The following is a 57,671-nucleotide window of genomic DNA, read 5'->3' as shown; positions in this document are numbered from 1 at the left end:
TGGTACGATGATTTCAGAACACCTTCCAATCACTTCTAGTCCCCCGTAGACAGCAAAAGCGGATACGGCCACCATAGATCCTAAAACCACCACCATTGGAGTGAGGTGAAGGAATGTACCTGAGACAAACTCGCCATACTCTCGGATAATAATGCCGGTTAGATGCAAATAATACAGTAAATAACAAGCAGCAATTATTTTTCCGATTATTTTTCCGAGTATTCGTTCGCTGAATTGTATTAATGTTTCTTTAGGATAGAGCTTATGAAGACGATAGGCGATATAGACAACGATAAACCCTGTAACAGAAGCCCAGATCGGAGACAGCCAAAGGTCCTGTTTTGCATGTTTCGCTGTTATGGCAGGAACTAACATGAGGACGGTTGCCAGAATAGCAGGATTCATCATGATGGCCATTTGAATAGAAGATATTTTCCCGCGTTCAATCATAGATACAATTCACCTCCCTAATCCTTTTCATTACCAGGCCCGGGTCTGAGTCCCCTTGACTGGCGATACTTATTATATTTTCCTGTCAGGTGTGGACGCTGTCTAAGAGACCACCAAGGAGCTCTCAGTAAAACATCTTTTGTTCCTGAACCCTTTAATGGGGCCATTGGAGCCAGATATGGAACCCCGAATGAACGTAATGTACATAAATGAACAATAATGAATAGAATACCGAGCATGATACCAAGCAGCCCAAGTGTCCCGGCGAAAAAAATCATCGGGAAACGAAGCACTCTGATGGCAATGGAGGCATTGTAGCGTGGGATGGCAAAGGAGGAAATCCCTGTAATCGCAACGACCATAACCATTGGTGCCGATACAAGACCGGCAGAGACCGCCGCATCCCCAATTACCAGTGCTCCGACAATACTAACGGCAGAGCCGACTTGTTTTGGCAATCGAAGCCCGGCTTCCCGCAGTGCCTCGAATGTAATCTCCATTATTAGGGCCTCAATTAGGGCAGGAAAAGGTACCTTTTCTCTGGACTCCGCAACGCTAAGCAAAAGAGTTGTTGGGATCATCTCTTGATGAAACGTCAGAATCGCCACATAAGAGGAAGGAAGAAGCAGTGCAATTAGTAAAAAGCAGTATCTCAGCCAACGAATTAATGTTCCAATCATAAACCGTTGATAATAGTCTTCAGGTGACTGAAGCAAGGAATAAAATGTAACAGGTGCAATAAGGGCAAAGGGTGTACCGTCTGTCAATATGACTACCCGGCCTTCAAGCAGTTGCGAGGCAGCTGAATCCGGGCGCTCGGTATTGATCATTTGCGGAAAAGGAGAAAAAGGGTCGTCCTCGATAAATTCCTCAATATAACCGCTTTCCAAAATACCGTCTATATCAATTCGGCTTAATCTGTTCTCGACCTCTTCTACCAACGTATCATCGACAATGTCTTTCATATACATATAGACCACCTGGGTTTGACTATACTTTCCCAGAGTGATGGATTTCATTTTTAAATCAGGACTTTTGATTTTGCGGCGCAAAAGTGAAATATTAACCCCGATGGTTTCGGTGAAACCATCCCTAGGTCCGCGAACAACAGATTCAGCGATTGGTTCCTCGACAGAGCGTTTCTCGCTTTTAGATAATCCAACTGAAATACCTTGTGAGTGTCCGTCAATAAGAATAGTCGGGTTTCCTTTAGATATTTGTTCAATGATGTCGGCAAAAGTAGTTAATTGGGTCACCTTTGAAACAGTTAATTTTTGTTTGATAATAACCTCTGTGCCTGCTGGAGTTAATTCATCTATTTCCATTAATGGTGTAAGCACGCTGCGGTCAATCTCTTCTATGTTCGCTAAACCTTCTAAATAAACAAGGATAGCGGAGGTATTTCCACCTAAAATAAAGTTTCGAAAGATCACATCAGGGCAATCCGTATAGATAGATTTTAGAACCCATTCATTATCGGACAAGTTTTTAGATAGCACTTTTTTTTTTAACTGGTTCTCTGCATCACCATTTTGTCGCTTTGACTCAACTGAATCTATTTTTTTGCGTAAAATGCTAAATAATTTCATCCCAACTTCCCCGCTATACTTTGATTGTGATTCAAAAAGAATGGCTATGGATGTAAATGAATAGTTTTTATGGATTTTACCTTCGTTTTATTTTGATACCTAAATGGTTTTTTTATCCAAAGAATTGTTTTTATTAGATATGTCTCTTTTTGTCGCTTTAATTCAGAGAACTGTTTTAAAGACTCCGTTTGTATGAAAGTATTAATGTAAAAAGAGGCAGGAAATCATTGATAATGATTTCCTGCCTCTTTTGTCTATAAAACAATTTCTGCTTGTTATTATTAATATACGACTACGGGTTCATTTTTACTGAGCGTATTATATACAGTTTTCATAGCACTTGACGGTGTATTGACACAGCCGCCTGACCCTGCGGTAAGGTAAGCATTACTTGCCCAGTTACTTCGCCAGCTCGCATCATGGAACCCGCAGCCGCTAAGTGTAAATGGTGCCCAATATTGAACTTTAACTGAATAATTCCCATGACCAACACTAGTTCCCTCAAGTACAGAAGGAGTTTCTTTATACATGACATACCACACTCCCGGTGGTGTATCTTCATTCGTGTTATGTCTGCCTGTAACTACATTGGTTGTAAAAGCTAATTTCCCATTTTTATAAATCCAAATACGCTGGTCCTTAATGGACACCTCAGCATAGGTGCCCCCAATCCCACCGTTGGTTGTGGCATTATAGCCGGTTCCGTAAGTACTCCAGCCAGATCCGTAAATAGACCCTGCCTCAAGTGATTTTTCGCCTTTTTCGAAGGCTTCCTGTACCCGCTTTGATTCTTTAGTAACATTAATAGCCCAGCCGTAGGATTCTCCTTTTACTGTTACGACTGATCCTGAGTGGGTTTTAAATTTGAAATCTTTATTTAATGTGGATTGAGCGTCATTAATATCATTAATCTTGTTTTTAATTTCTTCCGAGTTAATCGTAACCTTCAGATCTTTTGTCACAGTGGCATTTTGAATTAGATCACTGCCTTGTAAAGAATAAACCTTATTTTGAACTTTATAATCAACGGTACGTTGAACAAGTTCCTTCAGCTTATTCTCTTCTTTTTTTACAATTGGACTGTCTTCTTTGATCGGCTGTATGTATTCAGGTTTCAAAAAGATTTCACTGGTATATTCCTGTTTTTGATAATCCTTTAATAATTGAGTGACATCATATTGCTTTCCATCAACACTTTTAGAGACGACAATTTTGCCCTGTTCTAAACGGGCCTCCGCATCTTTAGGAGCTAATAAGCTTTTATTCATAGAAAGGAGCTTTTCCTCTACAAGTTTTTTCATCGTTTGGTTTCGATACAGATCCACCTTTCCTGGCTGTAGGGAAAAGTTTTTTTCTTTTGAAGAAGGCCAAAAAGTCTGCTGGCTTTTTAACAGTTTCTCCACACTAGCAAGATCATTACTCGTGAATTCCATCTTCGTATCTGTACCATCGAAAATACGATCTTTTCCGATATAGACATCGTTTTTTAATACTGTTGATTTAAGTTTTTTTAATGCTTGTTCAGCAGTCAGGCCGCCCGCTTTTGTGTTATTGATCGTGATATGTGCATTGAAATGGGTTGACTGGTAATAGTAGACACCCGCAAATATTATCGCAATGATAACAATGAAGCTGCTGCCAATGATGAGTTTATTTTTACGCAAGACCTTCACCTCTAAAGGAGTTTAAGTATTTCCAATATTGAAACTATTTAATTCGAAAATCTAGTAAGCTATTAGAGCATTTATGACTATTTCAATTATACCAAGATAATACCAAAATTTCACTCGGTTGTTACCTTTTATAGTTATAAAAGATAGATTAATAAAAGGAAAATGTATCGCAAATATGTATATCTGCTTGTTAAACTCATGATTTAGAGACCTCTGAACGGGTAAAAAAGACTCAGGAAAAATGTAGGTATTATTGAGTGAAAATGCTTAAAATGTAAAATTTACAATTTTTGTGGAATAAAGCAGCTGATCATTATGCTAATAAGGAGGAGCCAGTTTTCAACGGAAAAGGCAGAACCACCTGATTGCCTATAGCAAATTAAAGATGCCATGCATATTTTATTAAAGATCGTTACTATTGTACGATAGTAAATCAAATAATGATGAGCATGGTCTATTTTTGCCTAAAGGGGTGGTTTCTTGACACGAACACTATTGGCAAGTATCTTGCAAAAATGTTTTGCAATAGCAAGTAATGAGCTGATGAATCAAATAAGTTCTGGACAAGCTTTACTACAAGCGGTTAACCCTGAAAAAAATCATATTACTGCGGAAAAGGAAATCAATCAAATAATTAACATCAACAGGAATAAAGAAAATCCTCACAGAATTGTTATTGTGGGAGCAGGTTTGGCGGGGCTCACTTGTGCCTATCGTTTGAAGCAGGCTGGAATTTCATCTACAGTCTATGAAGCAACGGGGCGGGTTGGGGGACGTTGTTGGACAAGGAGGGGTTTCTTCAAGGAGGAACAAATTGTCGAACGTGGTGGTGAATTCATTGATACGAATCATAAGGAGATTCTCGAACTGGTAAAAGAACTAGGTTTAAAGCTTGATAATTTACCCATGGCAGAATCAGCAGGAACTGCACCAGTTTATTTTTTCAATGGAAGTCCTTATTCCTTAGAAGATGTAACAAATGATTTTATAAAGATTCTCCCTAAACTAAAAAGGGATTTAAAAGAAGCTGGTGAAATGACACTTTATAATAGCTACACAGAACGCGGATATGAATTGGATCATATGTCCGTTACTGATTATATCAATGAAATCGTTCCAGGAGGGATTGATTCTAAATTTGGCAAATTATTAGAAGTTGCCTATACGATTGAAAATGGAGCTGATGCCGATCAACAAAGTGCATTAAATCTACTTTATTTATTAGGATTTGTTCAATCTGACCGCTTTCAAATTTACGGAGATTCAGATGAATGCTTTCATATAAGGGGAGGCAATGATCAACTCCCCGAACTATTAGCCCAAAATCTTAATGGACAAATTAGATTTAATTCTCAATTAGTAAAGATTGAACAAAATGATCAAAATGAGATAAGACTCTATTTTCGAGAAGCTGATAAAGAATTTGAAGTTTTGGCAGATAAAGTAATTCTGACTGTACCCTTTAAAATTTTAAGGATGATAGATTATGAGAATGCAAGATTTTGTTCATTAAAAAAAACAGCGATTAAGGAGCTTGGAATGGGCGTTAATACGAAACTTCATGTCCAATTTACTAATCGATTCTGGAAGGGGCTTGGAAATAACGGAGAAACATTTGCCGATACAGGCTATCAGCAGACTTTTGAGTCCTCTCGTGCACAGCCTGGTAGATCAGGAATCCTTGTCAACTTTACAGGTGCTGATACAGCAGCAGGTCAGATGACCTCTACAGAGGAGGAGTTAAAGGAAAGGACTAGGGATTTTTTGGACAAGTTAAAGCATGTTTTGCCTGATGGCGAAATACACTGGAATGGCTTATCTACTGTTGATCACTGGTTAAGTAATCAATGGAGCAAAGGAGCGTATTCCTATTGGAAGGTTGGCCAATTTACGAAATTTGCTGGTATTCCGGGGGAACGGGAAGGCAATATCTTCTTTGCCGGTGAGCATACTTCGATTAAGTATCCAGGATATTTAAATGGAGCCGTTGAAACGGGAGAAAGGGCTGCAAATGAGGTAATTAGTGATTTGTTTCATTTAAAATAGTTAAGAAAAGGGACACTCCGTGGTGGAATGTCCCTTTTCATTTTAAGGTAAGTATAAAAGTTTTTACCTAGAGAATTGTCCAGCTCCAGCGCCTAACCCCTCGANNGGCGCTTGCGCTTTTCTTATAAGATTAGTTGTTTTGTAGAGAAAAGTTAAATTTGTCTAGAAGCTTCCTTAGATACCCAGCTTTTTCGCCAAGATAGCTTTGCAATAAGTACGACGATTAAACCAGCTAATCCAATTCCAGCATAAACCAAAAAGCCTGGTGTATAGGTTCCTGTCATTTGTTTGAGTGTTCCTAGGATATTTGGGACAAAGAACCCGCCGATGCCGCCTGCTGCTCCAACAATGCCGGTAATCCTCCCTATTTCATCTTTAAATCTATGCGGGATTAATTGAAAGACGGCTCCATTTCCCATTCCCAAGAATAACATCCCGAAGAACAATAAAGTTGTGACAAGCGCTAGAGGTGGAAGCTGGCTGACACCGAACATGCATAGGGCGATCGCTATAAATAAAAAGGTCAAAAGACGAGTGCCGCCAATTTTATCCGCAATGGCACCGCCAACAGGGCGGAAAAAGCTCCCAGCCGCCACACAAAGTGTTACAAAATCCCCCGCACTAACCTTCGATAATTGATATTGGTCTACAAAAAAGATACTTAAAAAGCTTGATAATCCAACAAATCCGCCAAAAGTAACACTGTAAAGCAGGCAGAAATACAAGGTATCCTTCTGTTTAAAAATAGTAAAATATTTCCCTGCCTTTTTGGCTGAAGGCTGTACTGGTGCATCTTTAGCCATTAGGATATAAAGAATAAATACAATTGAGAGAGGAATAATTGCTAACCCAATTACATTATGCCAGCCAATATTTTCTGCAAGACGCGGGCCGAAAAGCGTGGCAAACAGGGTTCCACTGTTCCCAGCACCTGCAATTCCCATCGCTAATCCTTGTAAATGAGGAGGATACCAGCGGCTTGCCATTGGAATAGCTGCTGCGAAGCTTGCCCCCGCTACCCCTAGAAGGATACCTATTAAATAAAGTTCTGTTAATGTCTTGCCAAATAACCATCCCCAAACAAGTGGAACCAACGTGACAAGCATTCCAATAATGGCTGTTTTGCGCGGTCCAATTCGGTCTGTTAAGACGCCAAGGATCAGCCGGAAAAATGAACCACTAAGAATAGGAACCCCTACAATGAGTCCTTTTTGTGCGGGAGATAGACCGAAGTCCTTTGTAATAAAAACCCCAAGCGCACCTAATATCACCCAAATCATAAAACTGACATCAAAGTATAAAAATGAGGCAACTAATGATGGTGCATGACCACTTTTTCTTAACTCTGCTAACTTCATACCAGTACTTTCACTCCTTTTGTGTACAGTAAATCGGTACCAACTGCTTTCGCTTTTAAATACGTATTACCAGCCGACATTTGGCTTTTTTGAAAAGATAACCTTCCCTAGTATCAGTAAGAATGAGAATAAATTCGCTTCATTTTTCATATTGGACCCTCCAGCTTTTTTTTATTTTTTTGCATGTTGTAAGAATAATCTGCCAACATTTTTTTGTCATGGATGCTGTAAGGTCTTCTAACATGGAAATTTTCGTGTTAGGAAATATAACATGATTGATTTCTATTGCGTTAACTTATGAAATAATAAACGTTATTCATGGCTGTAGGATGTACTCTTACAATACTGGAGGTTTGTTATGAGGAAGCAAAAGCTAGTATTAGTAGGCAACGGGATGGCAGGGGTACGTTGTATTGAGGAGATCGTAACTCTGAATCCTGAAGCTTTTGAAATTACGATTTTTGGCAGTGAGTCACATGTAAACTATAATCGGATTCTTTTGTCCACTGTGCTGCAAGGCGATACATCGCTTGAGGATATTACCATAAATGATCGTGATTGGTATGAAGGAAAACAAATTAAACTATTTACCGGGGAAACAGTTGTAAAGATTGATACCGTAAAACAGGTTGTCATTACAGATAAAAAGCAAGAGATTTCTTATGATCGACTCATTATAGCGACTGGCTCGGTTCCATTTCTTCTGCCGATACCTGGTTCGGATAAAAAGGGAGTTACGACTTTTCGAACAATTGAGGACTGTCAGTCGATCATGGAAACAGCGAAGCAGTATAAAAAAGCCGCTGTCATTGGCGGAGGGTTGTTAGGGCTCGAAGCGGCAAGGGGGCTCCTCAACCTTGGAATGGAAGTAAGTGTGGTCCACATTGGCCAATATTTATTAGATAGGCAACTAGATCAAACTGCAGCGAAAATGCTTCAAGCTGAGTTGGAAAACCAAGGAATGAAGTTTCTTTTTGAAAAACAAACACAAGAAGTTATCGGAAGCAGCCGGACAGAAGGGCTGATTTTTACAGACGGATCCAAGCTTGACGTAGATTTAGTTGTGATGGCAGCTGGGGTTAGGCCGAATGTTCAGTTAGCCAAGGAAAGTGGAATAGAAATAAATCGAGCCATCCTCGTGAATGACTTCTTACAAACGAGCATCGAGAATATCTATGCCGTCGGGGAATGTGTTGAACATCGCGGAAGTGTTTATGGATTAGTTAAGCCGCTGTATGAACAAGGAAAGGCGTTGGCTAAGCATATCTGCGGCATTGAGGACCAAGGCTATAGGGGTTCCGTTCTTTCGACACAATTAAAGATCTCAGGTATAGAGCTGTTTTCAGCCGGACAGGTACATGAGGACCCCTCGTCGAAGTCAATTAAACTATATGATGAGGTTAATCGGATCTATAAAAAGGTGGTCTTTAAAGATCATAAAATCATCGGGGTGGTCCTTTTTGGAAATACCAGTGACCGTACGAGATTGCTAGATATGATGATCAAACAACAGGATGTATCGGACCTTGAAAAAGCCGCTTTACTGCAATCTTCACCTGAGGCCGGCAGTTCAATGGCTTCAATGCCTCTTAGTGAAATAGTATGTAACTGTAATGGAGTATCAAAGGGTGCGATCTTGGAGGCCGTTCAAAAAGAAGGATTGACAACCGTTGACCAAGTGAAAAAATGCACGAAGGCATCAGGATCCTGCGGCGGCTGTAAGCCGTTAGTCACGGAGCTGCTAGCCTATATAAAGAGCGATGCTTGTAATGAAATTATTAAGAAGAAATCCATGTGCTCCTGTACCTCTCTGACAGAAGATGAAGTGGTACAAGAGATGCAGCTCCTCGGCTTAACTTCCCCACAAGAAGTAATAGAGCAGCTGAATTGGAATAGCAAGAATGGCTGCAGCACCTGTCGTCCGGCGCTTGAATATTATCTAGGAATGATTTATCCAGAATACGAAAGCGAACAAGAGCTTCAGTTTGAAGACGAACGGTTGAATGTAATCGTTCAAGAGAATGGTGCGTACACGTTGATTCCCCAAATGTATGGCGGTATAACTTCGGCAGAACAGTTACGTACCATTGCGAAGGTTGCTGAGAAGTATAGCGTAAAAAACATTGCTGTTACAAGTGAACAAAGAATTCATTTAATGGATGTAAAAAAGGATGTGCTAAGTGAGATATGTGCAGACTTAAACATGCCGTTAAGCAGCACATATGGAAATAGGGTACAAAATGTCAAGACTTGCATTGGCGAACATGTTTGTCAGTGTAATAAACAACCATCTTTAAAGCTGGCTGTTACTCTTGAAAGGAAATTGGCATCCTTAAAAACCCCATATCGTGTAAAAATTGGTGTCTCTGCCTGTATGCATAATGGTGCAGGCTCCACAACTAAAGATATTGGAATCATTGGAACCGGATTAGGCTGGGAAATTTATGTAGGAGGCAGCAGCGGGAGAATGGTGCGTTCAGGGCAATTATTGGCGGTTGTCCCCACGGAAGCTGAAGCTGCTGAAATCATTATGGGGCTGATTCAGTATTATCGTGAATCGGCAAATTACTTGGAACGAACTTGGCAATGGCTCGATCGATTAGGCTTAATCCATGTAAGAGAAGCATTGTTTGATCAAGAGCTTCGCCAGGAATTATTAGTGCGGTTGGACGAAGAACTGTCAGTAAGAAAAAGTATTTTAGTGAACAGCGACTATCAGTAAAAGTTAATGAATCATTTCGGTAAGAATGAAGGCGAATAATAAAAGTTACAGGACGAAAAGGTGAGGAATCTTGACGGAATTGATGTTAAAGTATTTCCGAAAAAAGCAAAAGGAAGTGCAAACGGAAAAGGTATATAATACCCAATGTCCTTATTGTAGTATGCAGTGTAAGATGCAATTAATCGAACAGTCTGTTGTTTCAAGAAAACAATATAAAACGGTCGGCAAGGATAATCCAACCACCCAGGGGCGTCTATGCGTCAAAGGAATGAATGCTTACCAGCATGCTTTTAACAAGGAACGATTAAAATATCCGATGTTAAAGGTAAATGGGGAATTTGTCCGGATCTCATGGGAACAGGCTTTAGAGCAGATAAAAGCTCAATTTACTAGAATACAAGAGGAAGACGGACTTAATGCCTTAGCAGTGTATGGGAGTGCATCGATTACGAACGAAGAAGCTTATTTACTTGGTAAATTTGCCCGAGTTGCTTTAAAGACAAAGTATATCGATTATAATGGCCGGTTATGTATGTCGGCAGCTGCTTCAGCTGCCAGTCAAACCTTTGGAATGGATAGAGGATTCACAAACAGCCTGGCAGAAATTCCATATACCCGGTGCATTATTTTGGCGGGAACGAATATCGCGGAGTGCCAGCCGACAATCATGCCTTATTTTGAAAAAGCAAAGGAAAATGGGGCATTTATTATCGCCATTGATCCACGTGAAACAGCTACTACGAAACTTGCAGACTTACATTTAAAGTTGAGGCCAGGGACAGATGCAGCATTAGCAAATGGGCTGTTAAAGGTCATTGTGGAAGAAAATTATAGTAATAAGGCATTTATACAGGAACGTTCCAATGGTTTTAATGAGGTTAAAGAATATTTAGCCACAGTAGAGTTAAGAGAAATAGAAGTCATCACTGGCGTTCCCATAAACGAGATTCAAAAAGCGGCAATCAAGTTTGGTAAAGAAGAAACAGGCATGATTTTTACTGCGAGAGGAGTCGAGCAGCAAACAGATGGTTCGGCCGCCGTCCGTAACCTTCTTAATCTCCTTGTTGTTACTGGCAAGCTAGGTAAGCCGAATTGTGGCTTTGGGGCCATTACCGGACAAGGAAACGGCCAAGGAGCAAGAGAGCATGGTCAAAAAGCTGACCAGCTCCCCGGGTATCGTTCGATTGAAAACAAAGAACATCGAAAGTTTGTGGCAGATGTTTGGGGAATCGACCCGGATGATTTGCCGGGGAAAGGCGTCTCTGCCTATGAAATAATGGAGAAGATTGATGAAGGAGAAATTACTGGACTGTTTTTAATGTGCTCCAATCCAGTTGTCTCCAATCCAAATGCACATTTTGTTAAGAATGCATTGAAAAAATTAAAATTCCTTGTTGCTGTGGATTTATTTGTTTCAGAGACAGCTAAACTCGCAGATTTAATTTTACCAACATCTTCTTATTTAGAGGATGAAGGAACCATGACGAATGTGGAGGGAAGGGTAACGTTACGAGAAGCGAGCTGCCAATGCCCGGGTGAGGTGAAGCATGATTGGCAAATCATAGTGGATATTGCTCGTACCCTCGGAAAGGAAAAGTACTTTTCTTTTTCATCTGCTGAAGAAATTTTCAATGAATTGCGATTGGCAAGCCGGGGTGGAATAGCCGATTATTATGGAATTACCTATGAAAGGCTGCGAAAGGAAGGCGGTATTCTATGGCCATGTCCTGACCTTGAGCATAGAGGGACTATAAGGCTGTTCGAAACCTCTTTTGCTCATCCTGATGGCAAGGCCAAGATGGTTGTCGTTCCCAATAAACCTGTGGTTCCAAAGGAAGAAGTAAACAGCGAGTTTCCCTTGTATCTGACGACTGGGAGGGTCATGTCTCATTACTTAACAGGAGTACAGACCAGGAGAAGTCCTGCGTTGGCAGCTAGAAATATTGAATCCTATATGGAAATTCACCCTGCAACAGCGATGGATTATCAAATTGCAGACCATACCTTAGTTAAAATTGAATCACGAAGAGGAAGCATCACTGTCAGAAGCAAATACTCCGAGACAATCCGTCCAGATACCGTTTTTGTTCCATTTCATTGGGCAGACTCACAGAATGTGAATGTTCTTATCGGTGGAGAACTAGACCCTGTCTGCCGGATGCCTGGATTCAAATTAAGTGCCGTGAATGTAAGTCCCTTAAGCTAAAACAAGTAAAACAAGGGGACGGTTCTCATGCTTCTTTCGAAGCATGAGAACCGTCCCTTTGCTTATTTTTGAACTTTTGTTAGCTCTTTGTTTAAGGTGTACATCATTTTATCGGTAAATTGTTCTGGTGCCATGGAGGCGATGAAGTCGATTTGCATTCCTGCTGCCATTCCGTACATTGGATGTTCAGTAAAGTTGCCTAAGTATTTTTCTAGGATTGCCTTTGTTTCTTCATTCTCCATTAAGGCCTTAAACGTATCACGTGTAGAATAGACGTCATCGGTGATTTCTATCTCCTCTACTTCGACATCTTCAATGTCTGGCATTTGGAACCAGTTTCCGACTACTCCGCCTTTATCCTCTTCCGGAGCTTCATAGCTTGGATTTGGCTCTGCTACTTTCATGAATCGAGCTGTATCCTCTAGAATGACGCCATCTTGGTTGGAAGTAACCTTGATTTCGGTAATTCCTTCTTCTAACTCCACATTTTCAAAAATAAACACGCGATTGTCACTTGTTTTCGTTCCAATCTCTTTGCCATTTGTATAAAGAGTCAGTTCTTCACAGTTTGAATAAACTTTGATGGTGATTCGCTTATCCGCCCGTTCAATGTAGCGTTTGCTCGTGATGTGAACAAATTTCTCATCAGACCAGTTTGCTTTATACATGTAGAAGGCGTCTTTTTTAATTCTGCGGTCGTATGTGATTAACCCTTTGTTGTTTCTGCCTTGTACGCCGCCTTCGTCGCGGATATTGGCCCCAAAATCAAACATATTCCAAACATACGTTGACCATAGGTATGGACGCTTTGAGAAAATTCCCCATACTTTTTCATGATAAAGAGCATGATATTCCTCTGAATAATCCTTTACCTGTGGATGATTGGTATGATATTGCAGGATTCCTTCTGCGCCATATTCGGAGATACCTAGAGAAACCCGTGGGTTGGTTTGATGGAAACCGTCTAGCCAATCAGCGAAGTCCTCAGCTTTTCCTTGGTACCAGCCGTAATATTTATTATAGCCGACCACGTCCGTCACATAATTGTATTCATCTTTATCAGGTACGAACATGACATTTGCCATAGTGGTTAACCGGGTTGGATCCTCTTTTTTCGTGAGCTCATTTAATTCATTTACAAGTCTTCTAAGCTCTGGGCGCTCACCGCTGATTTGAATTTCATTTTGGATACCCCAGAACATAATCGATGGATGATTGAAATTTTGACGAATTAATTCTGTCATTTGCTGCTTGGCATTGATTCCTCCTAACTCATGTTTCGACATAACGGAGATAAATGGAATCTCAGCCCAAATGACCATGCCCTCCTGATCGCAAAGTTCATAGAAAAACTGATCATGCTGATAGTGGGCCAAGCGGATCGATGTGGCGCCGACTTCTTTGATTAGTTCCATATCTTCTAGGTGTTCTTTTTTCGTAATCGCCCAGCCCATGTCTTTGCGGTCTTGGTGTCTAGATACGCCATTCAATCGAAGCGGTTCTCCATTTAAAAAGAAACCATTTTCCGGATCAACGTGGAAGTATCTCACTCCAAATGGGATGGTTATTTCATCAAGGATATCGTTAAAGCTGACCAGTGAGATCTTCGTTTCATAAAGGTATGGGTTCTTTTTTCCGTTCCATAGTGTAGGATTTTCAATCGTAACAGGGATCTCCACTTCTTTTGTCTCTCCTGCTGCTAGAAAAACATCCTTTGCCCCGTAGGCTACATTTTTACCATTAGCATCTAAGATATCTGCCCAAACTCGTACTTTCTTTTCTACATCTAGGTCATTTACTATCTTAGATTTGACTGTTAAGGCAGCACGCTCATTTGAAACATTTTCTTGAATAACATAGACACCTTTAGAACCATAATCGAGTAAATCAAAGTGAATCGAATTCGCAATAACCAGATTTACATCACGATAAATCCCGCCGTAGAAAGTGAAATCGGCCATCTGTGGATACACATCATCGACAACGGTATTATCAACTTTGACTGAGAGTATATTCTTTTTTCCAAAATCGACTACATTTGTAATGTCAAAACGGAAAATGGAGTAACCGCCGCGGTGCTGTCCAAGATGGTGGCCATTCACATATACATCCGTAATACTATTAGAGCCATTAAACTCAATATATACTCTATTTCCTTGTTCTAATGCATCTAATACAAATTCTTTTCGATACCAGCAGGCACCTTTATAATAATCAAAGCCATTGGCACCATCAATTGCATTCCAGGTGTGAGGAACTTGAACCTCCTGCCAATTTTCTGTATTAAAGTTTATTGCACTTGCATTCTCTTCATCTTGTCTAAGAAATTTCCAATCAGAATTAATATTTAAGACTTTTCTCATTTGGCTTCCTCCTAAATATCGTTTAAACCAAATTCATTATAGTATACGTTTTCAATAGATAATCATACAAATTTGACCTTATTAGCATAAATATTGCATATTTTCTTCTGAACGGTTTTAATAGTGGAAATAGATTAGGGAGGATAAGAAAGATGAGTTTATCGATAGATATCACTAAAAAAGGAAAGCTCCTGCAGTCGATTACTTATTTAGATGTAAAGATTGTGGACTGCGAGGGGAGTATCATCTTTCAAAAATCGCAAATTCAAACCCCCTTGCTCCTACAACCCTTCGCCAATGATGATCCAACAATAAATGAAAAATTAATGAGGGCAGAGAACGATCAGTATTTTCATTACATAAATAGCATTGGGCTGGAATACTTAGCAGCAGGGATTTGGAGTAATAATCACTATAAGGGATTTATTGTTTTGGGCCCATTTTTATCTAGTATTCCTTCCAATGAGCTGATCAGTGACCTTATCTCAACACATAAATTCCCAGTTAGTGAGCGGAAACAGCTTCAAGATTATTATCAATCACTTTCAATTATTGGCAGTAACAAGTCTACCTATTTGGGGGATCTGCTGGTTAATATGTGTCAACATTCCTATATTGATGGTAAATTAGTGAATACTGAAGTTCGTAAGTCAGTGGAAAAAGTTGAAAAAGTCCTTTACGAAGAAGATAAAAACTTGATTGAGGAGCGATATAAAGCGGAAAAGAAATTAATGAGGGCGATAGAAAAAGGCGATATGGAAGAAATCGGCAAGTTATCAAAGGAGGTTAAGGGGATGCTGGACTTTTCAGACCGTATTCCCGAGAGCCCCTTTCGTTCAGCTAAAAATCTACTTTTTGTCTTAAATACCTTATGCAGGATTTCGGCTGAAAAGGGCGGCCTACAGCCCATCATTGTACACCATGTGTCAGGAAAATTTGCGATCCTTATTGAAAGAGCCCCAAATCTTCCATACTTAAAACTATTAGCATCCGATATGATAAACGAATATTGCGGTCTCGTTCAGAAACACTCAAACCGGGATTTCAGCATGATTGTTAGAAAGGCAGTCGATTATATCCATTCAAATCTTGAAAAAACACTAACTCTAAAGGAAATTGCAGCTAGCATCCACGTCCATCCTTCTCACTTATCTCGCAAGTTTAAGCAGGATACGGGCAAAAGTATCATTGACTACGTAAATCAAAAAAGAATCGAGGAAGCTATGCTCCATCTACAAACCGGAAGTGCTACAGTTACAGATATTGCTTTAATTGTCGGATACAATGATTTGAATTATTTTACGAGGGTGTTTAAGAAATTCACTGGACAAACTCCTTCCCAATATATGAAAAAAACGGAATGACGGTTCTCTTGCTTCCAATGAAGCAAGGGAATCGTCCCTTTGCGTATAAAAAAGAAGCAAGAGAACCGTCCCCTTGCTTCCAATCTATTAAGCTAATCTCATTTTAAAGTCTTGATAGCCAAATTCGCGTACAACTTCACAGTCGCCATCTGCTTTTTTAATAGCGATAGCTGGTAGTGGCATGCCGTTAAAAGTCGTGTTTTTCACCATTGTATAGATGGCCATATCGCCAAAAACTAAGCGATCACCGCTTTTTAATGGCTCATCAAAGGAATAATCCCCGATGACATCTCCTGTTAGGCAAGTTTGCCCGCCAAGTCGATAGGTGTATGGCTTTTCTCCTGCTTCCCCTGATCCAAATAGAGGAGGGCGGTAAGGCATTTCTAATACATCTGGCATATGGCAGGTTGCTGAAGTATCAAGAATGGCAATCTCCATTCCGTTTCGATGTAAATCAAGTACGGATGTAATAAGATAACCTGCGTTCAAGGCAATAGCTTCCCCTGGTTCAAGATATACTTCTAAATCATATTTGTCTTGCATTCTCTTAATGCAAGCTTCTAGTCTTGGAATATCATAATCTTCTCTGGTAATATGGTGGCCGCCGCCAAAGTTGATCCATTCCATTTGCGGAAGCCACTCTCCAAACTTTTCTTCCACTGCATTTAAAGTGGTTTCTAAGTCGTCAGAGTTTTGCTGGCAAAGGGTGTGGAAGTGCAGCCCTGAAACACCATCAAGTAAATCAGGACGGAACTGCTCTTTGATTACACCAAATCTAGACCCTGGTGAACATGGATCATAGATTGCATGTCCAATTTGGGTAGAGCATTCAGGATTAATGCGTAAGCCCACTTTTCTGCCGGCTTCTAGCGCTTTGTTCTTAAATTTTTCCAACTGGGAGAAGGAATTAAAGATAATATGATCGCAAATCGAGATAATTTCATCAATTTCATCTTCACGATAGGCGGGGGCAAAGACATGATTCTCTTTGCCCATTTCTTCGTAACCTAACCGTGCTTCGAATAATCCACTAGCCGTGGTACCACTTAAATATTTTCCAATGAGGGGATACATTGTAGTCATAGAAAATGCCTTCTGTGCCAAAACAATCTTAGCTCCTGTACGCTGCATAACGCCGTTTAGGATTTTTAGATTTCTTTCGACGAGACCTTCATCGATGACATAACATGGTGTTGGTAATTCTTCAAACCGCATTTTATTTAATTAGCTCCGCTTCTTTTTTCTCAGCAGGTTCATCATCAACAAGCACCGGATTAAAGTCTTCTACCCATGGAAGTCCCCATTTGTTTAACTCTTCCATGAATGGATCTGGATCAAATTGTTCAATATTATATACGCCAGCTTTGTTCCACTTACCAGTTAGAATCATTGCTGCACCGATCATCGCAGGAACACCTGTAGTATAAGAGATGGCTTGAGAGCCCACTTCTTTATAGCACTCTTGGTGGTCACAAACATTGTAAACGTAATACGTTTTGTCTTTTCCATCCTTTTTTCCTCTGAAGATACAGCCGATGTTTGTTTTACCAACTGTACGAGGTCCAAGGGAAGCTGGGTCTGGTAATACAGCCTTCAAGAACTGAAGAGGGATGATTTGTTTACCTTCAAATTCAATTGGCTCGATAGAAGTCATACCTACATTTTCAAGTGCTTTTAGGTGTGTAAGGTAGCTTTGGCCAAATGTCATGAAGAAACGGATACGCTTAAGTCCTGGGATGTTTTCAGCAAGAGACTCAAGCTCTTCATGGTAAAGCAAATACATATCTTTTTCGCCAACCTCAGCGAAGTTATAAACGCGTTTGATTTCCATTGGCTCTGTTTCGATCCATTCGCCATTTTCCCAGTAACGTCCGTTAGCTGAAACTTCACGAATATTGATTTCAGGGTTGAAGTTTGTTGCAAATGGATAGCCATGATCGCCGCCGTTACAATCAAGAATGTCGATATATTCAATTTCGTCGAAGTAATGTTTTAATGCATAAGCAGAAAATACGCCTGTTACACCTGGGTCAAAGCCGCTGCCTAAAAGGGCTGTGATTCCGGCTTTTTCAAAACGCTCACGGTATTCCCATTGCCATTTGTATTCAAATTTTGCCGTATCTTCTGGCTCATAGTTTGCTGTATCCATATAGTGTGTCTTTGTTGCAAGACAAGCATCCATGATCGTTAAATCTTGGTACGGTAATGCTAAGTTCATTACGATATCTGGTTTTACTTCATTAATTAATCCGATTAACTCATCTACATTATCTGCATTAACCTGTGCAGTTGTAATTTTTGTTTTGCCGCCATCAAGTTTCGCTTTTAATTCATCACATTTCGATTTTGTACGGCTTGCGATACAAATTTCTTCGAATACTTCACTGTTTTGTACACATTTATGGACCGCAACAGATGCTACGCCGCCAGCCCCGATAATTAGCGCTTTTCCCATTTTTCATTTCTCCTAACCTAATAGATTTTTTTAAGGCACAACTAAATTCCGTAACAACAAAAAAAGCAAGTGCAAAACGCAGGAATTAATTGCGCACAACACTTGCTTTGATATATTCAATATTAAAAATCAAGTATATCCATGACATAGAGTCATATCTATACTCTACCAAGTCATCAGACACCATGGCAGAAAGCTTTTTAATATTCAAAATATATCATTTTAGGATCAGAGTCTATATAGCAAATAATCACTTTTACCACTCTTATTGACCGTTTCACAAGTTGTGTGCATGTGCACTGGTTGTAAAGTAACCAACTTATAAAATTTGAGCTTTTAACTCAATCAATAAGGCAACCAAAGTTGCCAATCGGCAGTTGACCCGGCTGTCCGTATGGCCTTAACTTCCTAGGAAGTGGTCAAGGTTATCTGCTTGGAAAGATCCAGATATATTGAATATTAGCTTTCCAAAAATCATGCTACTTCATAATAGCAGTACTTAAATATAATGGCAATAGAAAAATAAAAAAAATAAATAAAAAAGCTGGGCACCAATCAGATTATCTTATTTTGCCCGATGAACCGTCAGTTTAACCTTGTTTGTTTCACACATAAAGGTAGAGAGGTGTACAGGTTCATCAGCTAAATTAAATGAAATCTTTAAAATTTTAAAGAGATTAGCCCCGATATCGCACTCCAGCCATTTAGCGTAGTCTTTTGTGGCACCAATAACATCAATAATTTTGTCATTACTGACAATTTCGGTTTGGTAATCGTTCAAAAGAATTTTATACGTTGATTCATTTCCAACAATTTTCTTTTCTAGATCTGGGAATCGAATTAACGAGAAATGGGCAATATCATAAAAAAGAGGACGATCATTTACATACATTAGCCGCTCAAGTTCCAAAATTGGGCTTCCTTCCTCAACTTTAAGATATTCTGCTATTTCTTCAGTTGCAGGTATGACCTCACTTTTTAAAATTCGAGAATTAGGGGTCATGCCCAGCTGATGACTGAACTCTGAGAACCCGCTTACAGAAATCAACTCGTTATGAAACTTTTTTGAGGTAACATAAGTTCCTCTTCGTGGAATACGTGTTAATGTTCCGTCCTTTACCAACTCCTCAATTGCTTTTCGGATGGTAATCCGACTTACGTTATAAATTTCACAAAGTTCAGCTTCAGTTGGTATTTGTTCATCTGGTTTATACTTACCTTGCTGGATATCATTTTTCAACATTTGCCTTATTTGCATATAGAGTGGCTGGGGGGTAGAAGGATTTAAATTCATTACTTGCTTCATCCTTATCCGTCAATAAATTATAGTATCTATTATACATCGAGAGCCCAGTCCTAGTCACCATGCACCGAAATATCGAATCGTTTTTGCAGCTGTTTCCGTACCTAACTGTAAACATTCGTTAATAGTACAGCCTTTCAATATTCCATAAATAAAACCTGAAATAAAGGAATCGCCGGCCCCCATTGTATCGACTACATTCTCTTCTATTACACCAAATTGGTGAAATTGTTGACCATCATAGGCAAGAGAACCATTTTCACCTAATGTTGCCACAGCAACTTTTGAGCCAAGGTTTTTAATTTCCTTTAAATACTGACGTATATAGGCATCATCTTCCGTATAGGACAAAAAGGCATAATCGACAAACGGTGGTAAGGTTTTTACCAGGGGATCATTTAATTGGTTTGAAAAATCAAATGAGGTGAGCAGCCCCATTTCTTTAAATGCAGGATAATATTGCTCCACATGCCCCCAAATTCCAGCATGTACGCATTTGTGTGTTCCAATAAAAATAATTTCCTCCGGCGTTAAGGTGAAGTCAGCCATTACACCTTCATCGTATTCTCCGAATTTGCGATCATTTCCGACTAATTCAACATAGGTAATAGCCGTTTTTCCTTCCTTCTGAGAAAGATGAGTAGTATCTACACCCTTGTTTTGGATAGCACGAATCATATCCTTACCGTATGAATCAGCCCCAACCCACCCAATATAGGACGATTCAGCACCTAAACCTTTTAAATAGACAGCGACATTGACTGGATTTCCTCCAGGATAGGCCTTCCCGTTTGCCTGATAAACATCCATGCAGTTATCTCCGACAGCAGCTATTTTCATTGCTATATCCCCACTTTTCCTTTTTTAAGAAGAAACGAGCACTACGAGTAGTGCTCATTCATCATTTTTAATATTCCATTTGGCGATAGTATCTTCTAAGCTCTAACGAATGGTTCCGTTCACGCTCAAGGTAAACACTGATTCTGCTTAAGACGGACCAATTAATGCTAACAGCAAAGTGTTTTCTAAATTCCTCGCTGATCCCTTCCATTTTAAAATCTTTTGTATCAATAATCGTTACATTCTTTGTTATATTCTCAACAAATCTTTCTACACGGTCCATAAGAGGCCTTGTTTCATCTTCTCCCTTTAGTAAAATCACACTTGTATCTTCGACGACAAGTTCAAGCGTACCATGGAAAAACTCGGCGGCATGAATGGATTTAGCATGGATCCATTGCATTTCCTCTAAAACACACATCGCATAGCAATAAGTATTTCCCCATAAATTACCGGAACCCACCATCATGTGATAATCTGTATCTTTATGTTTGATCGCAAATTCCTCTGCTTTTTGATCAAAAGATTTAACGGCATTCAGAATGGCGCGTGGAAGTAAATTAACTTCCTTCGTAAATTGCTCATATTGAGGAAATTCATCATGGTTGTACATAAATCGGAAGATAACCATGTAGAGAAGCATATAAAAGGTATCAAAAGAATGTTTTTCTGAACCTGTAGTTATACAATAGTCGACCATTTTTGTTAGTGGTGTATTCGGCTCTGCTACTAGTGCAATGGTTGTGGCACCTTTTTCTTTACAATACTCGGCAGCTGCAAGGGTTTCTTTCGTTGTTCCGGAAACAGAGGTAAAGATACAAACTGAATCTTTACTAAAATGCTTATGGTTCATAGCCATAAACTCTGCTGCAATTTCTGCATGAACGTCAATCGTAGAGTTTGATTTTAGAATATACTCATAGGGATACATCATGGCAATGGTTCCACCTGCACCGATAAGAAAAATGTTCTTGTAGCCTTTTTGGCAGATTTCATCGACAAAACCTTCAATTTCCCCTCTAAATGCAAGGCCCTCTTTTTCAACAAGCTTAAGGAATAATTCTTCATCAAATTTCAACATGGACTTGATCCTCCTTTTATGATGGTTAAACTATTTGTTATGTCTTGTATTATAGTTAGATATAACAAATAATGCAATGCGTTTTTTAAAAATAGGAAGTTAGTATAGTGGAGCTAACTTCCTATTATTCAGGTCATGCTACTACATCATTGCCCTTTTTATTTGCAGACTCAAACCTCTTATTCCAGTAAAAGTAAACAGGAAGTCCGGTTGCAATAACAATAAATGCTGCAATCATACCTTGCCAAGGGGCCCAAGTGAAGGTCCCCCAAGCAAGCCATGAGGCACCAAGGATGGCTAAAATAGTCGTTAATTTCCACATTGGCATTCGATAGATTGGGTTATAATCATCCCGTTTACGGCATTTGTAAACGGCTGCAAAGTCCAAAATATTTATGACAAGTTGAATGAGCGTGAAGTACCCAAGCAAGGCTGTTAAATTACTCATAAATACAAGAATACAAGCATATGTAACCTGAATAATAATAGAAAAACTAGGAGTTTCATATTTAGGATGAACCTTAGCGAAACGTTGGAAAAATAGGCCATCTTTCGCCATCGCATATTCCAAACGAGGCTGAAACATTATACAGGAGCTTAATGATCCGAGAATAACAATAATGGCAGTAATTGCGACAAAGGAAGAAGCAATATGAGAAAGACCTGGAATATAACTCACAGCCTCTGAAACAGCAGCATTTGAATGGATTAATTTATCAAACGGCATTAAGCCGATGACACAAATTGCAAGCAATGTGTACAACGCTAGTACAATGAATACCGAGCTAATGAGTGCACGTGGGAGAATTTTTCCAGGATTTTTAAATTCGCCAGCCATAAAACAAATCGCTGCCATACCTGTGTAAGCCCAAGTAGTTGCGGAGACGCCTCCGATTAAACTTGTTTTTACAGCTCCATGCGCAGGCACATATGAAAAATTACCAGCTTTCATATACATTAAACCTAAAACAATTACAATAATAAAAGGAATGATCTTAACAGCAGTGATAATAACTTGGAATAGTCCACCCTCTTTTACACTTCGATAATGGATGGAGGTAATGACTAAGATGATCGCAACCCCTAACAACTTACCAGCTATACCAGAAAAGAAAGGAAAAAAGGTAGCAAGGTAAGAAACAATTGCTAAAGCCATAATAGAAATAGAAGGGGGATCTAATGCCCAGAACGTCGCCCATCCATATAGAAAGGCAAGAGGCCTCCAACCAGCTTTATTCAGGTATACGTAACCGCTTCCATTTTCGGGATAAGCAGTTGATAATTCTGCTAATACCATTACCTGCGGTATTGCGATAAGGCCGCCGATAATCCAGGCTAAAATTGAAATAGAAGGAGTTCCTGCTGCTTTTGCAACATCACCGGATGAGACAAAGATACCTGATCCAACTGTAGTTCCAACCGCAATCGCTAGGGCAGACCAAAAACCCAGTTTTCGTGTAAGAGTGCCATTACTCATAATGAGTTCCTCCAAATCCAGATTATAACATTTCCAATTCCTTAATTTTTTCAAATGATTTAATGAGTGCATCTTGTGGATTTTGATAATATCTCGTTCCCATAATCTCTAGGGTGCAAACTCCTTGGTAATCATATTTTTGAAGATTTGCGAGATAATCTCTCCACTCTAATGCGCCATTTTCCTTGCGATAGACATATATGCAGGGGCTCACCAGCCCATAATTCAATATTGTTAATTCCAAGCTGCTCCATGCTATCTAGAAAATAATTGAATGGGAAATGTCTAAAAGTGATGTTCATCCCCGCAAATCTCATTTTATCACCTCCTTTTTAATCGAAAACATTTTATTTGTTATGTCTTGTATTATAATTAAACATTACATTAATTTCAATAGAGAATTTTAGATATATTCAAATAAATAGTTTTGTAACTTTTAATAAGCTATTTTCCTTTTAATTTGGTTGTTGTATTAATGCGATTATTAATAGAATGAAGGTCGGGAAAAATTTTTTAAATTTTTACTGGCCATTGTTCCTTCATATGAGCTCATGAAGTAAGTTTAAAAAAAGATAGGCTAAATAAATTTTAGGTTAATTATGTATATTTTTTGCAATAGTTTAAAAGTCCCTTTAATAGGGGCTGAATTTAACGGAGTAGATCCTTATGGAGCTAAAGCAATTATTCCTGTAACAGTTTTTTTGTACATTGACCAACTGGAAGAGGGGGCCTCTAATATTTCAAAAGTCGCAAGAAAGCCACAGTTTAGAAACTGTTTTCACCCTTCCTTGTCTGCTTGACGATAGCTTTTTTTATCTTAGGATGTTAGTGAAATAATTCACAAATAACTTAGGTCCATCAATAGAATGGTATTTATGAGTTTTCGACAAAGTTTAGTGCAACCTGTAATAAATGCCCCTGGTTTTTACTATAGAACATGTGATACTTCAACTTTCTATTTCCTTCACAATATTGAAACACTTCTAACTCTTTTCGACCTATAAAATATAAGAAAATAAAAGAAAAAGTTCCTATCAAGGGGATATGAGTGTATGAAGAATAAATGGAATCTGTCTCTACAATATAAAATCATCCTACTAGTCTGCGGGGTAAGTATACTCTGTCTATTGGTTACTAATTTCTTTATACAAAAAAATGTGGAACAAACAACAATTGATCACATTGAAGAGAAGGCAAAAACTGTTTCAAAAACGGCTGCCATCAATCCAATCTTTATTGATGGTCTTAGCGGGAAGGTAAGCGGGGACACAATTCAGACATACGCGGAGCAAGTAAGAAAATCAGCAGGGGTCCCATTTCTGGTTGTTCTAGATATGAACGGAATTAGATTGTCCCATCCACTACCTAATAAAATAGGTAAAAAATATGCTGGTGGAGATGCCGGTCAAGTGTTCCAGGGCAGAGAGCATATCTCCATAGCTACGGGCACTTTAGGGAAATCGTTAAGATATTTTACACCGGTTTACAATCATAATGGTAAACAAATTGGTGCCATTTTAGTTGGTGTTTTATTAGATGATGTAGAACGTAAGGTTTGGAAAAGTACAAAGGTTATACTCTTTAGTATGTTGTTAGGAGTGTTCGTAGGTTTAGTTTGTGCTGTCGTGTTCTCGCGCAAGGTTAAGAACATTTTGTTTGGCATGGAACCGGTTGAAATAGCTAATTTACTAGAACAGAGAAGTGCTGTTTTGGAGTATGCACGTGAAGGTGTCATTGCAGTTGACCAATACGGTGAAATTACACTTATTAACCAAGAAGCTGGTCGGCTCATTAAATCTGTCGGTTTTGATTGTGATCCAATTGGAATGAAAATAGAAGAGATTTTTCCTCAATTTCAATTGAATTCATTGATGGCTACTGGAAAAAAACTGCTTGATAAGGAATATTCCTTTAGAGGACTAGTTATTATGGCAAATATTGTGCCCACTTATGTTAACAATGAAATTACGGGAGCAGTGGCCACTTTTAGGGATAAAACAGAAATCAGGCAATTGGCTGAACAGCTTACCGGAGCAAGATTGTATGCGGATGCCTTACGATCACAGACACATGAATTTATGAATAAACTTCATGTAATCCTTGGCCTGGCTCAAATGAAAATATACGATCAATTAACCGACTATGTGAAACAAATATCAAGCTCCTTTCAAACAGAGGAAGGATTTTTAACTGCAAGGATTAAAGATCCGGTGATTGCGGGCTTCATTATCGGCAAGTCTAGCTTTGCACGAGAACAAGGAGCCGTATTAACAATTACGGAGAATAGTTATTTTCCAAGGCAGAAAAGTAATGAGTTTGTACAGGATATTGTCACTGTCCTTGGTAATTTGATAGATAACTCGATCGAAGCCTTAAAGGGATGTCAAGAAAAAAAGGTAGAAGTAGAGTTTTTAACAAGTCAAAATGATGAACTAATTATTAAAGTTTCTGATACAGGTATGGGGATGAGCCAAGAAGTGGAAGAGCAAATTTTTGAAAGAGGCTTTTCCACTAAGGGAAACAACCGCGGCATCGGCATGTACTTGGTCCTTGAGGCTGTGAAAAAATTAAATGGAAAGATTTCTATTTTATCGGAACCTGGAAAAGGAGCCATTCTTCAGGTGGCCATTCCGGTTGCAGGAGAGGAGAAATATCATGACTAAGACTGTAATAGTTGAAGATGATCCTATGGTTGCTGAAATAAACCGCCGATATTTAGAACAAATGGATGGGATTGAACTGGTTGCAATAGCAGGTTCTGTGGAAGAAGCTCTCTCCATTCTTAAGCAGAATAAAGTGGACTTAATTTTGCTGGATATTCATATGCCTGGGGACAATGGTTGGAGTCTATTGTCAAAGATCCGTGGTTTAGGTACTGAGATTGATGTGATTATCATAACGGCATCCTGTGATAAAGAAAGCATAAAAAAAGGGCTTCGTTTCGGGGCAGTTGACTATTTAATCAAGCCATTTGAGTTTGAAAGATTTCAATCTGCCCTTCTCTCCTATCAAAAAGATCAAACGATGATGAATGAGCAGGAACGGTTAAATCAAGTGGATTTAGATCAGCTTCTGCTTCATAAAGAACAAAAAGCTCCGGAAGGATACGATTTGCCAAAAGGGCTGACGAAAAGCACCCTCTGTAAAGTATGGAGGCAGGTAATCGAAATGGGAAGAACGCCATTCTCTACAGAGGACCTCGCTTGCAAGGTGGGAATATCTAGGGTCTCTATGAGGAAATATGTGATGTTTCTAGCCGATATCCATGCACTGGAAACCGAAGTGGTATACGGCACCATCGGCCGACCTGTTTACATGCATAAAGCTGCTATTGAAGGCAGAAACATGATTGACCATTACATTAATAATTAATACATGTACCAAAAAAAAGTGTCCCTTCCAGGGGCACTTTTTTTTTGCTAAATAAACTTTGAGAATTGTCTAGCTCTAGTGCCTAGGAAAAAATGAACTACTTTTTTCCCTGTTCAAGGCGCTTCTGCCTTTCCAGTTACTTTAATTACAAAACTCTTTAATAACTTCCTAAAACTATTAAAGAAACGGGGGATTTAGTAGTCTACAAGTAAGAAATAGATAGAAGTTTTTAAATGAAAATATCATAAAAAGGGAGGATTTATTTCTAAAATTAAAATTTCATATGAACTAAGTTTTTTGATGGGCAGCTTCTAATTTTTCATTAGCAGCTATTTTATTGAATAAGTTTGTGAAATGCTTCACAAATTTGAACGCTTTGTGAACAAATAAAAAAGGAGTTGAAATAAATGGCGATCCCTGCTAAGAAATTACAGCAACATCCGAAAAATCCTAACCTAAAGACGAAAATTGCAAGTGAAGTAAAATTCGTCCCCCTATTAGTAACACTCGTAGTTGGAGCAATTATTTGGTTTATTCATCCACCGCATGGTTTAACCGTACAGGCTTGGCACTTGTTGGCAATATTTGTTGCTACCATTGTCGGTTTAATTATTAAGCCTTTACCAATGGGAAGTGTAGCGATTTTAGCACTAACAGCCACCGTTATTACACAGACTTTAACGATTGAACAATCCTTAAGCGGTTTTCAAAACACAACCATTTGGTTAATTGTTATCGCGTTTTTCATTTCAAGGGGATTTATTAAAACAGGCCTAGGTACAAGAGTTGCCTACATGTTTGTTAAAAAGTTCGGTAAAAAGACCCTTGGTTTATCGTATTCCTTAATTGCCAGTGACTTAATCTTATCACCAGCAATGCCATCCAATACAGCTCGTGCAGGCGGAATTTTACTGCCAATCATCCGCTCTTTATCTGAAGCATATGGCTCAAAAGTAGGAGACGGGACAGAAAGAAAAGTTGGGGCATTTTTAACAAAAGTAGCCTTCCAAGGTGACATGATTACATCTGCCATGTTCTTAACAGCTATGGCAGCAAACCCGCTGGCAGCTCAAATTGCCGGAGATATTACCGGTAAACATATTACTTGGATGGGTTGGGCAACAGCAGCCATTGTTCCTGGATTAGTTAGTTTAATCTTGATTCCTTATGTGATCTATAAGTTATATCCGCCAGAAATCAAAGAAACACCCGCAGCTTCTCAAATGGCAGAAAAGAAATTAAAAGAAATGGGGCCATTGAAGAAAGAAGAATACTACATGATTGGTGTGTTCCTTCTCATTCTTTCCCTTTGGATTTTTGGAACAAACTTGAACATTAATGCTACAACAACAGCCTTTATTGGTCTTGGTGCTTTGCTTGTTACACAGGTATTAACTTGGTCAGATATTAAAAAAGAAGAAGGCGCTTGGGACACATTGATTTGGTTCTCTGTTTTAGTTATGATGGCAAGCTTCTTAAATGAGTTAGGGTTAATCCCATGGTTCAGTCATACGATGCAGGGCGCAGTCAGCGGCAAATCCTGGACGTTAACATTAATAATCTTAGGTGTTGTTTATTTCTACTCACACTATTTCTTTGCAAGTAACACAGCTCACGTTAGTGCCATGTACTCAGCATTCCTTGCTGTTTTAGTGGCTGCTGGAGCACCGCCGCTTGTATCAGCAATATTGTTAGGAGTTTTCAGTAACCTGTTCGGCTGTTTAACCCATTATAGCTGTGGACCGGCTCCCGTCTTTTTCGGAAGCGGATATGTCACCCAGAATAAATGGTGGTCACTTGGGTTTATTATTTCCATCATCCACATTATTGTCTGGCTAGGCATTGGCGGGGCTTGGTGGAAAGTATTAGGTCTTTGGTAAACCCAACTTAAGGAGATGGAGCTTTGTGAAGTCAACTTGCTGTTTTGAAAGCTTGGAAACTCAATATTCTGTGGAGCTTTACCATGGGTGTGATGACGAATATGAATTAATGATACCCTATCAGATCTGTACAAAGTGCGGAGCAGTCAATTTCGAATATATAGAGGAAAACAAAGAAGAGGCAATTGCTTGATGCAGGAGGAGAACAGAATGCGTGAAATATCAGCAAAATTAATTACCAGTACAATTAGAGACCTTTGTATACAAGCTGCTTGTGACCTTCCAGAGGATGTAGAAGCACTTATTGCAGCCGGTTTAGAAAAGGAAGAGTCTCAATTCGGAAAATATAGCTTAGAGAAGATTTTGAAGAATGTTAAGTTGGCCCGGGCAGAACATGCCCCAATGTGCCAAGACACGGGGATGACCGTAGTGTTTGTTGAGGTCGGACAGGATGCACGTATCGTCGATGGAGATTTAACAGATGCCATCAATGAAGGAGTCCGCCAAGGATATGAGGAAGGTTACCTACGGAAGTCAGTTGTCAAGGATCCTGTATTTGACCGAAAAAATACAGGTGACAATACACCCGCTGTTATTCATATGGAATTAGTTCCAGGGAACCAAGTAAAGATTGAAGTACTTCCAAAAGGTGCAGGAAGCGAAAATATGGGCGCGGTTAAAATGTGCAAACCGGCAGAGGGTGTTGACGGAGTGAAGGATTTTATCGTGAACTCGATCACTCAGGCAGGCGGAAATCCTTGCCCCCCAGTCATTGTGGGTGTTGGAATCGGCGGAACAATGGATAAATGTACCTTATTGGCGAAAAAGGCTTTAGCAAGAAAAGCCGGGGAGCCGAATCCAAACCCTGCATACGCAGAAATGGAAGCGGAGCTGTTAGAGCGTATTAACAAGCTTGGAATCGGACCACAGGGATTTGGCGGGAAGGTTACTGCGCTAGCCGTTCATATTGAAACCTACCCGACTCATATTGCGATGATGCCTGTTTGTGTCACTTTGAACTGCCATGCAGCACGCCATAAAGAAGCTTGTTTTTAAGGGGTGAACAAGATGACAACGATTAAAAAATTAACCACACCATTAACCTATGATCAAATTAAAGACTTGAGAGCAGGAGACCAGGTGTCGATTACAGGAGTTATTTATTCAGCACGTGATGCGGCTCATAAGAATATGGTAGACGCTTTAAAAGAAAATAATCCTCTTCCAGTTGATTTAGAAGGACAAGTCATTTACTATGCAGGACCAACACCTGCCAAGCCAGGAAAGGTCATAGGTTCCTGCGGCCCGACAACAAGCGGCCGCATGGATGCCTTCTCACCTGAGATGATGGAGCAGGGCCTAAAAGGGATGATCGGGAAAGGTCCTAGAAGTAAAGCGGTCATTGAATCGATGAAGAAAAACGGCGCCGTTTATTTTGCAGCGATTGGCGGGGCTGCTGCTCTAATCGCCGATACTATTAAAAAAGTGGATATTGTGGCCTATGAAGAGCTTGGTCCTGAAGCAATCCGCCGTATGGAAGTAACTGATTATCCGTGTATTGTTGCAGTTGACAGTAAAGGAAATGATTTATACCAGATTGGTGTAGAGAAATATAGAGTTATAGATTAAATCACTTATAGAGGTGAAACATTAATGCTAAGCTATGATGTTGTAATTGTAGGAGCAGGCGGGGCTGGAATGATGGCAGCCCTCTCTGCTAGTGAGGATGAAAGTCTACGTGTTGCATGCCTTTCAAAAATCTTTCCGACACGTTCACATACAGGAGCTGCACAGGGTGGAATAAACGCAGCAATGGGATATAGGGACGCAAACGATTCTCCTGAGAGCCATTTTAGGGATACGGTAAAAGGAAGTGACTTTTTAGCGGATCAGGATGCCGTTGAGTTTTTCACAACCAATATGCCAAAGGTCATCTCCGAACTAGATTACTATGGTGTACCCTTTTCAAGGGATGAGAATGGCCGGATTGCTCAAAGGCCGTTTGGAGGAGCATCCAGCCCAAGAACCTGCTATTCAGCTGATAAAACAGGACACGTGATCCTTCATGCCCTTTATGAGCAGTGCCTTAAAAATGGAGTGCAATTCCATAATGACTGGTACCTTCTATCACTGGCTGTAAACGAAGGCAATTTTGAAGGGTTAGTGGCTATGGACATCCGCAGTGGTGAAATTCATGCCATTCAAGCCAAATCAGTCGTTATTGCGACAGGCGGCTTTGGACGTGTGTATTGGAGCAGAACAACAAATGCCATTAATATGACGGGCGACGGAACGGCCGCTTGCTTTAATGCAGGTATCCCTTTAAAAGATCCGGAATTTGTACAATTTCATCCAACCGGCCTTGCCTCTACGGGCGTCCTTCTTTCGGAGGCCTGCCGCGGCGAAGGCGGTTATTTAATCAATAAAGACGGAGAGCGGTTTATGGCCCGTTATGCTCCTGGAAAAATGGAACTCGGTCCGCGTGACCTCGTTTCACGGGCGATTGAGACAGAAATTAGAGAAGGCCGCGGTTTCGGTGAAGGGATGCAGTCTTATGTATTGATGGATCTTCGCCATTTAGGTGAAAAGAAAATCATGGAGCGCCTGCCTCAAGTAAGGGAGCTGGCCATGGATTTTGAAGGTGTTGATCTCATTAAGGAACCTGTTCCCATCCGTCCAAGCTGCCACTACACAATGGGCGGGATTCATATCAGCGACTTCCGGACTTGCAGCACACCAATTGAGGGTATCCATGCCGCTGGAGAATGCTGTTCGGTTTCCATTCATGGCGCCAACCGGCTTGGCGGCAATTCCGTAGCAGACGTTGTCTTATTTGGAAAATATGCAGGTCTTGGCGCAAAGGAAAGTGCAAAAAAGCGGTCGTTCACTAGTACAGTAACATTAATAAAAGAAACAGAGAAATGGATGAAGAAGTTCACAACCATTCGTCAGAAGAAAACAGGAATTAATATGTTCAAGATTCGTGATGAACTGGCGGAAACCATGTGGAATAATGTAGGTATTTTTAGAACGGAAAGCGACATGGAGAAGGCTTATGCAAAAGTCTCACAGCTTCTGGAAAATTATAAAGATGCCGTAATCGGCGATTCCTCTGAAAAGTATAATATGGCTTTCATTAACTATGTCGAAATTGAAAATATTTTAAAACTAGCAAAAGCCATTACCATGGGAGCAATTAATCGGAAAGAAAGCAGGGGTTCTCATGCCAGAGCTGATTACCCAAATCGTGATGATGCTAATTTCCTTAAACATACATTGATTTATCAAGATGGGGACCAATATCGTTTGGAATATAACCCGGTGAAGATTACGAAATATCAACCGGAGGAGCGAAAATACTAATGTATACAACCCTTTATTTTAAAATTAAGAGATTTGATGGTGAAAATGAATGGTTTCAGGATTATGAATTGGCCTATGAAAAAGGGAAAACGATTCTATGGGTTTTAACAACGATTCGTGAACAGCTTGATCCGACTCTAGTATTTACATCCGCTTGCCGTCATGCCATTTGTGGAAGCTGTGCCGTGAGAATCAATGACAATGCCTTCCTAGTCTGCAAAACCTCACTAGATGAAGTACTTGAGACTTTTGAGACGAACCGTTTGACATTTGAACCACTAAACAATTTTGAAGTAATAAAAGACTTGGCTGTTGCTTGGGAGCCGAAGATGGAAAAAATGGAGCAGGTAAAGCCATGGCTTATTCCGTCGGAAGAAGGAAGCATAGAGGAAGGATTTATTCAAAGCGAAGAAGATTATCACGAGATTGCTGCACCAACCGACTGTATCCTATGTGGTGTTTGTGCTTCTGAATGTAATCAATTGGCTGTAAATGATGGTACTTATTTGGATCCCTTTATTTTAAATCGTGCCTATCGATTTGCGGTGGATTCAAGAGATGCTGCTCCTGAAGAGCATATTATGCCTGTATTCGAAAATGAGCTATGGAAATGTCTGCATTGCATGCAGTGTGTAACGAAATGTCCAAAAGGCATCCCGCTAACCGACCAGATTGCCTATCTTCGCCAAGAAACCATTAAGTTGGGTGAATTAAATAATCAAGGGGCGAAGCATGCCTTTGCCTTCCATGATGATGTAAAGAAAAAGGGCCGTTTGAATGAAGTCATGCTTCCAATTAAGACGGATGGTTTAGTCAATACAGCCATGAGGAAGGTACCATTCGCCCTCAGAATGATTAGAAAAGGTAAAATCAATCCTTTCCATATACCAAAAGAAGTAGAAGGTATTAAAGGCGTTAGGGAACTTTATAAATTTGCACAGGAGGTTAGTGAAAAGTGAGATACGCATTCTTTCCAGGTTGTACACTCGAGTCGGCAGCTGAAGAACTTATGATTTCAACTAAAAAAGTAGCAGCGGCCCTAGGAATAGAGTTAATTGAACTGAACGGCTGGACCTGCTGTGGCGCAAGTCATATTCAAGACGTGGATAACCTTTTAGCCACATCGATCAATGCAAGGAATATTGCATTGGCGGAAGAGCTAAAAGTGGATAAATTACTAACCGTATGTAATACGTGTACGTTAATGCTTCGTACAGCTAAGCTTAAGATGGATAAGAATCAGAAGCTCCGTACACAGGTTAACGAAGGGCTTGAAAGAGCCGGAATGGAGTATAAAGGGACAGTGGAAGTGACCCATCTCCTCTGGGCTTTGATTCAGGATTATGGGTTAGAAAATCTAAAAGCAAAGGTAAAACGCCCACTGACAGGTTTAAAGGTTGCCAACTTCTATGGCTGTCATATTCTTATGCCGCCCAATATCATGGGGTTTGAAAACCATATGAATCCTCAATCCATGGAAATGGTAGCAAGTGTATTGGGAGCAGAAAGTGTTGATTTCGATCAGCGTCTTGCCTGCTGCGGCTTCCATGCGGTTTTCCCAGCAGAAAAAGAAGTTATGAATCTGACAGGAAAAAACTGCTTATCGCCTAAGGCTCAAGGTGCAGATTGTATTGTTACTCCTTGTCCGTTATGCCAAATGCAGCTAGATGCCTATCAGCCGGATGCACAAAAAGGTTTTGGTGAAGATATAACGATGCCAATTCTACACCTGCCACAGTTAATTGGACTTGCGTTAGGCTTCTCTCCAGAAGAACTTGCCATTCAACGCCATGTGGTAGAAGCGATACCTGTTTTGAATGAAGCTTTGGTACTATAGGGAATTAGTTCAAACAAAGGGGCAATTCTTTATGCAATATATCCTTGAGAAAAAAGCCAAACTGGTTGGAAGAGTTGACAAAGGGCAGCTTTGGCTATTAAACGTTCACGATGATTGGATTCATGACCAATATGGTGAAAGCTATATCTACCACGGACAGATCTATTCATCACGTAACCCATTTCATCCTTTATCAACATCAATCACTGGTTATTTTCAGGACGATGACTCACAAAAGTGGATAAAGGTGAAAGCTGGAGTGGCAACTTTCAATCCTGAGAATATCGATGATTCTTGGGTGGAAAGGGTCGAGAACCTTATTAAGATTAGGTTTAAGACAGGAGTCTATAAATATGTTAAGGGTTCTAGATAATCCATTTCAGACCGCTGATTAATCGAAAGCGGTCTTTTTTTTTTAGCTAATAGCAGACACGGCTGTTGTTAATGAAGCAGGGGATAAGAATAGTTAATTACCGTGAAAATGGAATTGATACCATTTACTTTACTAAGAAGGTCATTATCTATAAAAAAGAAGAACAAAAACCTGGGGGTTCTGTTCTTCTTTTTCTGCTGTTTTTCATTACCATTCTCTAGGCTGGTAGTTAAGATCATGGAACAAATGCTCTTTTTCCTTTTTTGTTAAATCCCGCCACTGACCAATCGGCAGGTTTCCTAAATGGATATTCATAATCCTTGTCCGTTGCAGTCTAGCGACCTCGTAGCCTAAGGCGGCACACATCCTGCGGATTTGCCGGTTGAGTCCCTGGGTTAGGATGATTTGAAAGACATACTTCGAAAGCTGTTTTACTTTGCAAGGAAGTGTCTTGGTATTTAATATCTCCACTCCCGCAGCCATTTTCTTTACAAATTCAGCTGTAATGGGCTTATTCACGGTAACAATATATTCTTTTTCATGCTTATTTTCTGCTCGGAGAATCTCATTTACTATGTCACCGTCATTTGTCAGCAGAATTAGTCCGTCTGAGTCCTTATCTAAGCGGCCAATATGGAAAATCCGCAAAGGGTGATTTACAAAATCAACTATATTCCCCTTGATATGCCTTTCGGTTGTACTCGTAATCCCTACAGGCTTATTTAATGCAAGATAAACGTATTCTTTCTTTACCTTAACAGGGTTTCCATCTATTCGAACCTGGTCCCCAGGCTCAACCTGGCTGCCCATTTGAGCCACCTTGCCATTAATCGTGACCCTGCCTTCGCTAATTAACTTATCTGCCCCACGTCTAGAGCTCTTACCCGACTCACTAATAAACTTATTAATCCTCATACTAACCACAACCTTCAGTGGAATTGTCTGATTAAGAATAACCCAATCCACCGAGTCATTTCAAGCGGCTGGCGGTGCCTGACACCATTACTCTTAATTCCACAGTTTATATCTGAAAAATGCAGGCATAACTTATTACACAATTATCGTGCTTTATTACCTAGATTCTGGGTCCTTCATCATAAGGATATTGTCATTACAAAGTATCCTATCATCTTAGGAAATAGTATTGTTGGCAAAATTGGGGCAGGTGACCATACTATACAAAACAAATATAAATACTACAAAATTCTCGCCAAATTATGACGAAGTAATTAAAAGGAAAATGATATTTTTAGGATAATAAAAAAATTGGAGAGATGGTATGAAAAAGATAGCATCTATTATTATCCTTCTATTTAGTTACTTTTACTTCAGTAGTCATACTGAAGCAAGTACTACATCTCAGTTAATCATCATTAACAAAAAAACGAATACACTTGCCTTTTATGATGGCGGAACCTTAGTTAGAACTTTTAGAGTAGCAACCGGTAGAGTTAGTACATACACCCCGGAAGGGACTTTTAAAATTGTTAATAAGATAAAAAACCGCCCTTATTTTAAAAAAAATATTCCAGGCGGTGACCCAAGGAATCCGCTAGGCAATCGCTGGATGGGACTAGAAGCCAGGGGTACTTATGGTACAACGTATGGCATCCATGGTAATAACAATGAAAGTTCAATTGGCAGATATGCAAGTTCTGGCTGTGTAAGAATGCATAATGCTGAAGTCCGCTGGCTTTTCGATCGGGTGACTGTTAACACAACTGTCATCATTTTACGCTCTGGAAGCAGCTTTGATGCTATTGCAAAGGCCAATGGATATCAAGTGAGTGTGAGTGTGAACGGGAGTGTCAGTAGTGATGGAGGAACTTATATACCAAATGGCTGGGTGAATGCCGGAAATAAAAAATATTATTATCAAAATGGGACTGCGAAAAAGGGCTGGCAAACTCTAGCAGGCAAAAGGTATTTCTTTGATAACTCTGGTGTTATGATAACAGGCTGGCTGGCTAGAGATGGGAAAAAGTACTTTTTTGAGTCCAACGGTGTAATGACGACAAGTTGGGTAACTGTTAACGGTAATAAATATTATTTTGATCCGGATGGTGTGATGAAAATAGGCTGGTTGGAGTCTGGCGGTAGTAAATATTTTCTAAATAAGGACGGAGTCATGCAAAAAGGCTGGTTAGAGGAAAATAGACGAAGATTTTATTTTGATCTGAATGGAGTAATGAAAAAAGATTGGATTGAGGATAATGGGAAATGGTATTTTCTCGATCAAACAGGAATCATGAAAACTGGCTGGATTAATGATGGTGGCAAATGGTATTACATCAATTCAAACGGTATCATGAATACTGACTTGGCTATTCCCGTTGACACTCAGGACGATACTACCGATTCAAGCGATTTGAATATTACCATAAACAAGTATCTACCTTTCCATCCCTCAGAAAGAATAACTAGCTGGATAAGATACGAGGACAATTGGTATTATCTTTATGTAAGTAAAGAAATGGCTGAAAATTCAATTCTGGATGAACACGCTGGTTCATCTTAACCTTCCAAATATAATATCGATTTTTAGCCTGCAAGGATGAAGCAGGCTTTTTTTTGTGAAAAAATTATCTTGTTTACTATTTAGTTTACAAGTGTACATTTCGTTTACAAAAAGTCTACAAAACAGTTTACATGTATACAAAGTTGTTTGCATGTTGATTTAAAGCGATGTAAACAACATTCGTATATATGTTTACATTATCGTGTACATTGTTGGTAAAGTTTACAAAATGTTTACTGTTTTATACCTTAATTTCTCTTTAAAAAATTCCATTGAAGAATCTAGAAATCTCATATTCTGCTTTTCGATCGGGTGGACGTCAGCACAACTGTCATCATTTACCGATCAGGAGCAGCTTTGTTGCCATTGCAAAGGCCAATGGTTATCAAGTCAGTGTAAGTGTGAACAGGAGTTTGGGTGGTGGTGAGGAAACGGATATATCGAATGGTTGGGTGTGTGCCGGAAATAAAAAGTTTTATTATCAAAAAATGAACAGCGAAAAGGGCTGGAAAACTCAAGCAGGCAAAATAGTTCTTTGATAACTCTGGTGTTATGATAACAGGCTGGCTGTCTAAAGATTGGGAAAAGTACTTTTTGATTCCAACTGTGTAATGAAAACAAGGTGAGTAACTGTTAAAAGTAATCGAAATTATTTTAATCCAGCAGGCGTGATCAAAATAGGATGATTGGGGTTTGGCGGAAGTAAGTATTTTTTAAATAAGGACGGAGTCATGCAAATAGGCTAGTCAGAAGAAAATGGAAGAAGATGTTGTTTTGATCAGACTGGAGTAATGAAAAGGACTGGATCGAGGATAATAGTAAAGGGTATTCTCTAGATCAAACGGTATCATAAAATACTGACTTGGCTATTCCCTTAGATAATCGGGACGAATCTGCCGATTCGAGTAGTTGAATATTTACATTAATAGATTTCTACCCTTCTATACCCCTAGAAAGAATAACTAGTGGAAAGATACGAGGACAAAGGGTATTATCTTTTTGAAAGTCAAGAAATGACCGAAAATTCAATTTTGTATGAACACACTGGCGCATCTTACCTTGTCCAAAATAATACCGATTTTAGCCCGCATGATCATAGGATGAAGCAGGCCTTTTTGGGCGAAAAAATTGTTTACAAAACAGTTTACAAGTATACGAATAAGTTTACGCGCTTGTAAACTTGTAAACAAATAAGTATACATGGAAATTTACAAGTTTACGTTTTGTTTACATAGAGTCTACAAAAAGGTTTACATGTATACAAACTTGTTTGCGTGTTGGTTTAAAGGGAAGTAAACGACTTTGTATATCTGTTTACATTGTTGTGTACACTATTGGTAAAGTTTACAAATTGTTTACTTTTTTACACTTTTATTTCTTTTTAAAAATTTGCATTGAAGAATCTATCAATCTCATATAGCCTTATAAAGTAGAGATACTTATTACATAAACTACTTAATAAATGAGAGGGAATGATATAGTATGACAAAGTCCAGAGTTGCAGCAATTGATGTAGGAAATGACTCGATTAAGGCCATTTTCGGGGAACTAGAGTATGAATTGAATATTCCTAACATTGTTGCCCGAGAAGCGGAGGATCGTCCTGTTATCGGTATAGAAGAACTTGATAGTAAAAATCCCTTAGATGGTATTCATATCAAAGTCCACTCCCCTGCCCTAAAAGATAACAATATGATATATCGTGTCGGAAATTTAGCGACTAAAACAAATAATGCCACGGAATTAGATCCAGGCAGCAGCAAATCAGAAGAAGACCAAACTTTGATCATGCTTTTTACCACATTGGCATTGGATGCAGTAAAACAAGACGGTTTTCCACGTGCTAAGAATGTAATTGATGCTACTTATACATTGGGAACAGGTCTCCCCCTTCGTGAAGTTAAAGAAGGTAAGGATGCCGGATATCGCTCAAGATTGGTTGGAAATGTCCACCAGGTTGAATTTTTGGTGACACCGAAATACCAAGGATTGAAGGTTAATATTAAATTTAATGAAGTAAAGGTTTATCCGGAAGGGTTTGCCGCTTATATTAATCTAGTAATGGACAACAATTTAAAAATTATTAACAAGGATTTAATTGATAAACGCATCTTAATTCAAGATATTGGCGGGTTATCAACTGATATCGCCGTAATTAAAAACCGAAATGTAGATGATGATAAGGCGCAGGGCTTTAACCTTGGGGTTTCGGAATCATTAGAATCCATTCGCGAGGAAATTCGAATCAAGCACGGCGTTGAGTTGGATAGCCGCCGTGACGTAGTTGAAATCATTACAAGGAAAAATGATCGCAATCATATTATGGTTAAAGGAAGCCGGACAAGTGTTCACGATATTACCGACCGTATTTTGCTTGATTTAGCCAAGAAACAATACCGTTTATTACGAAATGTTTGGCAGAAAAACTCGCAGACAGAAATCTGCTATTTTGTCGGCGGCGGTTCCCATGTCTTAAAGGATTACCTAAAAACTTTAAATAATAATTTAGATGGCTATAATATTGAATTCTTTGAAGATGATAAGGAAAGCATTTGGATGATGGCTAATGCTTACTATAAGCTCATCATGGATTTTGTTAGAAAAACGGAGAAGCCTAAAGAACCAGTCAAAGCTAACTAGGTGAGAAAAGTATGCAGAAAACTCCTGAAATAAAGCGAGGCCAGGCGATTTCTTTTCGTGTCCCATCTGATACACCTGACCATATCGTTAAGCATTTACAAAGGTTAAAGGAGACAGAGCGAAGGAATTTCTCCAGCACCATTGCCGAGTATGTCATACAAGGGGTAAGTCATTCTTTTTCACGTGAGAAAGAAACAATCACCATTCCCCTTCCTAAGAAGTTAACAAAGGTTCAGCGCGATTGGTTAAAACATGAGCATTCTGAAGCAATGCTTGGCAGTATTCTCTATCAATTGATTTCTGACCCGATCCGGGCAACTTCTTTACTAGCTTCATTAAATAGTAATTCCATAGATATTGATGAAGCCTTATACCTTCAGGAGGAATTACAGTCCGTTCCCTATCCGGCTCCAGCTAATAAGGTGGATATCCCACTTGAGGCAGAGTCTTTTGAAGAGCTCGCGGCTGGTTTAGAAGACCTTGATATGGAAGATGATTTAAGTGAGTTTGACTGGGATACTGCTAAGAAGCCCGAAATGCAGTCTGAAGAGGATAATCAGGAGGATGAACTTGATCCTGATGACCTGCTTGGTGGATTTTTGGCTAATATGAATAAATAATTCTTCATGAAAAGGCCCCGACTTATAGTTAAGACGGGGCTTTTTCGTTTAATGCTGTTTATTCGGTAACTTGTAACCTTGGTGTCCTTTGCTTTGACGCTCTTTATTGTCCTTATCTTTTTCCTGTCTTTCATGCAGTTTTTCTACAAATTCATGTGTTGTATTGTCTTCCATTATGGTAAGCCCTCCTTTTAAAAATGAACCATAGTTATTCTGTCCTACTTGAGGAGAAATATGTAATAAGGATAAAAGGATATAAACCCACGCATCAGTCATACATATTAGATATGGTCTTTTTAAAAAGAAGTTTGTAAAGCAATTAATATGAATAGGTGGTGGGCCGATGGAGCTGCCTAGTAATATCGTCCTTGATAGCGGTTCTCTTAATGATGCATTAATTGTAAAAAGAGAAATCCTTTACAAAGGAATGAATGGACGATTTGTCGAAAGGTTTTTTCTTACTCCCTCTAAAAGCTTTATTTTTAAACCATTAACCAACAATGATCAGTTAGGGAAAGAAGTATGGATACACCAGCATATTCTCCCACATTTTCCTGAAATATACCCCAAGATTATTTCCTATAAAATAAGTGAACAGACAGATTTGAATTGGATGATCGTAGAGGACCTTGGAGCACTGACCCACGACTTTAACGTTACGAGTGTTTTAGAAGTAATTAAATGGGTTGCCTGGTGGCATTCATTGCCTATTGAAACTATAGGGCCTGTACCGGCCTCGGGATTGAAGCCGCAAATCGGTGACATTATAGCGGATATTGTGAACAGCAAGGAAGAATTCTTACTTGAGTTACCCGTTTTGAAATTGGAAAGAGAGGCAATTGAACATATCTACTCACTGCTTAGAAAAAATAATTTTTCCAATCGACTCGTTGTTTCGCACGGAGATTTACATTTAGGCAATTTTTCGATAGTCGACGGTCAGTTGAAGATCTTGGACTGGGAGCACACCCATTTAAATTCTCCTTATTGGGATTTGTACCATTTAATTGATATGTCACACCCGCTTTTTCCTAAACAGGTAACATCTGAGCTGCGAAAGCAATTTCTGGAGGAGTACCTTGCACAGTTGGACTTTGAACTAGATAGTGGCTCGTTTATGTGGGAATATTATTTGTTTTCAGCTGTTTTCTCGATTTGGATGATTGGTCTGATAAAGAAAGACCTTGAAGCAAAAGAGCAGAGATGGCCTGAAGAGCAATTAAATAGGCAGTTGAAGGAAACCGTTTTAAGTCTGCAGCAATGTTTAGTGGTGCTTAGTGGGATAAAAAGCTAACCTTTTCGGGAGGTTAGCTTTTTACTGTTTATGCCTTTTGTTCAGTTAATTTTATGATTTCAACAATGGTTTGGGTTGCTTTAACCATATTTTCAACAGAGATAAATTCAAATTTCCCGTGGAAGTTTTCCCCTCCAGTAAAAATATTTGGTGTCGGCAGACCCATATAGGAGAGCTGTGAGCCGTCTGTGCCGCCGCGGATTGGTTTGGTGATTGGCTTAATGCCTAAGCTGACCATCGCTTCATGGGCGATGTCGACGATTTCCTTGACCGGTTCAATTTTCTCTCTCATGTTGTAGTATTGGTCATTTAATTCTAACAGGATTCGGTCGGTGCCGTATTTAGTTTGCAGCTCACTGACGATTGCCTGTATGGCGGCCTTGCGGTCATTGAATTTTTCCCGGTCATGGTCACGGATAATGTAGTGAAGGTTTGTTTGCTCGACATCACCGTTGAAGGCTAGCAAGTGGTAGAATCCTTCGTATCCCTCGGTGTGCTCAGGTGCTTCTTGTACTGGTAGTTTGCTATGTAATTTCATGCCGATTTTGATCGAGTTAATCATTTTGTCTTTTGCTGAACCTGGATGGATATTGCTGCCTTTGATCGTGATTTTTGCTGCGGCAGCGTTAAAGCTTTCGAATTCTAGCTCACCAAGGGGACCGCCATCAACAGTGTAGGCATATTTCGCATTGAAGGCCGCAACGTCGAACTTATGTGGACCTCTGCCGATTTCTTCATCCGGTGTGAACGCAACGCGGACCTTACCGTGTTTGATTTCTGGGTGCTGGATAAGGTATGCCATTGCGGTCATGATTTCGGTAACACCCGCTTTGTTGTCCGCGCCAAGCAGTGTGGTGCCGTCTGTTGTGATTAAGGTATGCCCTTTGTATTCTGGCAGGCTTGGGAAATCTTTTGGTGACATGATGACGTTTAGGGCTTCGTTTAGGACGATTTCGCCGCCGTCATAGTTTTCGACGATTTGCGGGTTGACGTTTTTGCCGGTGAAGTCGGTGGCGGTGTCAACGTGGGCAAGGAAGCCGATGGTTGGGACGTCTTTGTCGGTGTTGGCTGGCAAGGTTGCCATCACGTAGCCATTTTCATCGATGGTTACTTCTTGCATGCCGATTTGTTTTAGTTCTTCGACTAACATACGGAGCAATGTCCATTGTCCTTCTGTTGATGGGCATGTTTCGCTGTTTTCATTGGATTGTGTGTCTACTTTTACATAGGAAGTAAATCTTTCTATTAGTTCGTTTTTCAACTTTGCTGCACTCCCTTTTTTTGAGTATGTAATCATGAATATCATATCACTTTGGGGGTGGGGTTACACATACTTTGAAGTTTGTGTATGTCTTTGAAAAAGTTTACTGGCGGATAGCCTAAATAAGTGGCGGAAGAAGCTAAGTTAGTGGCGGTTAACACCGAGTTACTGGCGCCACTAATCTCTCTTCAAGTCAAATCCGCTTAATATTTTTGTTATTAAGATCCATGATATAAGATCGATTTCTAAACGTCCCTTCGTACTCCCAATTCATACTTTTTAAAATGCGTTTAGCAGTATGAATATCCTCAACCCCCAAAAACTCTCTACACTCCCTATTTGTTATACTCCTCTTATAAATCAAAAACCACTCCCGTAATGCCCGCTCATGTGCTAGATAATCCATGGCCTTACAGAAAGGACAAACCCAGGTGCGTGGCAATTTAATCATTCCTAACCGGCCGCACACAACGCACCTCACCCCATTTTGGAAATCACTAAATGGAAGTTTATAAGACTCACAAATTGGTTTGGGAATAAAAGGCTGGTGACTCTTCAACAATTTATCGGATAGCCATTGAAAGGCAGCAACATCCAACTTCCTTTCTTGCCGTGGGATACTATTAATAAACGAGGAAATCATGTTGGGGAACATTAGTTTTGTGTTTGCAGGGGGAACAGCGACAATTTGCTTTGGATAAGCCAAAACAATGGCGCCATAAATGGGAAGCTTAAGGCCATGGTAATTTAGCCAATCAACAATTAAATTACAATTACGTTTTAGTTGAACTACCGGACTCTCAAACCCATCCTTATGCCCATCCTCCCGGGTTCTAATCAACTGTGGAGGGTTATCTTTAAACTCCAGACTCCCGCCAATATTTTTAACCTCCAACACTACTCCAAACCAAGGATTCAGCGTAAACGTATCCATTTGAAAATTTTCATCAGAAGAAGGGGACAAATCATGGAAATGTTCAAATGAAAAGGAGACCTTGCGGAGAACTTCAGCAACCCGGTCTTCCCCGCCAATCCCGGCTTCAACCGAAGTCTGTTTACCTGCCAAAACAGGCAGAATAGGATGTCCTGCAGGAAGCCGGCCTTTGAGCGGATACCAGCCCTTCTAACTTCAAAGACGGATCACGACTTTTAATACAAATATCAAACACCTCCCTCAAATCTACCTGCATCGTAACACATCCAAATGGCCTAAACTATCCCCTGCTGTATCAATTTCATATTTTTGTAAAAAATATAGGTTGTCCCCTATTGACCAAAGTAGTCAACGGGATTATAATGACTCCATTGACTGATGTGGTCAACAAACTAAAAGGAGGGCTGCACCAGTGTTCGCAAAATTTCTCAACTTAGATACGGACAAACAAGATCGAATTATAAATGCTGCCATAAAGGAATTCGCCCAGAAAGGATATGATAAGGCCTCGACAAATGAAATCGTTAAAGAAGCCGAAATCTCAAAGGGAATACTTTTCCATTATTTTAAAAACAAGAAGCAAATGTTCTTATTCTTATTTGACCATTGTATCCAAATCATTACCGATGACTTCTACAAAAAAGTCGACCTTACAGAGACCGATTTTTTCAAACGAATAAGGAAGGCAGTCTTAATTAAAATGGATCTCCTCGCGAAATATCCCGACATCTTTAAATTCATTGAGGAAGCCTTTATGGATGATGCCGTGGATATCAAAGTGGAAATAGAGAAAAAGGTAAAAGAACTAAATGAAATTAACATTGGGAGGATTTATGAGGGAATCGATTTTAGCAAATTCAGAGACGATATCGACATCCAAAAAATCTTAAAAATTATTACCTGGACGTTCGAAAAATTGAGTGAAGAAGCGCTTGCTAAAGCTAAGCTATCACCGAACCACGAAATCAACTATCCAGCCATCCAGTTGGAAGCAGAGCAATACTTCGAGGTATTAACAAAAGTGTTTTATAAATAAGGGGGCAGGAAACATGAATGTAATTGAAATTAACAACCTTACAAAGACGTACGGCAAGTCAAGGGGGATTACGGATATCAGCTTTCATGTGGAACAAGGGGAAATTTTCGGGTTTATCGGGCCGAATGGTGCTGGTAAATCTACCACTATCCGCACACTGCTTTCGTTGATTTATCCAACGAGCGGCAGTGCAACGATTTTTGGTAAAGATTGCATTCAATTTGCGCCGGAAATTAAAAAAGAAATTGGTTACCTGCCTTCTGAAGTTTTTTACTATGACAATATGAAAGTTAAAGATCTTTTAAAATACTCCGCCAGCTTTTACAAGAAGGACTGCAGTAAGAGAATCAAAGAGTTAGCGGAAATTATGGATCTTGATTTAAATAAAAAGATTGATGATCTCTCCCTGGGAAATAAAAAGAAGGTCGGCATTGTTCAAGGCCTGCTTCATGAACCAAAGCTAATCATCCTAGATGAACCGACAAGTGGGCTGGATCCGTTGATGCAGCAAAAATTCTTTGAATTGCTGGAGGAGGAAAATAAAAAGGGCGCTACGATTCTTTTTTCATCGCATATTTTGAGCGAGGTTCAAAGACTATGCAATCGAGTGGCAATTATCAAAGAGGGCAAGATCGTTACCGTTGAAAAAATAAGTACCTTACAAGAAAATAACTATAAAAAGTTTAAAGTGGAGACCAAAATGGGCCTAGATCCTAATTATTTCATTATCGATGGTGTTAATAATTTGGAAGTAAAAGGAAATATAACGAGCTTTTTATTTAAGGGAAATATCAATACAGTACTGAGGAAGATTGCCGAAATTGAGGTCACCAATTTGTGGATTGAGGAACCCGACCTTGAGGAGATCTTTATGCATTACTACGAAAAGGAGGCTTAAGAAACTATGAATATATTTTTTCATGAGCTAAAAGCATATCGGAAGTCAACAATGATCTGGACCTTTTCGTTAATCATGGTGGCATTGCTATTCTTATCCATGTTCCCCTCCTTTGCAAAAGATGCTGATGAGTTCAAAAAATTGCTGGCAGGCTATCCTTTGGCGATGAGAAAGGCGATTGGACTTAATTTGGAAAATATTTTTACGATATTAGGATTCTATAGCTATGCATTGACGTTTACTACCCTTTGTGCGGCCATTCAGGCCATGAATCTGGGCACAGCGATTGTCAGTAAAGAGGCGCGCGAAAAAACGGCGGACTTCCTGTTAACAAAGCCGGTTACCCGCACGCAAATTCTGACGAGCAAGCTACTCGCGGCATTCACGTCTCTATTGATTACAAATGTAGTCTATTTAGTTGCTGCTAATATAATTGCTTCGCAGGTGAAAACGGTGGATTATAGTGCTCAAAAGTTCGTGATGCTGTCGTTAACGATGTTTTTTATCCAATTAATCTTTTTAGCTATCGGTATCCTCTTTTCTGTAATCATTCCAAAAATCAAGTCAGTCTTAACAGTGTCATTAGCAACGGTCTTTGCGTTTTACTTTTTAGGCGTAATTAGTGAGACATCCGGTGATGATGTAAAACGCTATATTTCCCCGTTTAAATACTTTGATAATACGTATATCATCAAACACTCAAACTATGAAGGATCGTTTCTCATTGCAGGTGCAGTTATTGTCGCTGCGGCGATTGCGGCAAGTTATTTTATATATACGAAAAGGGATATTCATGCGGTCTAGGGAGGGATTCGATTATGAATATATTTTTAAAAGAATTAAAGTCTCATCGTAAATCGCTCATCTTTTGGAGTATTGGCGTGTTCCTGATGGTGTTATCGGGGATGAACAAATATGCAAATTTATATTCAGCTGAACAATCAATGAATGACGTAATGAAAGATATGCCCAAATCGCTGCAGGTGATTATGGGAGTCGGAAGCTTGGATTTGTCAAAGGCAAGCGGCTATTATGGCATGCTGTTTGTCTACTTGCTATTGATGGCGACGATTCACGCGGCGATGCTTGGGGCCGGGATTATTGCCAAAGAGGAGCGCGACAAAACATCAGAGTTTTTATTTGTTAAGCCCGTTTCGAGAACAACAGTGATTACCGCTAAATTAGGGGCTGCTTTGTTTAACATTGTTGTGTTCAATCTAGTCACACTCGTTTCCTCGTTGGCTCTAGTGGCAAAATACAGCAAGGGTGAGGACGTTAATGGGGATATAACTATTTTGATGGCGGGAATGTTGATCTTGCAGGTGCTGTTTATGGTGATGGGCAGTGCGATTTCTGCTTTAAAAAGGAAATCGAAGAAGGCGGCATCCTTGTCGGCTGGCGTGATGCTATTGACTTTTATCTTGTCAGTTGCGATCGATTTGAATGAGGGTATTAAAAACTTGAAGTATTTGAGCCCGTTTAAATATTTTGAAGCAAAAAATGTGATGTATGGCGGCGGGGTTGAGCCAGTCTTTGTAGTTCTTTCCTTCTTCTTAATTGTCGCCTTTACAAGTGTAACCTATATTTTTTATAAAAAGAGAGATTTAAATATATAAAGACCGGGGATATCTTCCGGTCTTTTGCTTATTTCTCACGGGCCATTTTAATGAGCGTATTTATATCGCCTGCAAGCTTCGTATAGTTGGTCTGATCAGCTTTAATATTAGTTTTTATTCCATCAATCAATGGCATGGCCTTTGCGTTGGTAATCGTCAAGATTTGAACTTGGCCGTTGAAAGCTTTGGTCATTAGATCTTTAGCCTTATCTAAGTTATCATCGGTATTTAGTTTTGACATGTCCACCCCATCAAGATTCCCTTTTCCAGAAGAACCTGAAGTGTTGGTTAACACTTTTTGCTGCATTTCATCGTACTTTGTTGAAGTGGTTTCCGCCTGCGCTCTTGCTAGGATAACAGTATCGTCAAGGACAAATACTTTAATCCCCGGAATCCCTGCCCCGGAAAGTCTTGATTCTAGATGGGAGGAAATTCCTCCATCATGCAGGCTTGAGCTTCCAATTAAGCTGTAAACATTCGTACCCAGCCCATTCGTCGTTTGACCTTTGGCGTTTGTTGTAGTTTTCTTGGCCCGATCTACACTTGGGATCACATTTGGATTGTCAGTTGACCCATGGACATGGCCATTTCCTTTTGTGTTTAATGACTTATCATGCAGGTTTGCAGCATCTACCTGATGTTCCCCTTGCTGCGCGGAGCATCCAGTCAGTACAAGAAAAGCAATAATAATAGGTCCACAGTAAAAATTCCACAATCTTTTCATTTTTGTGCCCTCCTTTTTTATCATTTTCTCCTTTCCTTTTATAAGTATGAATGGTTTATTTTGGAACATAATAATGGGAAAGCAAGGATATTGCTGTAATTAATGGATGGCTGTCAAAACAAAAATCTGGAGGTGTATACCATGGTTGAAGAAAATAAAGAAAATCCAGAATCAGTCTCAAGAAGGAATTTTATTCGAAATGCAGGTTTTACAGTTGGTGGACTAGCTGTTGGCGGAATTATCGGCAGTCTTATTCCTCGAAATCAAAAGGAAACTACTGATACAAAAAGTACTCAGACAAAAACAGAAGACTTTAATCAAGCGCTCATGTATTTTACACCGGAACAATTCAAAGTAATTGATGCAGCAACAGAACGGATATTTCCGGAGGATGATAATGGCCCAGGTGCAAAGGCGCTCGGTGTTGCCTATTTTATTGATCATCAATTAGCAGGATATTGGGGCTTTAATGGTCGGGAATATATGCAGGCGCCATTTTATCCGGGTGAGAAAGTGCAGGGTTTTCAAGGCCGGTTAAAGCGCAGGGAAATTTTTGATATTGCAATCCGGGAAATGCAAAACCACAGTATGGCAGTCTATAAAAAGGATTTCACAGAGCTAAATGGTGATGAACAGGATGCGATCCTCAAAGACTTTGAGGAGGATAAAGTGAATGTGACAACGATATCACCGAGCGGTTTTTTCCAAATGCTGCGAAGTGTCACATTAGAAGGTGCCTATAGCGATCCATTATACGGAGGAAATTTAAATATGGATGGCTGGAAGATGAAGAATTACCCAGGCAGCCAGATGGCTTATTCAGATATTATCGACAAGGAATTTAAAAAGATAGCACCGCAAAGCCTGAAGAGCCATATGAATCACTAAAAAGCGGAAGCGCCCTGTTCAGGGGCTGCAGCTAGCCACTAGAACTGCTAAGAATTGATAATATTTTTATAAAAAGAAGGTGGAAGTATGGCCAGAAAGCTGCCAAAAGTCGATGTTGTGATCGTGGGAGTTGGTTGGGCAGGAGGAATTATTGCCTCAGAACTTACTAAAAAAGGATTAAAGGTTGTAGGATTGGAAAGAGGTAAAGAGCGAAAAACGGAAGATTACTTTATGGTCCATGATGAATTGCGCTATGCCCTCCGCTATGAACTCATGCAGGACCTATCAAGAGAAACGATAACGTTCAGAGGCAATGAAAAAATTCGCGCCCTGCCGATGCGGCAATATGGTTCGTTTTTACTTGGTGACGGATTGGGCGGATCCGGAGTCCACTGGAATGGGCAAACGTTTCGCTTTTTGCCTTATGACTTTGAAATCTATAGTAAAACGGTTGAACGGTATGGGAAAAAGAAAATTCCCGCCGACATGAATCTTCAAGATTGGGGTATTACATACGATCAATTAGAGCCTTATTACGACCGATTTGAAAAAACGGCAGGCATTTCGGGAGAAGAAAATCCACTCTCAGGAAAACGATCGGATAAATATCCGACCCCGCCAATGAAAAAGACACCTGCCATTCAGTTGTTTGAGAAGGCAGCTAAAAATATGAAGCTCCATCCATATATGATGCCATCAGCGAACCTATCAGAGTCCTATAAAAATCCGGACGGGATCCAAAGAGCGGCTTGTCAATATTGCGGCTATTGTGAGCGCTTTGGCTGTGAATATGGCGCAAAAGCGGATCCGGTTGTGACGGTCATCCCAGTTGCCAACAAGACAGGGAACTTTGAAATAAGAACTCACTCAAATGTAAGAAGGATCTTAAAAACAGGTGACAAAGCAACGGGTGTTTTATATACAGATGTGACGACTGGTGAGGAAATTGAGCAGCCGGCTGATATTGTGGTAGTAACAAGCTATGTATTTAATAACATTCGCCTCCTGTTAATGTCTGGAATTGGGAAACCTTATGACCCGAATACGGGAACGGGTGTGATTGGAAAAAATTATGCCTACCAAGTTATTAAAGGGAATGCCGTTGGCTTTTTTGATAATAAAGAGTTTAGTACCTTTGCAGGTGCAGGGTCACTAGGAATGGTTTGTGACGATTACAATGGTGACAATTTTGACCATAGTAATGTGAATTTCATCCATGGCGGGATGATTTCATTAGCTCAAACCGGATTAAGACCGATTCAAAACAATCCTGTTCCAGGCGGAAAGCCAACTTGGGGTAAGGAATTCAAGGCTAATTCCGTTAAATATGCCAATCGCTTTTTATCCGTTACTTCTCAAGGTTCTTCTATGCCATTTAAGCGTCACTTTCTCGACCTTGATCCAACCTATAAAGATGCCTTTGGCGATCCGCTTATTCGGATTACCTTTGACTTTGAGGAGCAGGACCGGCAAATGGCTAAATTCCTTGCCGATAAATGTGCCAGTATCTTAAAGGAAATGGGCGCTGATCATATTGATTCAATGAAGGATTTAGGTCCATATGATATTACCACCTATCAATCTACGCATAATACTGGCGGAGTCATCATGGGGGCAGATCCGGCGACCTCAGCAGTAAATAATTACTTGCAAATGTGGGATGTTGATAACCTATTTGTCATTGGTGCATCTGCATTCCCGCATAATTCCGGCTATAATCCAACAGATACTGTCGGGGCCTTAGCCTACCGTGCGGTAGAAGGAATCTTGAAATACCGCGATAAAGGCGGACAGGTAGTTTAACAGTGCTCTCAGTGGATTTAACTATAAAGAAAGTGTTAATATGGAAAATAAAACAAAGGGAGAGAATCTCAAATGACAAACCAAAATGAAAACGCTGCATTACCACCAAAAACTTGTTCAATTGAACGCTTAGTAACTATGGAAGCAGATGTAAAAAAGGTATTGGCTGGAGAAAAAACAGCAACACGCCGGAATGGCCGCTATGCCGACCCAGGCGAAATCATGACGCTTGAAGGCCGTCAGTTCGTAGTGGAAAAGGTATATTCACAGAGCCTTGGCGAATTGACAGATGATGATGCCCGCCGCGAGGGCTTCAACACGGTGGAAGAATATAAACAATCTATTCTTTCCTACCATCCAGGAATGCCGTGGCTGCCGCAAATGCGAGTATGGGTACACGAATTCAGCCCTGTACAAGATTAATAAGAAAAGCGCAAGCNNAAGTCAAAAACTTTTATACTCTCTTATCTAATCTTATCTAATAAGAAATATCGTTAAATGGTCCATTTACTATAAATGGGCCATTTTAGTTTTTCTATGCTTAAAAATTGTTTTATTCCGGTAATCGAAATTATAATAGCCTTATTAATGTTGCTAAGGGTTAGGTGAGGGCATGAAGTTTTTATCTAAATATGTTCAGAAATATTGGAAGTCTTTTAGTATAGCAGTACTGTTTCTCACCTTTGAGGCAATCAGTGATTTGATGCAGCCAACGATTATGGCAAAAATCATCGATCAAGGAGTTGTTAACAGGGATATTCATTATGTTCTAAAAATGGGCGGTGTGATGCTTTTAATTACGGCCTTTGGTGCCATAAGTGCCTCTACACGCAGTGTAATCGCCAGCATTGTCTCACAAAACTTTGGGACAGAACTTCGCTCCGATTTATTTAAAAAAATTCAAACGCTTTCGTTTAAGAATCTCGATAAGTTTAACCGCGCCTCCTTGATTACTCGTTTAACGAACGATGTTACACAAGTGCAAGTATTTGTGAATGGTCTGATGCGGATCTTTGTTAAGTCCCCTCTTCTCGCAATTGGCGGACTTGTTATGGCCACACGCCTTAATCTGCACCTATCCGTTGTTTTAGCAGTGGTCGTGCCGATTGTTGCGTTATTAATTATTCTTAACCTGCGCCTAGGTTTTCCTCTCTTTTCTAAGGTTCAAAATGCTTTAGACAAGGTCAACTCCGTAATGAGGGAATATTTATCGGGTGTCCGTGTTGTCAAAGCCTTTAACCGCTTTGATGTGGAGATTGGCAAGTTTGCGAATGCGAATGAACATTTTAAGGATCAGTCCGTCGCCGCAGGGCGTCTAATGGCCACCTTTAGTCCATTGATTATGCTGACGGTGAATCTTGGCATTGTCGTTGTCCTTTGGATTGGCGGCCTAGGGGTAGAATCAGGCACCATTCAGGTGGGCCATATTATTGCCTTCACCAACTATATGACGCAAATTCTATTCTCGCTTATGGTGATTTCGATGGTCTTTAATATGTTTGTCAGGGCCAAAGCATCTGCCGGCAGGATTAATGAAGTATTTTTACAAGAGGATGGTTTCATAAAAGAAACAAAGGCCGTACCGCCGCCGCACGTTCAAGAAACCGGAAGAATTGATTTTGAAGATGTTTCTTTTTCCTATGAAGGAACAAGTGGTGAACCCGTCTTAAAACATATTGGTTTAACCATCCTTCCCGGGGAAACGGTAGGGATTATCGGTTCTACCGGTTCGGGAAAAAGTACCCTCGTCGGGCTAATCCCTCGTTTTTATGATGTGACGAGCGGGACGATTAAAGTAGATGGTCAAGATATCTCTCGTCTTGATCCACAAATGCTTAGAGACAAAATCGCGATTGTTCCGCAAAAGAATATTCTGTTTACTGGTACGGTAGCAGAAAATATCCGCTGGGGAAAAGAAGATGCCTCGGGTGAGGAAGTGAGGACGGCTGCCGTGATTGCTGGTGCTGATGATTTTATTGCTACCGCGCCGGAAGGTTATGAAACGATGATTGGCCAGGGCGGCGTTAATTTTTCCGGCGGGCAGAAACAGCGGATTTCGATTGCGAGAGCCCTCGTAAAAAAACCGAGTATTTTAATTTTAGATGATAGTACTAGTGCAGTAGACGTTGCGACAGAGGCAAAAATTAAATCGGCCTTAAAGAGATACGCCAAAGGCCTAACCTGTCTCTTAATTGCCCAGCGGATTACTTCCATTATGGATGCGGATAAAATAGTTGTTTTAGATCATGGGGAACTTGTTGGATTTGGTACCCACAGCGAGTTACTCGCGGACTGCCGGGTCTATCAGGAAATCTATCAATCACAGATGGGCAAGGAGGTTTTGTAAATGGCAAAAGAAACTGAACAAACACGGAGTGCCCCTCCTCCCCTTAGACCGGGAGGTGCCCATCGCTTCCGCGGCCCTGTTGTCAAACCAAAAAACTTTAAGGCTACATTAACACGCTTGTGGCATTATTTTGGAAATGAGCGAAAGATGTTGAGCTTAATCTTTCTCTTCATTATCGTTGATGCCGTTTTAATGCTGCTTGCCCCGTACTTAATCGGAAAGGCCGTTGATGCAATGAGCCTTAACCGTGGTAAAGTCGATTTTAATCTACTTGAAATCATGATTATCGTATTAACAATTGCTTATGTGGCAGATGCAGCTCTGACCTTTTTACAGGGCTGGCTGATGGCTGGTGTGGCGCAAAGGGTAGTCAAGCATCTTCGCGAGGCGATCTTTTGGAAGCTCCAAAAGCTGCCTGTCTCGTTTTTTGATGCAAGGACCCATGGTGAACTGATGAGCCGCCTCTCCAACGATGTTGATAATATCAGTAATACCATCTCACAGTCGACGACGCAATTAATGTCCGGCCTGATTGTGATTGCTGGTTCGTTAATTATGATGATTATTCTCAGCCCGGTCTTAACGGTGGCAAGCTTGATTACGGTGCCGCTTGTTTTTTTACTGACCAAGACAATTGCTAAACGAACGAGCGTTTTATTTAAAAATCAACAGGTACAGCTTGGAAAATTAAATGGTCATATTGAAGAAACGATTTCTGGCATCGAAGTCGTAAAGGCTTTTAATCATGAAGCCCAGGTGATTGAAGAGTTTGAAACGGTGAATACAAAGCTTCGTGATGTCGGCCTTAAGGCGCAAATCTGGTCTGGTTTTTTAATGCCGATTATGAATGTCATTAATAATCTTGGTTTTGCGATAGTTGCAGTTATTGGTGGGATTTTGGCGGTGAAAAGCCTTGTTACAGTTGGTGCGATTGCGAGTTTTATCACCTATTCTCGGCAATTTGTCAGGCCGCTGAATGACCTTGCCAATATTTTTAATATCCTTCAGTCAGGTGTAGCGGGCGCTGAACGGGTTTTTGAAATCATTGATGAACCAGAAGAGGTAGTGGACACGCCTCAAGCAGTTGAGTTGAAAAATCCAAAAGGACATGTGGTCTTCGAAAATGTAAGCTTCGGCTACCGTCCCGATGTCCCAATTATAAAGAACATCAGCTTTGAAGCTCAAATTGGCAGCAGTACGGCCCTAGTTGGTCCGACAGGTGCTGGAAAGACAACCGTCGTCAACTTGCTGACGAGATTTTATGATGTCACTGAAGGCAGGATCCTGCTCGATGGACGTGATATTCGCGATTATACAAGGGACAGTTTGCGAAGATGCTTTGGGTTTGTCCTTCAGGATACGTATTTATTTTCCGGAACGATTAAGGAAAATATAAAATATGGCAAGCCTGATGCCACGGATGAAGAAGTAGAGCAGGCAGCAAAAATGGCCAATGCTGACGTGTTTATTAAACGCTTGCCAAACCAATATGAAACGGTTCTATCGGAAAATGGCGGCAATCTTAGCCAAGGCCAGCGTCAGCTGCTAGCAATTGCCCGGGTGATACTAGCAAGACCGGCGCTGCTGATTTTAGATGAGGCTACAAGCAGCATCGATACAAGGACAGAGCTTCACATTCAGGAAGCCTTGCTTAAATTGATGGAGGAGCGGACTAGCTTTATCATAGCCCACCGCCTAAATACGATTCGTGATGCCGATATGATTATGGTGATTGACAATGGACAGATCATCGAAAAAGGAAGCCATGAGGATTTAATGGACGCTAAAGGCCGGTACTACCATATGTTTTTTAATCAATTTAAAAATGTTGATGAGGCAATTGGTTAGGGTAAAGGGTTTCGTTGCTTCTGCAAAAATGAGGGACATTGTCCTCGATATAGGAGTGTTATCATATCTTGGACTGAGTGTCGTCAATAAGGTTGCCATAAGATAACGTGAGAATGAGCTGATAAGAGTGCATTCTCTTTTTTTACAATTATTTAATGACAGATGTCAAGACAACTGATAGAATACCTTATGTTTAATAGTATTAAGAACCATACCTAAAAAAAGGGTTTTGGGGAATAATGTAAATACATGTTGTACATAGGGGGATCATCATGAAAAATAATAAGGAAATATCCACCCGAAGACTGCTTGGAATTGCCGGAATGGGCTGGATGTTTGACGCCATGGATGTCGGGATGCTCAGCTTTATTATTGCAGCCCTGAAGGTAGAATGGGATTTAACACCAGGTCAGATGGGCTGGATAGGAAGTGTCAATTCCATCGGGATGGCTGTTGGGGCACTTATTTTTGGATTAATGGCTGATCGAATTGGCCGGAAAAATGTTTTTATCATTACATTACTACTATTTTCAGTAGGGAGCGGCGCCTCCGCACTTACTACATCATTAGCAGCCTTTTTAGTCTTAAGGTTCTTTATTGGGGCAGGCTTGGGCGGTGAGCTTCCAGTTGCCTCTACCCTTGTATCGGAGAGTGTTTCTGCCGAGAACCGCGGCCGGATCGTCGTCTTGCTCGAAAGTTTTTGGGCTGGCGGCTGGTTAGTGGCATCTGTCATATCTTACTTTATTATCCCAAGATTTGGATGGCAGATTGCCCTAATTATTAGTGCGATTCCTGCCCTATATGCGTTATACCTGAGAATAGGGCTTCCTGACTCACCTCGTTTTACTGCAGTAAAAGAAAAGCAGAAGACTTCTATGCTTGAAAATTTGAAGAAATTATTCTCAAAGGAATACGGACGTCAAACGGCCATGCTTTGGATTGTTTGGTTTTGTGTCGTCTTTTCCTACTACGGAATGTTTTTATGGCTCCCAAGTGTCATGGTCATGAAAGGATTTAGCCTAATCAAGAGCTTCCAATATGTACTTATTATGACAATCGCCCAGCTGCCAGGTTATTTTACAGCGGCATGGTTTATTGAAAAATTGGGCCGGAAATTTGTCTTAGTCGTTTATCTAATTGGGACAGCGGTAAGTGCTTATTTATTTGGGACAGCGGACACTACGGCCATGTTGATGACAGCTGGGATTCTGTTATCATTCTTTAACCTCGGTGCCTGGGGAGGATTATATGCTTACTCACCGGAACAGTATCCAACCATTATCCGCGGGACCGGTACAGGCTTTGCGGCCGCAGTAGGGCGTATTGGCGGTGTCCTGGGGCCATTGTTAGTTGGGAACCTGGTTGCCCAGAAGGTATCAATCTCAACCATCTTTATGATCTTCTGTATTTCGATTTTAATTGGGGCGTTTGCTGTCTTTATCTTAGGTAAAGAAACGAAAAATAAAGAATTGGTATAATATTTACTTCTTAAGGATTCCAAAAAAGGAATCCTTTTTTCGTTGTACCGAACATGGGAATATATTTAGACAAAATAATAAAAATAGATTGCTTTTGTGAGGAAAAAATATTTCATCGTCACTTTATTGCAATAAAGCGTTTTATAAAAGAAAACGTTTTAATTTTCTTATTCTTTAAATTATTTTAAAATAACTGTATAATAGGACTAGACGAACCCCTAAATATTATGTACAATGTTTTCAGAATATTATAAAAGTGTTTGATAGGTCTTGGGTCATTTTTTTGAAAAAATAGGGGGTAGTTGGATGAGGAAGAGGAAATTAGCTGGAATTTTTATGTCTTTTATGGTGGCAGCAGGTGTGATGGCAGGATGTAATTCAAGCGCAAGCAGTGATGGAGAAAAAGGCGGTACCATCAAGATTGGTGCCAACTTGGAACTATCAGGCGGAGTAGCCTCGTATGGTCAATCAGCCAAGGAAGGTATTGAATTAGCAATTGAGGAAATTAACAAAAAAGGTATTGACGGCAAAAAACTAGAATTAGTGACGGTCGACAATAAATCAGATGCAGCAGAAGCTACAAGCGGGGCGCTAAAACTGGCTACCCAAGATAAAGTTGTAGCCATGATTGGTGCAGCAACAAGTACAAACACCCTTGCCCAAGTACAGATTGCCCAAGATAATAAAATTCCACTAATTACACCAACTGCAACCAACGCTACGATTACGTTTAAAGATGGAAAATTGAATGACTTTGTTTTCCGAACCTGTTTCATTGACCCATTCCAGGGCACAGTTGCAGCAAACTTTGCAACCAATGATTTAAAGGCTAAAAGTGCAGCTGTTTTAATTGACAGCTCAAGCGACTACTCAAAAGGTCTTGCAGCTTCTTTTAAAAAGGCATTTAAAGCCAATGGCGGCAAAATTGTAGCCGAAGAAGCCTATGTGGCAAAAGATACAGATTTCCATGCTACCTTAACACGGATCAAAGCCGCAAATCCAGATTACGTCTTCCTGCCTGGTTTTTATGAAGAAGTGGGTCTCGTTGTCAAACAGGCCCGCGAGATTGGTCTAACCGTACCATTTATGGGCGGCGATGGCTGGGATTCTCCTAAACTAGTAGATATAGCTGGTGCTGCGTCATTAGAGAACACATATATTACTAATCACTATTCCTCAGGTGATAGTGACAAAAAGGTTCAAGACTTTGTTTCAGCATTTAAAGCAAAGTATGCTGGTAAATCACCGGATGCCTTCGGTGCATTAGGGTATGATACGGTATACTTCCTTGCAGATGCGATTAAGCGCGCAGGAAGCAGCGATCCTAAGAAAATCCAAAAGGCACTTGCAGAAACAGATGGTCTTGAACTTGTATCAGGCAAGGTAAAGCTAGATAAGAATCATGACCCAATTAAAGCCGCCGTTATTCTGGAATACGTGAACGGTCAACAACAATATAAGACAAAAGTAAACCCGTAAATTAGAAAAGCGGAAGCGCCTTGAACAGGGCTCCGGAGCTGGACAATTAGACAACTAGAAAAAACAGAAGCACCTTGAACATGTGATTATTTGACAAATTTTATAGTTTGCCAAAGGGATAGGGAGCGTTGACGTTCCCTATTCCAATTTGTATGAGATTTACAAGTTAACTAACGAACAAAACTTGTAAACTGCAATTTAAAAAAAGAAAAACAGGAGTTCACCAGAAGGAGTGTAAACAGATGGAGTTAATACAGCAGCTTGTGAATGGGATATCCTTAGGCAGCATTTATGCTTTGATTGCTTTAGGATACACTATGGTCTACGGTATTGTTAAATTAATTAATTTTGCCCATGGAGATGTCTTCATGGTAGGTGCATTTATTGGTTTTTATTCTATTACCATTCTTCATTTAGGATTTTTTCCGTCATTACTTATATCAATGGCAGTATGTGCCCTCTTTGGTGTAATCATTGAGCGGATTGCCTATAAGCCATTACGGAATGCCACTAGAATTGCGGCGCTTATTACAGC

The 57,671-nt window shown here is 40.1% G+C and carries 47 protein-coding genes (2 of these 47 cut by a window edge); 30 read left to right on the top strand and 17 right to left on the bottom strand.

Going from position 1 to position 57,671, the window contains the following annotated elements; genetic code table 11:
• From COD92_RS21650 to COD92_RS21640, 3 genes are all read right to left on the bottom strand, one after another.
• A protein-coding gene (locus COD92_RS21650; RefSeq protein ID WP_176541436.1) for a GerAB/ArcD/ProY family transporter crosses the window boundary here: on the bottom strand, positions 1-450 show its start. The gene continues 660 nt to the left of window position 1, outside the view; 450 of the gene's 1,110 nt are visible here — the first part of the coding sequence; its start codon is at positions 448-450; its stop codon lies off the left edge, out of view.
• A gap of 17 nt (positions 451-467) precedes the next feature.
• Positions 468-2,039, bottom strand: a complete 1,572-nt coding sequence (locus tag COD92_RS21645) for a spore germination protein (RefSeq protein ID WP_098532882.1) — start codon at positions 2,037-2,039, stop codon at positions 468-470.
• Between the two features lie 281 nt (positions 2,040-2,320).
• Positions 2,321-3,703 carry a L,D-transpeptidase family protein gene (locus COD92_RS21640; protein WP_098532880.1) on the bottom strand — a complete coding sequence of 461 codons (1,383 nt, stop codon included), beginning with the start codon at positions 3,701-3,703 and terminating at the stop codon, positions 2,321-2,323.
• A 489-nt stretch (positions 3,704-4,192) separates the two neighbouring features.
• Here COD92_RS21640 and COD92_RS21635 point away from each other — a divergent pair, with 489 nt between their 5' ends.
• Positions 4,193-5,758 (top strand): flavin monoamine oxidase family protein, encoded by a 1,566-nt coding sequence (locus COD92_RS21635; protein WP_098996531.1) that lies wholly within the window; start codon positions 4,193-4,195, stop codon positions 5,756-5,758.
• 152 nt (positions 5,759-5,910) lie between these two features.
• On the opposite strand, the gene COD92_RS21630 is transcribed toward COD92_RS21635, so the two are convergent.
• Positions 5,911-7,116 carry a NarK family nitrate/nitrite MFS transporter gene (locus COD92_RS21630; protein WP_098527647.1) on the bottom strand — a complete coding sequence of 402 codons (1,206 nt, stop codon included), beginning with the start codon at positions 7,114-7,116 and terminating at the stop codon, positions 5,911-5,913.
• Positions 7,117-7,474: 358 nt separating this feature from the next.
• Here COD92_RS21630 and nirB point away from each other — a divergent pair, with 358 nt between their 5' ends.
• Both nirB and nasC read left to right on the top strand, forming a co-directional pair.
• A complete protein-coding gene (gene nirB / locus COD92_RS21625; protein WP_098527648.1) occupies positions 7,475-9,838 on the top strand; it encodes a nitrite reductase large subunit NirB in 2,364 nt (787 codons plus the stop codon).
• A 70-nt stretch (positions 9,839-9,908) separates the two neighbouring features.
• The gene (gene nasC, locus COD92_RS21620; protein WP_098996530.1) at positions 9,909-12,044 is read left to right on the top strand and encodes an assimilatory nitrate reductase catalytic subunit NasC; all 2,136 of its coding nucleotides are present in this window, start codon (positions 9,909-9,911) and stop codon (positions 12,042-12,044) included.
• 62 nt (positions 12,045-12,106) lie between these two features.
• On the opposite strand, the gene COD92_RS21615 is transcribed toward nasC, so the two are convergent.
• Positions 12,107-14,407: a glycoside hydrolase family 2 protein gene (locus tag COD92_RS21615; RefSeq protein ID WP_098996529.1), complete on the bottom strand. Its 2,301-nt coding sequence runs from the start codon at positions 14,405-14,407 to the stop codon at positions 12,107-12,109.
• Positions 14,408-14,559: 152 nt separating this feature from the next.
• On the opposite strand from COD92_RS21615, the gene COD92_RS21610 reads away from it, so the two are divergent.
• Complete coding sequence (locus COD92_RS21610; RefSeq protein ID WP_098527651.1) at positions 14,560-15,771, top strand: AraC family transcriptional regulator; 1,212 nt, start codon at positions 14,560-14,562, stop codon at positions 15,769-15,771.
• A gap of 87 nt (positions 15,772-15,858) precedes the next feature.
• Here COD92_RS21610 and nspC read toward each other — a convergent pair whose 3' ends face one another.
• The 7 genes from nspC to COD92_RS32960 all read right to left on the bottom strand — a co-directional run bounded on the left by nspC (position 15,859) and on the right by COD92_RS32960 (position 23,171).
• Positions 15,859-16,986 carry a carboxynorspermidine decarboxylase gene (gene nspC / locus COD92_RS21605; RefSeq protein ID WP_098527652.1) on the bottom strand — a complete coding sequence of 376 codons (1,128 nt, stop codon included), beginning with the start codon at positions 16,984-16,986 and terminating at the stop codon, positions 15,859-15,861.
• Position 16,987: 1 nt separating this feature from the next.
• Entirely contained in the window at positions 16,988-18,226 is a 1,239-nt protein-coding gene (locus tag COD92_RS21600; protein WP_098527653.1) for a saccharopine dehydrogenase family protein, read from the bottom strand.
• 565 nt (positions 18,227-18,791) lie between these two features.
• Positions 18,792-19,520, bottom strand: coding sequence for a GntR family transcriptional regulator (locus COD92_RS21595; protein ID WP_098527654.1), 729 nt, complete (start codon positions 19,518-19,520; stop codon positions 18,792-18,794).
• Between the two features lie 66 nt (positions 19,521-19,586).
• Positions 19,587-20,369, bottom strand: coding sequence for a fructoselysine 6-kinase (gene frlD, locus COD92_RS21590; protein ID WP_098527655.1), 783 nt, complete (start codon positions 20,367-20,369; stop codon positions 19,587-19,589).
• 67 nt (positions 20,370-20,436) lie between these two features.
• Positions 20,437-21,450, bottom strand: coding sequence for an SIS domain-containing protein (locus tag COD92_RS21585; protein WP_098996528.1), 1,014 nt, complete (start codon positions 21,448-21,450; stop codon positions 20,437-20,439).
• Between the two features lie 133 nt (positions 21,451-21,583).
• Complete coding sequence (locus tag COD92_RS21580) at positions 21,584-22,927, bottom strand: amino acid permease (RefSeq protein ID WP_098527657.1); 1,344 nt, start codon at positions 22,925-22,927, stop codon at positions 21,584-21,586.
• 22 nt (positions 22,928-22,949) lie between these two features.
• On the bottom strand, positions 22,950-23,171 hold the full coding sequence (locus COD92_RS32960) for a hypothetical protein (protein WP_255286526.1): 222 nt from the start codon (positions 23,169-23,171) through the stop codon (positions 22,950-22,952).
• 808 nt (positions 23,172-23,979) lie between these two features.
• Here COD92_RS32960 and dcuS point away from each other — a divergent pair.
• The 10 genes from dcuS to COD92_RS21525 all read left to right on the top strand — a co-directional run bounded on the left by dcuS (position 23,980) and on the right by COD92_RS21525 (position 33,752).
• Positions 23,980-25,590 carry a DcuS/MalK family sensor histidine kinase gene (dcuS, locus tag COD92_RS21565; protein WP_098527659.1) on the top strand — a complete coding sequence of 537 codons (1,611 nt, stop codon included), beginning with the start codon at positions 23,980-23,982 and terminating at the stop codon, positions 25,588-25,590.
• Positions 25,583-26,299, top strand: a complete 717-nt coding sequence (locus tag COD92_RS21560; RefSeq protein WP_098527660.1) for a response regulator — start codon at positions 25,583-25,585, stop codon at positions 26,297-26,299. Before dcuS ends, COD92_RS21560 begins: the two co-directional genes overlap by 8 nt.
• A 407-nt stretch (positions 26,300-26,706) precedes the next feature.
• Positions 26,707-28,179, top strand: a complete 1,473-nt coding sequence (locus COD92_RS21555) for an anion permease (RefSeq protein WP_098527661.1) — start codon at positions 26,707-26,709, stop codon at positions 28,177-28,179.
• 25 nt (positions 28,180-28,204) lie between these two features.
• The gene (locus tag COD92_RS32180; RefSeq protein ID WP_176541051.1) at positions 28,205-28,372 is read left to right on the top strand and encodes a hypothetical protein; all 168 of its coding nucleotides are present in this window, start codon (positions 28,205-28,207) and stop codon (positions 28,370-28,372) included.
• Between the two features lie 17 nt (positions 28,373-28,389).
• Positions 28,390-29,235 (top strand): fumarate hydratase, encoded by an 846-nt coding sequence (locus tag COD92_RS21550; protein ID WP_098527662.1) that lies wholly within the window; start codon positions 28,390-28,392, stop codon positions 29,233-29,235.
• Positions 29,236-29,247: 12 nt separating this feature from the next.
• Positions 29,248-29,808, top strand: coding sequence for a Fe-S-containing hydro-lyase (locus tag COD92_RS21545; protein WP_098527663.1), 561 nt, complete (start codon positions 29,248-29,250; stop codon positions 29,806-29,808).
• 24 nt (positions 29,809-29,832) lie between these two features.
• Complete coding sequence (locus COD92_RS21540) at positions 29,833-31,542, top strand: FAD-binding protein (RefSeq protein ID WP_098527664.1); 1,710 nt, start codon at positions 29,833-29,835, stop codon at positions 31,540-31,542.
• Entirely contained in the window at positions 31,542-32,501 is a 960-nt protein-coding gene (locus tag COD92_RS21535; protein WP_098527665.1) for a succinate dehydrogenase/fumarate reductase iron-sulfur subunit, read from the top strand. Before COD92_RS21540 ends, COD92_RS21535 begins: the two co-directional genes overlap by 1 nt.
• Positions 32,498-33,379 (top strand): CoB--CoM heterodisulfide reductase iron-sulfur subunit B family protein, encoded by an 882-nt coding sequence (locus tag COD92_RS21530; protein ID WP_098527666.1) that lies wholly within the window; start codon positions 32,498-32,500, stop codon positions 33,377-33,379. The genes COD92_RS21535 and COD92_RS21530 overlap by 4 nt, the downstream gene beginning before the upstream one ends.
• A gap of 31 nt (positions 33,380-33,410) precedes the next feature.
• The gene (locus COD92_RS21525) at positions 33,411-33,752 is read left to right on the top strand and encodes a molecular chaperone GrpE (RefSeq protein WP_098527667.1); all 342 of its coding nucleotides are present in this window, start codon (positions 33,411-33,413) and stop codon (positions 33,750-33,752) included.
• Positions 33,753-33,959: 207 nt separating this feature from the next.
• Here COD92_RS21525 and rluF read toward each other — a convergent pair whose 3' ends face one another.
• The gene (gene rluF, locus COD92_RS21520; protein ID WP_098527668.1) at positions 33,960-34,667 is read right to left on the bottom strand and encodes a 23S rRNA pseudouridine(2604) synthase RluF; all 708 of its coding nucleotides are present in this window, start codon (positions 34,665-34,667) and stop codon (positions 33,960-33,962) included.
• A 364-nt stretch (positions 34,668-35,031) separates the two neighbouring features.
• Here rluF and COD92_RS21515 point away from each other — a divergent pair, with 364 nt between their 5' ends.
• The 3 genes from COD92_RS21515 to COD92_RS21500 all read left to right on the top strand — a co-directional run bounded on the left by COD92_RS21515 (position 35,032) and on the right by COD92_RS21500 (position 39,530).
• Complete coding sequence (locus tag COD92_RS21515; RefSeq protein ID WP_098527669.1) at positions 35,032-36,270, top strand: L,D-transpeptidase family protein; 1,239 nt, start codon at positions 35,032-35,034, stop codon at positions 36,268-36,270.
• Between the two features lie 1,482 nt (positions 36,271-37,752).
• Positions 37,753-38,910 (top strand): ParM/StbA family protein, encoded by a 1,158-nt coding sequence (locus COD92_RS21505; RefSeq protein ID WP_098527671.1) that lies wholly within the window; start codon positions 37,753-37,755, stop codon positions 38,908-38,910.
• 11 nt (positions 38,911-38,921) lie between these two features.
• Entirely contained in the window at positions 38,922-39,530 is a 609-nt protein-coding gene (locus COD92_RS21500) for a hypothetical protein (RefSeq protein WP_098527672.1), read from the top strand.
• A 48-nt stretch (positions 39,531-39,578) separates the two neighbouring features.
• On the opposite strand, the gene COD92_RS21495 is transcribed toward COD92_RS21500, so the two are convergent.
• On the bottom strand, positions 39,579-39,704 hold the full coding sequence (locus COD92_RS21495) for a DUF4023 domain-containing protein (RefSeq protein WP_098527673.1): 126 nt from the start codon (positions 39,702-39,704) through the stop codon (positions 39,579-39,581).
• Positions 39,705-39,873: 169 nt separating this feature from the next.
• On the opposite strand from COD92_RS21495, the gene COD92_RS21490 reads away from it, so the two are divergent.
• Complete coding sequence (locus tag COD92_RS21490) at positions 39,874-40,824, top strand: aminoglycoside phosphotransferase family protein (RefSeq protein WP_098527674.1); 951 nt, start codon at positions 39,874-39,876, stop codon at positions 40,822-40,824.
• A gap of 28 nt (positions 40,825-40,852) precedes the next feature.
• On the opposite strand, the gene pepT is transcribed toward COD92_RS21490, so the two are convergent.
• On the bottom strand, positions 40,853-42,085 hold the full coding sequence (gene pepT, locus COD92_RS21485; RefSeq protein ID WP_098527856.1) for a peptidase T: 1,233 nt from the start codon (positions 42,083-42,085) through the stop codon (positions 40,853-40,855).
• Positions 42,086-42,278: 193 nt separating this feature from the next.
• Positions 42,279-43,151 (bottom strand): nuclease-related domain-containing protein, encoded by an 873-nt coding sequence (locus tag COD92_RS21480; RefSeq protein WP_255286527.1) that lies wholly within the window; start codon positions 43,149-43,151, stop codon positions 42,279-42,281.
• Positions 43,152-43,431: 280 nt separating this feature from the next.
• Here COD92_RS21480 and COD92_RS21475 point away from each other — a divergent pair, with 280 nt between their 5' ends.
• The 4 genes from COD92_RS21475 to COD92_RS21460 are packed head-to-tail and all read left to right on the top strand — an operon-like array spanning position 43,432 to position 46,569.
• Positions 43,432-44,055 carry a TetR/AcrR family transcriptional regulator gene (locus COD92_RS21475; protein WP_098996527.1) on the top strand — a complete coding sequence of 208 codons (624 nt, stop codon included), beginning with the start codon at positions 43,432-43,434 and terminating at the stop codon, positions 44,053-44,055.
• Positions 44,056-44,068: 13 nt separating this feature from the next.
• Entirely contained in the window at positions 44,069-44,953 is an 885-nt protein-coding gene (locus COD92_RS21470) for an ABC transporter ATP-binding protein (protein ID WP_098996526.1), read from the top strand.
• A gap of 6 nt (positions 44,954-44,959) precedes the next feature.
• A complete protein-coding gene (locus COD92_RS21465; RefSeq protein ID WP_098996525.1) occupies positions 44,960-45,757 on the top strand; it encodes an ABC transporter permease subunit in 798 nt (265 codons plus the stop codon).
• Between the two features lie 14 nt (positions 45,758-45,771).
• Positions 45,772-46,569, top strand: coding sequence for an ABC transporter permease subunit (locus COD92_RS21460; RefSeq protein WP_098996524.1), 798 nt, complete (start codon positions 45,772-45,774; stop codon positions 46,567-46,569).
• A 28-nt stretch (positions 46,570-46,597) separates the two neighbouring features.
• Here the strand turns inward: COD92_RS21460 and COD92_RS21455 are convergent, their stop codons facing one another.
• Positions 46,598-47,293 (bottom strand): hypothetical protein, encoded by a 696-nt coding sequence (locus COD92_RS21455; protein ID WP_098996523.1) that lies wholly within the window; start codon positions 47,291-47,293, stop codon positions 46,598-46,600.
• 141 nt (positions 47,294-47,434) lie between these two features.
• Between COD92_RS21455 and COD92_RS21450 the strand changes: the two genes are divergently transcribed.
• The 8 genes from COD92_RS21450 to COD92_RS21415 form a co-directional block, all read left to right on the top strand.
• On the top strand, positions 47,435-48,181 hold the full coding sequence (locus COD92_RS21450) for a gluconate 2-dehydrogenase subunit 3 family protein (protein ID WP_098996522.1): 747 nt from the start codon (positions 47,435-47,437) through the stop codon (positions 48,179-48,181).
• A gap of 87 nt (positions 48,182-48,268) precedes the next feature.
• A complete protein-coding gene (locus COD92_RS21445; protein ID WP_098996521.1) occupies positions 48,269-49,984 on the top strand; it encodes a GMC family oxidoreductase in 1,716 nt (571 codons plus the stop codon).
• A gap of 72 nt (positions 49,985-50,056) precedes the next feature.
• Complete coding sequence (locus tag COD92_RS21440) at positions 50,057-50,407, top strand: ASCH domain-containing protein (RefSeq protein WP_098527683.1); 351 nt, start codon at positions 50,057-50,059, stop codon at positions 50,405-50,407.
• Positions 50,408-50,597: 190 nt separating this feature from the next.
• Entirely contained in the window at positions 50,598-52,331 is a 1,734-nt protein-coding gene (locus COD92_RS21435; protein ID WP_098996520.1) for an ABC transporter ATP-binding protein, read from the top strand.
• On the top strand, positions 52,332-54,179 hold the full coding sequence (locus tag COD92_RS21430) for an ABC transporter ATP-binding protein (RefSeq protein ID WP_098996519.1): 1,848 nt from the start codon (positions 52,332-52,334) through the stop codon (positions 54,177-54,179).
• A gap of 272 nt (positions 54,180-54,451) precedes the next feature.
• A complete protein-coding gene (locus COD92_RS21425; RefSeq protein WP_098996518.1) occupies positions 54,452-55,657 on the top strand; it encodes an MFS transporter in 1,206 nt (401 codons plus the stop codon).
• Positions 55,658-55,963: 306 nt separating this feature from the next.
• Positions 55,964-57,136: an ABC transporter substrate-binding protein gene (locus COD92_RS21420; RefSeq protein WP_098527687.1), complete on the top strand. Its 1,173-nt coding sequence runs from the start codon at positions 55,964-55,966 to the stop codon at positions 57,134-57,136.
• 242 nt (positions 57,137-57,378) lie between these two features.
• On the top strand, positions 57,379-57,671 hold the start of the coding sequence (locus COD92_RS21415; RefSeq protein WP_098527688.1) for a branched-chain amino acid ABC transporter permease. It continues 586 nt past the right edge of the window; 293 of the gene's 879 nt are visible here — the first part of the coding sequence; it begins with the start codon at positions 57,379-57,381; its stop codon lies off the right edge, out of view.

The sequence above is a fragment of the Bacillus sp. AFS037270 genome (assembly GCF_002585305.1).
The sequence above is the reverse complement of the archived record's forward strand: the minus strand, read 5'-3'. Positions and strand labels throughout refer to the sequence as shown.

Coding starts and splice junctions, on each gene's coding strand:
- COD92_RS21645 (WP_098532882.1), bottom strand. CDS start 2,039: ATGAAATTATTTAGCATTTTACGCAAAAAAATAGATTCAGTTGAGTCA.
- nspC (WP_098527652.1), bottom strand. CDS start 16,986: ATGCGGTTTGAAGAATTACCAACACCATGTTATGTCATCGATGAAGGT.
- COD92_RS21600 (WP_098527653.1), bottom strand. CDS start 18,226: ATGGGAAAAGCGCTAATTATCGGGGCTGGCGGCGTAGCATCTGTTGCG.
- rluF (WP_098527668.1), bottom strand. CDS start 34,667: ATGAGGATTAATAAGTTTATTAGTGAGTCGGGTAAGAGCTCTAGACGT.
- COD92_RS21420 (WP_098527687.1), top strand. CDS start 55,964: ATGAGGAAGAGGAAATTAGCTGGAATTTTTATGTCTTTTATGGTGGCA.
- COD92_RS21615 (WP_098996529.1), bottom strand. CDS start 14,407: ATGAGAAAAGTCTTAAATATTAATTCTGATTGGAAATTTCTTAGACAA.
- dcuS (WP_098527659.1), top strand. CDS start 23,980: ATGAAGAATAAATGGAATCTGTCTCTACAATATAAAATCATCCTACTA.
- COD92_RS21500 (WP_098527672.1), top strand. CDS start 38,922: ATGCAGAAAACTCCTGAAATAAAGCGAGGCCAGGCGATTTCTTTTCGT.
- COD92_RS21435 (WP_098996520.1), top strand. CDS start 50,598: ATGAAGTTTTTATCTAAATATGTTCAGAAATATTGGAAGTCTTTTAGT.
- COD92_RS21465 (WP_098996525.1), top strand. CDS start 44,960: ATGAATATATTTTTTCATGAGCTAAAAGCATATCGGAAGTCAACAATG.
- COD92_RS21580 (WP_098527657.1), bottom strand. CDS start 22,927: ATGAGTAATGGCACTCTTACACGAAAACTGGGTTTTTGGTCTGCCCTA.
- COD92_RS21470 (WP_098996526.1), top strand. CDS start 44,069: ATGAATGTAATTGAAATTAACAACCTTACAAAGACGTACGGCAAGTCA.
- COD92_RS21630 (WP_098527647.1), bottom strand. CDS start 7,116: ATGAAGTTAGCAGAGTTAAGAAAAAGTGGTCATGCACCATCATTAGTT.
- COD92_RS21440 (WP_098527683.1), top strand. CDS start 50,057: ATGACAAACCAAAATGAAAACGCTGCATTACCACCAAAAACTTGTTCA.
- nirB (WP_098527648.1), top strand. CDS start 7,475: ATGAGGAAGCAAAAGCTAGTATTAGTAGGCAACGGGATGGCAGGGGTA.
- COD92_RS21560 (WP_098527660.1), top strand. CDS start 25,583: ATGACTAAGACTGTAATAGTTGAAGATGATCCTATGGTTGCTGAAATA.
- COD92_RS21515 (WP_098527669.1), top strand. CDS start 35,032: ATGAAAAAGATAGCATCTATTATTATCCTTCTATTTAGTTACTTTTAC.
- COD92_RS21545 (WP_098527663.1), top strand. CDS start 29,248: ATGACAACGATTAAAAAATTAACCACACCATTAACCTATGATCAAATT.
- COD92_RS21540 (WP_098527664.1), top strand. CDS start 29,833: ATGCTAAGCTATGATGTTGTAATTGTAGGAGCAGGCGGGGCTGGAATG.
- COD92_RS21585 (WP_098996528.1), bottom strand. CDS start 21,450: ATGTTGAAATTTGATGAAGAATTATTCCTTAAGCTTGTTGAAAAAGAG.
- COD92_RS21450 (WP_098996522.1), top strand. CDS start 47,435: ATGGTTGAAGAAAATAAAGAAAATCCAGAATCAGTCTCAAGAAGGAAT.
- COD92_RS21430 (WP_098996519.1), top strand. CDS start 52,332: ATGGCAAAAGAAACTGAACAAACACGGAGTGCCCCTCCTCCCCTTAGA.
- COD92_RS21425 (WP_098996518.1), top strand. CDS start 54,452: ATGAAAAATAATAAGGAAATATCCACCCGAAGACTGCTTGGAATTGCC.
- COD92_RS21535 (WP_098527665.1), top strand. CDS start 31,542: ATGTATACAACCCTTTATTTTAAAATTAAGAGATTTGATGGTGAAAAT.
- COD92_RS21460 (WP_098996524.1), top strand. CDS start 45,772: ATGAATATATTTTTAAAAGAATTAAAGTCTCATCGTAAATCGCTCATC.
- COD92_RS21555 (WP_098527661.1), top strand. CDS start 26,707: ATGGCGATCCCTGCTAAGAAATTACAGCAACATCCGAAAAATCCTAAC.
- COD92_RS21550 (WP_098527662.1), top strand. CDS start 28,390: ATGCGTGAAATATCAGCAAAATTAATTACCAGTACAATTAGAGACCTT.
- COD92_RS21610 (WP_098527651.1), top strand. CDS start 14,560: ATGAGTTTATCGATAGATATCACTAAAAAAGGAAAGCTCCTGCAGTCG.
- COD92_RS21525 (WP_098527667.1), top strand. CDS start 33,411: ATGCAATATATCCTTGAGAAAAAAGCCAAACTGGTTGGAAGAGTTGAC.
- COD92_RS21595 (WP_098527654.1), bottom strand. CDS start 19,520: ATGAATTTAAATCCTTCTACCCCCCAGCCACTCTATATGCAAATAAGG.
- COD92_RS21495 (WP_098527673.1), bottom strand. CDS start 39,704: ATGGAAGACAATACAACACATGAATTTGTAGAAAAACTGCATGAAAGA.
- COD92_RS21505 (WP_098527671.1), top strand. CDS start 37,753: ATGACAAAGTCCAGAGTTGCAGCAATTGATGTAGGAAATGACTCGATT.
- frlD (WP_098527655.1), bottom strand. CDS start 20,369: ATGAAAATAGCTGCTGTCGGAGATAACTGCATGGATGTTTATCAGGCA.
- COD92_RS21490 (WP_098527674.1), top strand. CDS start 39,874: ATGGAGCTGCCTAGTAATATCGTCCTTGATAGCGGTTCTCTTAATGAT.
- COD92_RS21455 (WP_098996523.1), bottom strand. CDS start 47,293: ATGAAAAGATTGTGGAATTTTTACTGTGGACCTATTATTATTGCTTTT.
- COD92_RS21445 (WP_098996521.1), top strand. CDS start 48,269: ATGGCCAGAAAGCTGCCAAAAGTCGATGTTGTGATCGTGGGAGTTGGT.